Source organism: Halanaerobium saccharolyticum subsp. saccharolyticum DSM 6643 (genome assembly GCF_000350165.1).
Lineage (GTDB): Bacteria > Bacillota > Halanaerobiia > Halanaerobiales > Halanaerobiaceae > Halanaerobium > Halanaerobium saccharolyticum.
This window is the reverse complement of sequence record NZ_CAUI01000023.1, coordinates 461,371-519,041: the sequence shown is the minus strand read 5'-3', so window position 1 is coordinate 519,041 and position 57,671 is coordinate 461,371. Positions and strand designations below refer to the sequence as shown.

The 57,671-nt window shown below is 29.3% G+C and carries 60 protein-coding genes and 1 pseudogene (2 of these 61 only partly in view); 53 read left to right on the top strand and 8 right to left on the bottom strand.

Going from position 1 to position 57,671, the window contains the following annotated elements:
- The 4 genes from HSACCH_RS12600 to HSACCH_RS12585 all read left to right on the top strand — a co-directional run.
- Positions 1 to 281: the 3' portion of a BglG family transcription antiterminator gene (locus HSACCH_RS12600; RefSeq protein WP_005490310.1), read on the top strand. The gene continues 1,729 nt to the left of window position 1, outside the view; the window shows 281 of its 2,010 coding nt (coding positions 1,730–2,010); the start codon falls outside the window, past its left edge; the stop codon is at positions 279 to 281.
- Between the two features lie 2 nt (positions 282 to 283).
- Complete coding sequence (locus tag HSACCH_RS12595) at positions 284 to 736, top strand: PTS sugar transporter subunit IIA (protein WP_005490308.1); 453 nt, start codon at positions 284 to 286, stop codon at positions 734 to 736.
- 28 nt (positions 737 to 764) lie between these two features.
- Positions 765 to 1,076 carry a PTS fructose-like transporter subunit IIB gene (locus HSACCH_RS12590; protein WP_005490306.1) on the top strand — a complete coding sequence of 104 codons (312 nt, stop codon included), beginning with the start codon at positions 765 to 767 and terminating at the stop codon, positions 1,074 to 1,076.
- A gap of 65 nt (positions 1,077 to 1,141) precedes the next feature.
- Complete coding sequence (locus HSACCH_RS12585) at positions 1,142 to 2,215, top strand: PTS fructose transporter subunit EIIC (RefSeq protein WP_005490304.1); 1,074 nt, start codon at positions 1,142 to 1,144, stop codon at positions 2,213 to 2,215.
- Between the two features lie 75 nt (positions 2,216 to 2,290).
- On the opposite strand, the gene HSACCH_RS12580 is transcribed toward HSACCH_RS12585, so the two are convergent.
- On the bottom strand, positions 2,291 to 3,238 hold the full coding sequence (locus tag HSACCH_RS12580) for a DMT family transporter (protein ID WP_005490303.1): 948 nt from the start codon (positions 3,236 to 3,238) through the stop codon (positions 2,291 to 2,293).
- Positions 3,239 to 3,485: 247 nt separating this feature from the next.
- Positions 3,486 to 4,118, bottom strand: coding sequence for a hypothetical protein (locus tag HSACCH_RS12575; RefSeq protein ID WP_005490302.1), 633 nt, complete (start codon positions 4,116 to 4,118; stop codon positions 3,486 to 3,488).
- A 253-nt stretch (positions 4,119 to 4,371) separates the two neighbouring features.
- Here HSACCH_RS12575 and HSACCH_RS12570 point away from each other — a divergent pair, with 253 nt between their 5' ends.
- The 10 genes from HSACCH_RS12570 to HSACCH_RS12525 all read left to right on the top strand — a co-directional run bounded on the left by HSACCH_RS12570 (position 4,372) and on the right by HSACCH_RS12525 (position 12,512).
- Entirely contained in the window at positions 4,372 to 5,295 is a 924-nt protein-coding gene (locus HSACCH_RS12570) for a 5'-nucleotidase C-terminal domain-containing protein (RefSeq protein ID WP_005490301.1), read from the top strand.
- Positions 5,296 to 5,302: 7 nt separating this feature from the next.
- The gene (locus tag HSACCH_RS12565) at positions 5,303 to 7,084 is read left to right on the top strand and encodes an ATP-binding protein (protein ID WP_005490300.1); all 1,782 of its coding nucleotides are present in this window, start codon (positions 5,303 to 5,305) and stop codon (positions 7,082 to 7,084) included.
- 72 nt (positions 7,085 to 7,156) lie between these two features.
- Complete coding sequence (locus HSACCH_RS12560) at positions 7,157 to 7,834, top strand: response regulator transcription factor (protein WP_040477506.1); 678 nt, start codon at positions 7,157 to 7,159, stop codon at positions 7,832 to 7,834.
- 160 nt (positions 7,835 to 7,994) lie between these two features.
- Entirely contained in the window at positions 7,995 to 8,540 is a 546-nt protein-coding gene (locus HSACCH_RS12555; protein ID WP_005490297.1) for a site-specific integrase, read from the top strand.
- Between the two features lie 63 nt (positions 8,541 to 8,603).
- On the top strand, positions 8,604 to 8,852 hold the full coding sequence (locus HSACCH_RS12550) for a ribbon-helix-helix protein, CopG family (protein ID WP_005490296.1): 249 nt from the start codon (positions 8,604 to 8,606) through the stop codon (positions 8,850 to 8,852).
- Positions 8,833 to 9,249 carry a type II toxin-antitoxin system VapC family toxin gene (locus HSACCH_RS12545; RefSeq protein ID WP_005490295.1) on the top strand — a complete coding sequence of 139 codons (417 nt, stop codon included), beginning with the start codon at positions 8,833 to 8,835 and terminating at the stop codon, positions 9,247 to 9,249. The genes HSACCH_RS12550 and HSACCH_RS12545 overlap by 20 nt, the downstream gene beginning before the upstream one ends.
- 41 nt (positions 9,250 to 9,290) lie before the next feature.
- The gene (mntA, locus tag HSACCH_RS12540; RefSeq protein WP_005490294.1) at positions 9,291 to 9,713 is read left to right on the top strand and encodes a type VII toxin-antitoxin system MntA family adenylyltransferase antitoxin; all 423 of its coding nucleotides are present in this window, start codon (positions 9,291 to 9,293) and stop codon (positions 9,711 to 9,713) included.
- Between the two features lie 2 nt (positions 9,714 to 9,715).
- A complete protein-coding gene (gene hepT / locus HSACCH_RS12535; RefSeq protein ID WP_005490293.1) occupies positions 9,716 to 10,129 on the top strand; it encodes a type VII toxin-antitoxin system HepT family RNase toxin in 414 nt (137 codons plus the stop codon).
- Between the two features lie 26 nt (positions 10,130 to 10,155).
- Positions 10,156 to 10,998, top strand: a complete 843-nt coding sequence (hepT, locus tag HSACCH_RS13635; RefSeq protein WP_005490292.1) for a type VII toxin-antitoxin system HepT family RNase toxin — start codon at positions 10,156 to 10,158, stop codon at positions 10,996 to 10,998.
- Between the two features lie 269 nt (positions 10,999 to 11,267).
- A complete protein-coding gene (locus tag HSACCH_RS12525) occupies positions 11,268 to 12,512 on the top strand; it encodes a hypothetical protein (RefSeq protein ID WP_005490291.1) in 1,245 nt (414 codons plus the stop codon).
- Here HSACCH_RS12525 and HSACCH_RS12520 read toward each other — a convergent pair.
- Positions 12,509 to 14,068: an AAA family ATPase gene (locus HSACCH_RS12520; protein ID WP_005490289.1), complete on the bottom strand. Its 1,560-nt coding sequence runs from the start codon at positions 14,066 to 14,068 to the stop codon at positions 12,509 to 12,511. The genes HSACCH_RS12525 and HSACCH_RS12520 overlap by 4 nt on opposite strands.
- Before the next feature lie 219 nt (positions 14,069 to 14,287).
- Here HSACCH_RS12520 and HSACCH_RS12515 point away from each other — a divergent pair, with 219 nt between their 5' ends.
- Together HSACCH_RS12515 and HSACCH_RS12510 are read left to right on the top strand one after the other, a co-directional pair.
- A complete protein-coding gene (locus HSACCH_RS12515) occupies positions 14,288 to 14,599 on the top strand; it encodes a nucleotidyltransferase family protein (RefSeq protein WP_005490288.1) in 312 nt (103 codons plus the stop codon).
- Positions 14,584 to 15,093, top strand: a complete 510-nt coding sequence (locus HSACCH_RS12510) for a winged helix-turn-helix transcriptional regulator (RefSeq protein WP_005490286.1) — start codon at positions 14,584 to 14,586, stop codon at positions 15,091 to 15,093. The genes HSACCH_RS12515 and HSACCH_RS12510 overlap by 16 nt, the downstream gene beginning before the upstream one ends.
- Here the strand turns inward: HSACCH_RS12510 and HSACCH_RS13960 are convergent.
- Positions 15,090 to 15,245, bottom strand: coding sequence for a DUF6364 family protein (locus HSACCH_RS13960; protein ID WP_005490285.1), 156 nt, complete (start codon positions 15,243 to 15,245; stop codon positions 15,090 to 15,092). The genes HSACCH_RS12510 and HSACCH_RS13960 overlap by 4 nt on opposite strands.
- 124 nt (positions 15,246 to 15,369) lie before the next feature.
- Here HSACCH_RS13960 and HSACCH_RS12505 point away from each other — a divergent pair, with 124 nt between their 5' ends.
- Positions 15,370 to 15,666 (top strand): AbrB/MazE/SpoVT family DNA-binding domain-containing protein, encoded by a 297-nt coding sequence (locus HSACCH_RS12505; RefSeq protein ID WP_005490284.1) that lies wholly within the window; start codon positions 15,370 to 15,372, stop codon positions 15,664 to 15,666.
- A gap of 437 nt (positions 15,667 to 16,103) precedes the next feature.
- Here the strand turns inward: HSACCH_RS12505 and HSACCH_RS12500 are convergent, their stop codons facing one another.
- A complete protein-coding gene (locus HSACCH_RS12500; protein WP_152416047.1) occupies positions 16,104 to 16,319 on the bottom strand; it encodes an antitoxin VbhA family protein in 216 nt (71 codons plus the stop codon).
- A 171-nt stretch (positions 16,320 to 16,490) separates the two neighbouring features.
- On the opposite strand from HSACCH_RS12500, the gene HSACCH_RS12495 reads away from it, so the two are divergent.
- From HSACCH_RS12495 to HSACCH_RS12485, 3 genes are all read left to right on the top strand, one after another.
- Positions 16,491 to 16,706 (top strand): hypothetical protein, encoded by a 216-nt coding sequence (locus HSACCH_RS12495; protein WP_005490282.1) that lies wholly within the window; start codon positions 16,491 to 16,493, stop codon positions 16,704 to 16,706.
- Positions 16,703 to 16,891 (top strand): helix-turn-helix domain-containing protein, encoded by a 189-nt coding sequence (locus tag HSACCH_RS12490; protein ID WP_005490281.1) that lies wholly within the window; start codon positions 16,703 to 16,705, stop codon positions 16,889 to 16,891. The genes HSACCH_RS12495 and HSACCH_RS12490 overlap by 4 nt, the downstream gene beginning before the upstream one ends.
- Positions 16,892 to 17,031: 140 nt before the next feature.
- Positions 17,032 to 18,120: an RNA-guided endonuclease InsQ/TnpB family protein gene (locus HSACCH_RS12485; RefSeq protein ID WP_005490279.1), complete on the top strand. Its 1,089-nt coding sequence runs from the start codon at positions 17,032 to 17,034 to the stop codon at positions 18,118 to 18,120.
- Between the two features lie 544 nt (positions 18,121 to 18,664).
- Here the strand turns inward: HSACCH_RS12485 and HSACCH_RS12480 are convergent.
- Together HSACCH_RS12480 and HSACCH_RS12475 are read right to left on the bottom strand one after the other, a co-directional pair.
- Positions 18,665 to 19,123 carry an RpnC/YadD family protein gene (locus tag HSACCH_RS12480; RefSeq protein WP_152416046.1) on the bottom strand — a complete coding sequence of 153 codons (459 nt, stop codon included), beginning with the start codon at positions 19,121 to 19,123 and terminating at the stop codon, positions 18,665 to 18,667.
- Positions 19,124 to 19,135: 12 nt separating this feature from the next.
- Positions 19,136 to 19,639 carry an Rpn family recombination-promoting nuclease/putative transposase gene (locus HSACCH_RS12475; RefSeq protein WP_005490276.1) on the bottom strand — a complete coding sequence of 168 codons (504 nt, stop codon included), beginning with the start codon at positions 19,637 to 19,639 and terminating at the stop codon, positions 19,136 to 19,138.
- Positions 19,640 to 19,896: 257 nt separating this feature from the next.
- Between HSACCH_RS12475 and HSACCH_RS12470 the strand changes: the two genes are divergently transcribed.
- The 13 genes from HSACCH_RS12470 to HSACCH_RS12410 all read left to right on the top strand — a co-directional run bounded on the left by HSACCH_RS12470 (position 19,897) and on the right by HSACCH_RS12410 (position 32,997).
- Positions 19,897 to 20,193 carry a nucleotidyltransferase family protein gene (locus tag HSACCH_RS12470; protein WP_005490275.1) on the top strand — a complete coding sequence of 99 codons (297 nt, stop codon included), beginning with the start codon at positions 19,897 to 19,899 and terminating at the stop codon, positions 20,191 to 20,193.
- Entirely contained in the window at positions 20,180 to 20,515 is a 336-nt protein-coding gene (locus tag HSACCH_RS12465; RefSeq protein ID WP_005490274.1) for a HepT-like ribonuclease domain-containing protein, read from the top strand. Before HSACCH_RS12470 ends, HSACCH_RS12465 begins: the two co-directional genes overlap by 14 nt.
- A gap of 828 nt (positions 20,516 to 21,343) precedes the next feature.
- Positions 21,344 to 22,441, top strand: a complete 1,098-nt coding sequence (locus HSACCH_RS12460; protein WP_160162759.1) for an SMEK domain-containing protein — start codon at positions 21,344 to 21,346, stop codon at positions 22,439 to 22,441.
- A gap of 18 nt (positions 22,442 to 22,459) precedes the next feature.
- Positions 22,460 to 23,779: a lipopolysaccharide biosynthesis protein RfbH gene (gene rfbH / locus HSACCH_RS12455; RefSeq protein WP_005490271.1), complete on the top strand. Its 1,320-nt coding sequence runs from the start codon at positions 22,460 to 22,462 to the stop codon at positions 23,777 to 23,779.
- Positions 23,780 to 23,782: 3 nt separating this feature from the next.
- The gene (locus HSACCH_RS13630) at positions 23,783 to 24,481 is read left to right on the top strand and encodes a ferredoxin--NADP reductase (RefSeq protein ID WP_005490268.1); all 699 of its coding nucleotides are present in this window, start codon (positions 23,783 to 23,785) and stop codon (positions 24,479 to 24,481) included.
- A gap of 22 nt (positions 24,482 to 24,503) precedes the next feature.
- Positions 24,504 to 25,280, top strand: a complete 777-nt coding sequence (gene rfbF, locus HSACCH_RS12445; protein ID WP_005490267.1) for a glucose-1-phosphate cytidylyltransferase — start codon at positions 24,504 to 24,506, stop codon at positions 25,278 to 25,280.
- Complete coding sequence (gene rfbG / locus HSACCH_RS12440) at positions 25,280 to 26,344, top strand: CDP-glucose 4,6-dehydratase (RefSeq protein WP_005490266.1); 1,065 nt, start codon at positions 25,280 to 25,282, stop codon at positions 26,342 to 26,344. Before rfbF ends, rfbG begins: the two co-directional genes overlap by 1 nt.
- Positions 26,344 to 26,880: a dTDP-4-dehydrorhamnose 3,5-epimerase gene (gene rfbC, locus HSACCH_RS12435; RefSeq protein WP_005490265.1), complete on the top strand. Its 537-nt coding sequence runs from the start codon at positions 26,344 to 26,346 to the stop codon at positions 26,878 to 26,880. Before rfbG ends, rfbC begins: the two co-directional genes overlap by 1 nt.
- Before the next feature lie 16 nt (positions 26,881 to 26,896).
- Positions 26,897 to 27,775: an NAD-dependent epimerase/dehydratase family protein gene (locus HSACCH_RS12430; RefSeq protein WP_005490264.1), complete on the top strand. Its 879-nt coding sequence runs from the start codon at positions 26,897 to 26,899 to the stop codon at positions 27,773 to 27,775.
- 235 nt (positions 27,776 to 28,010) lie between these two features.
- Positions 28,011 to 28,910 (top strand): glycosyltransferase family protein, encoded by a 900-nt coding sequence (locus HSACCH_RS12425; protein WP_160162758.1) that lies wholly within the window; start codon positions 28,011 to 28,013, stop codon positions 28,908 to 28,910.
- Complete coding sequence (locus tag HSACCH_RS12420; protein WP_005490262.1) at positions 28,911 to 30,377, top strand: flippase; 1,467 nt, start codon at positions 28,911 to 28,913, stop codon at positions 30,375 to 30,377. It begins immediately after the preceding gene.
- A gap of 257 nt (positions 30,378 to 30,634) precedes the next feature.
- Complete coding sequence (locus tag HSACCH_RS12415) at positions 30,635 to 31,807, top strand: glycosyltransferase (protein WP_005490261.1); 1,173 nt, start codon at positions 30,635 to 30,637, stop codon at positions 31,805 to 31,807.
- A 23-nt stretch (positions 31,808 to 31,830) separates the two neighbouring features.
- Entirely contained in the window at positions 31,831 to 32,997 is a 1,167-nt protein-coding gene (locus tag HSACCH_RS12410; protein WP_005490260.1) for a polysaccharide pyruvyl transferase family protein, read from the top strand.
- Between the two features lie 91 nt (positions 32,998 to 33,088).
- Here the strand turns inward: HSACCH_RS12410 and HSACCH_RS14150 are convergent.
- Positions 33,089 to 33,454 (bottom strand): annotated as a pseudogene (locus HSACCH_RS14150) (transposase); the annotation flags it as partial.
- Between the two features lie 182 nt (positions 33,455 to 33,636).
- Here HSACCH_RS14150 and HSACCH_RS12405 point away from each other — a divergent pair.
- The 20 genes from HSACCH_RS12405 to HSACCH_RS12315 form a co-directional block, all read left to right on the top strand.
- Positions 33,637 to 34,725, top strand: coding sequence for an EpsG family protein (locus tag HSACCH_RS12405; protein ID WP_005490259.1), 1,089 nt, complete (start codon positions 33,637 to 33,639; stop codon positions 34,723 to 34,725).
- A 23-nt stretch (positions 34,726 to 34,748) separates the two neighbouring features.
- Entirely contained in the window at positions 34,749 to 35,828 is a 1,080-nt protein-coding gene (locus HSACCH_RS13625; RefSeq protein ID WP_005490258.1) for a glycosyltransferase family 4 protein, read from the top strand.
- Positions 35,829 to 35,902: 74 nt separating this feature from the next.
- Positions 35,903 to 36,979 (top strand): mannose-1-phosphate guanylyltransferase, encoded by a 1,077-nt coding sequence (locus HSACCH_RS12395; RefSeq protein ID WP_005490257.1) that lies wholly within the window; start codon positions 35,903 to 35,905, stop codon positions 36,977 to 36,979.
- Positions 36,980 to 37,037: 58 nt separating this feature from the next.
- Entirely contained in the window at positions 37,038 to 38,204 is a 1,167-nt protein-coding gene (locus tag HSACCH_RS12390) for a glycosyltransferase family 4 protein (protein WP_005490256.1), read from the top strand.
- Between the two features lie 23 nt (positions 38,205 to 38,227).
- Positions 38,228 to 39,331 (top strand): CapA family protein, encoded by a 1,104-nt coding sequence (locus tag HSACCH_RS12385; RefSeq protein WP_005490255.1) that lies wholly within the window; start codon positions 38,228 to 38,230, stop codon positions 39,329 to 39,331.
- Positions 39,312 to 40,676: a phenylacetate--CoA ligase family protein gene (locus tag HSACCH_RS12380; protein ID WP_005490254.1), complete on the top strand. Its 1,365-nt coding sequence runs from the start codon at positions 39,312 to 39,314 to the stop codon at positions 40,674 to 40,676. The genes HSACCH_RS12385 and HSACCH_RS12380 overlap by 20 nt, the downstream gene beginning before the upstream one ends.
- Before the next feature lie 19 nt (positions 40,677 to 40,695).
- Positions 40,696 to 42,879 (top strand): bi-domain-containing oxidoreductase, encoded by a 2,184-nt coding sequence (locus tag HSACCH_RS12375; RefSeq protein ID WP_005490252.1) that lies wholly within the window; start codon positions 40,696 to 40,698, stop codon positions 42,877 to 42,879.
- Between the two features lie 24 nt (positions 42,880 to 42,903).
- The gene (locus HSACCH_RS12370) at positions 42,904 to 44,220 is read left to right on the top strand and encodes a nucleotide sugar dehydrogenase (protein ID WP_005490251.1); all 1,317 of its coding nucleotides are present in this window, start codon (positions 42,904 to 42,906) and stop codon (positions 44,218 to 44,220) included.
- 28 nt (positions 44,221 to 44,248) lie between these two features.
- The gene (wecB, locus tag HSACCH_RS12365; RefSeq protein ID WP_005490249.1) at positions 44,249 to 45,385 is read left to right on the top strand and encodes a non-hydrolyzing UDP-N-acetylglucosamine 2-epimerase; all 1,137 of its coding nucleotides are present in this window, start codon (positions 44,249 to 44,251) and stop codon (positions 45,383 to 45,385) included.
- The gene (locus HSACCH_RS12360; RefSeq protein WP_005490246.1) at positions 45,375 to 47,255 is read left to right on the top strand and encodes a heparinase II/III family protein; all 1,881 of its coding nucleotides are present in this window, start codon (positions 45,375 to 45,377) and stop codon (positions 47,253 to 47,255) included. The genes wecB and HSACCH_RS12360 overlap by 11 nt, the downstream gene beginning before the upstream one ends.
- Positions 47,252 to 48,481 carry a glycosyltransferase family 4 protein gene (locus tag HSACCH_RS12355; protein ID WP_005490244.1) on the top strand — a complete coding sequence of 410 codons (1,230 nt, stop codon included), beginning with the start codon at positions 47,252 to 47,254 and terminating at the stop codon, positions 48,479 to 48,481. The genes HSACCH_RS12360 and HSACCH_RS12355 overlap by 4 nt, the downstream gene beginning before the upstream one ends.
- Positions 48,482 to 48,485: 4 nt before the next feature.
- Complete coding sequence (locus HSACCH_RS12350; RefSeq protein WP_005490243.1) at positions 48,486 to 49,331, top strand: SDR family oxidoreductase; 846 nt, start codon at positions 48,486 to 48,488, stop codon at positions 49,329 to 49,331.
- 47 nt (positions 49,332 to 49,378) lie between these two features.
- Complete coding sequence (locus HSACCH_RS12345; protein WP_005490241.1) at positions 49,379 to 49,666, top strand: TIGR04076 family protein; 288 nt, start codon at positions 49,379 to 49,381, stop codon at positions 49,664 to 49,666.
- 148 nt (positions 49,667 to 49,814) lie between these two features.
- Entirely contained in the window at positions 49,815 to 49,973 is a 159-nt protein-coding gene (locus HSACCH_RS13955; protein WP_160162757.1) for a hypothetical protein, read from the top strand.
- 168 nt (positions 49,974 to 50,141) lie between these two features.
- Positions 50,142 to 50,651 carry a hypothetical protein gene (locus HSACCH_RS12340; RefSeq protein ID WP_005490239.1) on the top strand — a complete coding sequence of 170 codons (510 nt, stop codon included), beginning with the start codon at positions 50,142 to 50,144 and terminating at the stop codon, positions 50,649 to 50,651.
- 94 nt (positions 50,652 to 50,745) lie between these two features.
- Positions 50,746 to 53,820: an STAND family AAA ATPase gene (locus HSACCH_RS12335; RefSeq protein ID WP_005490238.1), complete on the top strand. Its 3,075-nt coding sequence runs from the start codon at positions 50,746 to 50,748 to the stop codon at positions 53,818 to 53,820.
- Between the two features lie 433 nt (positions 53,821 to 54,253).
- Positions 54,254 to 55,120: a hypothetical protein gene (locus tag HSACCH_RS12330; protein ID WP_005490237.1), complete on the top strand. Its 867-nt coding sequence runs from the start codon at positions 54,254 to 54,256 to the stop codon at positions 55,118 to 55,120.
- A 53-nt stretch (positions 55,121 to 55,173) separates the two neighbouring features.
- Positions 55,174 to 55,896: a hypothetical protein gene (locus HSACCH_RS12325; protein ID WP_005490236.1), complete on the top strand. Its 723-nt coding sequence runs from the start codon at positions 55,174 to 55,176 to the stop codon at positions 55,894 to 55,896.
- Between the two features lie 178 nt (positions 55,897 to 56,074).
- Positions 56,075 to 57,085, top strand: coding sequence for a DUF6765 family protein (locus HSACCH_RS12320; protein WP_005490235.1), 1,011 nt, complete (start codon positions 56,075 to 56,077; stop codon positions 57,083 to 57,085).
- A 326-nt stretch (positions 57,086 to 57,411) separates the two neighbouring features.
- Positions 57,412 to 57,671, top strand: the start of a protein-coding gene (locus tag HSACCH_RS12315; protein WP_005490234.1) for a sugar transferase. Its footprint extends 316 nt past the window's final position; only the first 260 of its 576 coding nucleotides appear in the window; the start codon lies at positions 57,412 to 57,414; the stop codon falls past the right edge of the window.

Sequence of the window (57,671 nt, the reverse complement as noted above, 5' to 3'; positions counted from 1 at the left end):
AAATTACTGCGACTGAAGTAGGAAAAGAACTTGCAATCCCACATGCTAAGATAAAAGAAACCAAAAATAGAAAAGTTGCAGTTGCCGTTTTAAAAGAGCCTATAAAGTGGGGAGAAACGAAAGTTAAAGTTGTATTTTTGCTTGCTATAGATAATCAAATTGCAAAAAAATTCTTTAGTTATTTTTATGAGATTATGGAAAATGATTTATTTTTAAAACAAATAAAAAATTCAAAATCAAATTTTGAGATTATTTCTTTATTAACTCGAGGAGGGATTTAAAAGTGAATGAAATTATTAATATTAATTTAATTAGTTTAGATTTAAAAGCAAAAAATAAAGAAGAAGTTATTAAAAAAATGGCTAAAATGATAGAAGAAAATGGTAACTTAACTTCATCGGAAGAGTTTGTCAGGTCAGTATTGGCAAGAGAAGAGCAAACAAGTACGGGAGTGGGTAGAGAAATTTCTATTCCCCATGGTAAATCTGAGGGAGTAAAAAAGGCAGCAGTTGCATTTGCTCGTTTAGCTCAGCCGGTAGAATGGGAATCATTTGATGATAAAAAAGTTAAGCTTGTATTTCTGCTTGCGGTTCCAGAAAAAAGTGAGAGCAATCAGCATTTGAAAATATTATCAACTTTGTCTAGAAATTTATTAAATGAAGATTTCAAACGTGATTTACTTCAGGCTGAAAACAAAGAAATAATAAATTCAATAATTCAAAATATATTTGCATAGAAATTAAAAGAAAAAGGAGATGAATAAAATGAAAATAGTAGCAGTTACAGCATGTCCTACAGGAATAGCTCACACTTATTTGGCTGCTGAATCATTAGAAAAGAGCGCTAAAAAGAAAGGGGTTGAAATAAAGGTTGAAACTCAGGGCTCGATTGGTATTGAAAATGAGTTAACTAAAGAAGATATTGAAGCAGCAGTTGCAGTAATTATAGCGGCAGATGTCAATATTTCTAAGGCAGATCGTTTTAAAGGAAAACCTAAACTAAAGCTAGATGTTCAAAAAGCAATAAAACATTCCGATCAGATAATAAATAAAATAATTAGTAAATTTTCTGAATAGACAAAAGTATATTAATAAATAATTTTATTATATAATTTAATTCTAAACTACAAGGAGGAAATTTTATGAAATCCAAGTTGAAAGAAATTAGAGGTCATTTGATGACTGGTGTTAGTCACATGATACCTTTTGTTGTTGCAGGTGGTGTTTTAATTGCATTTTCAATTATGTTGAGTGGTGTAGAAGCGGGTAAAGGTGCAGATGTAACAAATCCTATTTTGCAAAATTTATTGTCTTTGGGTAGTGCATCTTTTACATTAATGGTTCCGATTTTGGCTGGATACATAGCATATTCAATTGCTGATAGGCCTGGTTTAGTTTCTGGTATGATTGGTGGTTATCTTGCAGGACAGATCGGAGCTGGGTTTTTAGGTGGTATTGTTGCAGGTCTTTTAGCTGGTTATATCTCTGCCTGGATTAAAAGTTGGTCTGTACCGGATGTTTTGAAACCAGTGATGCCTATATTTGTTATCCCACTGTTATCAACAATTATTGTGGGTTCTTTAATGCAGTATGTTATTGGGATACCAATCAGTAATATGATGGGTGGTCTCACAACCTGGTTAAGAGCTATGAGTGAAGGAAGTCAGATTGTTTTTGGAATTATTCTTGGTGCTATGATTGCTTTTGATATGGGAGGTCCGGTTAATAAAACAGCATTTTTATTTGGAGTTGGTTTAATCGAACAGGGAATATATACAGTTATGGGACCAATTGCGGTCGCTATATGTATTCCTCCTCTTGGAATGGCTTTGGCAACAATGCTAGCTCCTAATAAGTATAATAAAGAAGAAAAACAAGCTGGTAAGGGTGCTTTCTTTATGGGTTTAATTGGAATTACCGAAGGAGCTATTCCTTTTGCAGCAGCTGATCCACTTAAAGTTATACCCTCGATTGTTACAGGATCTGCAGTTGGTTCAGTTATTGCAATGTTGGCTGGAGTTGGAGATCCCGCCCCACATGGTGGACCAATAGTTTTACCAGTAGTTGACAATAGGATTATGTTTGTTGTTGCGGCTGTAGCGGGGACTTTAGTTACTGCTTTTATGGTCAACTTCTTAAAAAATACTGTGAGTGAAACTGAAGAAATTACTGAAAAAGAGGATGAAGATTTAGAACTAGAATTCGATATGAACTAATTAAATATAAATTTTAATAAAAAACAGTTCCCTTTTTATGATAGGTTTACCAGGGAGCTGTTTTTTTATGCGTATTTAAATATTCTTATTTTCTAATAATTTTGGTCTGTAGTTAATTATAATTATACCTAAAGAAACCATCAGCATCGCAGAAATAATAATTATATTTATTGATTCTTCTGGCAGTAAAATAGAAGAAAGAAAAACTCCACTAACTGGAACCATAAACTTATAGATTGTGACAAAACCTAAATTATTATATTTAATTAAGGTGTACCAGAGAGCAAAGGCAGCTGCTGAAATAAAAGCCAGATAGAACAATAAGCCTAAAGTAAAGGGGCTAAAACTTAATCTGTTAAAACCACTGCCGGTTGAGGATACAAAAAATAAGATTAAAGATCCCATAAACATTTGCCAGGCAGTTACTATTAAAGCATTTAAACTTCCGGTTAATTTTTTAGCTAAAAAACTGGCAGCTGCAGAAATTGCTGCTGAAATAATTAAAAAGCCTTCTCCAGTAAAAAGAAAAGCTGCATTTAGTTCTCCTCGATTTAAATTAACAACAACTACTCCCAAAAAACCGAGTATAATCCCTACACTTTTTTTGAAATTTAATTTGTCATTCTGATAAACAAAATGTGAAGCTATAACGGTCATAAAGATCCCGCTGGTGCTAATAATAGAACTTTTAACTCCTGTTGTATTTGCAAGGCCATTGTAGAAGAAAAAATACTGAAGGCTGGTCTGCATTAAACCTAAAATTAATAATGCTAAAAAATATTTCTTTATTTTAAACAATTCTTTTCTTTTTCCATTGAGCAAAATTATAGAAAATAGCATTAATGAGGCGATAAAAAATCTCAACGATGCAAAAATCATTCTATCATAGGCATTAACATTAAGCGGCATAATTTGGGCGTAACTTATTTTCAATGAGGGAAAAGCAGAACCCCAGAGTAAACAGGAGGTAATTGCTAAAGCTGCTACCTGCCAGCGGCCGGTGAAAATCTTTTTAATGTCCATATTTCATTTAACTCCTATTATGTTATTCTAGATTTTAGAAAAAGATCTTAGTAAACTATTACTGCAAGATTATATTTATTATATTAGATATAGAAATAATTTACAAGCTATCTATTTACTTTAAAAGAATTTGTTTAAAAATTATTATTAAGAAGCAGCTAAAAGATCTAAAAATATTAAGAGCCCTCTCCTAAAAGCTTTAAGTTTAGCTTTTAAGAAAGGGCCTTTATGAGGTATGAGGTGAAAGTTATTTGTTTAGGAATTTTTTGAAGTTATCAGTTTGATTATTGACTTCAGTTAAGTCTTGGTATTCTGTTTTAGAACCAAAAACAACTTTATCTTTGACCAGTAATAAATTCAAGCCTTCTTTTTCAGCAAATTTTCTTAAATCTGATTTAGTTTTTTCAATTACTAAAGGACGATAATTTTCTTTTAAAATTTCAATATTTTCTGCTGAATTTTCTCCAGCCTTCAGTTTGTTCTTTTTTGATATATATTTTTTGTTGAGTTCTTGAGTCTCCGGGTGGAAAGCCATTAACTCTTCCAAATTAATCATTGCAGCAGCTTGCTTAGAATTAAGGTCAGAACTATTTTCGCTATCAGCCGCAGTTTCTGTAATTTTCTTTTCGGTATTAACTTCTGTATTTTCTTCGCTTATTAATTCAGTGTTAATATCACTTTCAGTTTTTAATTCACTTTCATTGTATTCTTCAATATTATCAATTTTTGGATCTTTTATATCTTTTTTCTTTCTATTTTCAGTTATTTCAAATTTGTCAACCTGTTCTTTAACTTTTCTTTTATTTTGTGCGTAAATAACTCCGGTGAATATAATCAAGACTATCAAACCAAATGTAAATATCTTACTTCTATTTTTCATTATAATCATCCCTTCTTTTTTAATAATAATATTTAAATGAGTATCTTAATAATTTGAAGTACGTCTGAGTTGCTTTTTGTCTATCACCTCCCTGCAACTAATATAATAGCAGTAGAATTTAATGAAAGTATGAGCATAGTTTGAATTATTATTTAAAAGTAGAAAATTAATTAAGACTGCTTTGGATTGACGAAAATCAAAGAATAATATAGTATTATAGTAGAATGAATTTGAAATGGAGGGAAAAGTAGTTATGGGAAAACAGTCATTTTTTCTTTGTCTTTTATTAATATCTTTACTGATATTTAATTCATCAGCATTAGCAGCAGCTGAGGAAAAAATAGAATTAAACGATCAATCTATAAATTTAGAAAATGATGAACAAATTATGGAACTAAAAGAAGAGATAGAAAAAAAGAGAGAAATAGAAAAAGATATGATTATTGGCAGTACTGTTGTATTTTTAAATGGAGAAGAAGATCAGATAAGAAGCAGGGAAAGCAATTTAGGTAACTTAATTACTGATGCAATTGTGAATAAAGCCAAAGTTCATTTAGCAGTCATCAACAGCCGAACCATAAATTCTTCAATTAATAAAGGTTTAATCAATATTAGAAATATACGGGAAGTTCTTCCGGCTAAAGATGAAGTAATTATTAAGAAAATAAAGGGTTCAGAGTTACTTAAAGCTCTTAAACATGGGGTTTCTAAATATCCTGATACAGCCAGTTTTTTTCCTCAGTTAAGTGGAATTAAGCTTATATTTGCTGAAGTTCAGAATGGAGAAAATGAAATTTTAAGGGCTTCGATCAATTATGAGCAAATAAAAAAAAATAAAAACTATTTAATGGCAACGAATGATTTTCTGGCAGATGGTGGGGATGGGTATGAAGAATTTAAAGAGGCTGAAAAAATAGAAAATGCCGGCCGACTTGATCAAATTTTTATAGATTATCTGAAACAGCAGGAAATTATAGAAGAAATTCAGATGAACAGAATTATTCCTGTCAGGAAAAAGGATGGAAATTATGTTTATCAAGTTAAACAGGGAGACTATCTTTATTTAATTGCTCAAAAGTTTTCGACCACAGTTAAGGAAATTATGACAGCAAATGGACTAGAAAATAGAAGTTTAATTTTTCAGGGTCAAGAATTAATAATACCCCATCTAAGGTGAATGATATATGAAATTTAATTTAGAAAAAAACACTTTTTTTACAAAACTAATATTTAGATTTCTGGCAATCACAATGATAGTTATTTTGATTTTTGGGTTTTCAGTGATTACATATTTCAAAACATTTTTTATAGAGCAAAAAGAAAATCAAATAAATAAAAATAGTTCTGCAGTTATTGATTATCTTGCAGATTCTAAAGCAGAAGCTAATAAACAGGAGATTGTAAATTGGCTGAGTATAATAGGCGAGTTGAATGAAGGAAATGCTTGGTTAATTAATAAAGAGGGAGTTTTAGAATTCAGTTATCCTTATTCCTTTGATGAAGAGAGGACTTTTTCAGGTTATGAGACTATCTTTGAAGGAAATACAATTTCTAGAGAAGTTAATACTGATGATTTTGAGCTGACAATGCTCTTTGTAGGGATGCCTGTTAGGTATCAGGGTGAAGTTATTGCAGCTTTACTAGTTTTTACTCCAATAGAAGAAATCAATTCAATAATCAAACATATAGTTAGAATAATGGTTTATATTTCTTTAGCTGCTTTGATTTTTATACTTTTTATTTCCTATTATTTTTCTCGTTCGCTGGCAAATCCGCTGCAGAATATGGGATTTGTGGCTGCAAAGATAAGCCAGGGTGAGTATGGCAAAAAAGTAGAAATTGAAGAAAAAGGAGCAAGTAAGGAGATTAAAATTCTTTCTGATAGTATCAATTTGATGTCTGAGAAATTGAAAAAGACAATTAAAAGCCTGGCTGAAGAAAAAAATAAGCTTAAGTATGTATTGTCAGGGATGGAAGAAGGAATTATTGCAGTAAATAGCTCGGGCAAAATTATTCTGGCAAATCAGTCGGCTTCTAAATTATTTGACTTTAAGGCTGAGATAAGAGGTCAAGAGATTAGTGAGGTTAAATTAGATTCCAGAGTAGTTAATGTTTTTGAAGAAATCATAAAGAAAAAAGATTTTGAAAGTAAGCAGTTAGTTATTGAAAGAGAAGCTACAAATCAATATTATCTGGTGCATTTTACTGCAATTAAACTTGAAGATGAAAGCTTCTGGGGTGGAGTTGCAATCTTTCATGACATAAGTGAGCGATATCGTTTTGAACAGCTGCAGAGAGAATTTGTGGCTAATGTTTCACATGAGTTGAAAAGTCCGCTTTCTTCAATTAAGGGCTCGGTTGAAATTTTGCTGGATGGTATTATAAATGATGAAACAGAAAAAAGAGAGTACCTAAAAATGATTCTAAAGGAAAGTAATAGTTTATCTAAGCTGATAGATGAGACTTTAACTCTGGCAGAATTTGACGCCGGTGGAGTTGAATTGAATAAGGAAAAGATAAAGATTGAGGATCTTTTTGAAAACTTGAGGGTCTTTTTTAATAATATCAAAAAAGAGAAACAGAGCCTGGAGTTAGAGGTTGAGGATGATTTATCAGTCTCTGCTAATTGCGAAAAAATAAGGCAGGTTTTAATTAATCTTTTAAGTAATAGTGTCAAATATTCTGCTGCAGATGGACAGATTAAATTAAAAGCCGAAAGAGATGATAATCAAATTAAAATTTCGATTTTAGATAATGGAATTGGAATTCCAGAGTCTGAACAGAAAAATATTTGGGAGAGATTTTATAAAGTTGATAAGGCAAGAACTCCCGGTGAGCGAAGCAGCGGCTTAGGTCTGGCAATCGTAAAACAAATTGTAAATGAGCACCAGGGGGAAGTTTCTCTGGAAAGCAGTAAGGGAGAGGGCTCTATTTTCAGTTTCACTATTCCAGACTCTAACAAGTAATATAATTTTTAGTTTCATCATATTTTCATCACATAAATTTGATATGTTAAGGAAAGAGGTGATGGAGGCTTTATGACTATGCAAAGGATTTTAATCATAGATGATGATCAGCAGATTTGTAAGATTTTGCGGGATTACTTTAATCATGAAAATTTTGAGGTTTTTGAAGCCCACGATGGTAAAGAGGGTTTAAGAAAGATAAATGAATTAGCACCAGATGTTATTATTCTAGATTTAATGTTACCAGAAAAAAATGGGCTGGATATTTGCCGAGAATTAAAACCCAATAATGAGATACCGATAATTATTTTGAGTGCTAAAAATAGAGAAAATGATCGGATAAAAGGGCTGGAACTGGGAGCAGATGACTATGTTACCAAGCCATTTAGCCCCAAAGAAGTTGTACTTAGAACCAAAAATGTTTTACGCAGAATGACTAAGAATCAGGATCAGGAAAAATTGAAATTCCCCAATTTAGTTATTAATAAAAATCAAAGGCTGGTAAAAGTAAAAGGAGAAGAAATTGCTTTCGCTCCCAAAGAGTTTGATCTGCTGTGGCAGATGGCTTCCTCTCCCAAAACAGTTTTCAGCAGAGAAAAACTTTTAGAGCTGGTCTGGGAATATGATTATTATGGGGGAATTAGAACGGTAGATACTCATATTAAAGCTGTTAGAAATAAGTTAGGGGCAGAAGTAGGAGAATATATTCAGACAGTCTGGGGAATTGGTTATAAGTTTGTTGCAAAATAGATTATTAAAGCTGCTTGTAAGTCAGAAGTAGCTTTAATTTTATATTAATTAGAAAATTTTGTAAATAATACTTAAAATTTCTATTAAAAAGTGTTATAATAAGTCTAAAGTAAATATTTTATATTCAACCCTGTTTAACTGACTTGAGAAGGGAGTCCAGATGAATAAAGTTGAGCCGATCAGAGATAAAAGTAAAATTGCTGAGCTGAAGGAGATTCTTATGCAGCAGAGCTACCGCAATTATATACTATTTGTGCTGGGGATTAATACCGGCCTCAGGATCAGTGATATGCTGAAGCTTAAGGTCAAAAATGTGCGGGATAAAACTCATATTGTCCTGAAGGAGCAGAAGACATCCAAAAATAAGCGCTTTTTGATCAACTCCAACCTGCGGCGGGAGCTCAAAGACTATATTAAGGGTATGGAAGCAGAAGAACATCTATTTCAGAGCCGGATTGGGACAAATAAACCTTTAACACGTTTTCAGGCGTACAGGATTTTTAGTGAAGCAGGCCGTAAAGCAGGGCTGGAAAGCATTGCCTGCCACAGCACCAGAAAAACTTTTGGGTACTGGCACTACAAAAAGAATAAGGATGTGGCTCTTCTACAGAAATTATTTAACCATTCTTCTCCCAGTATTACCTTAGATTATATCGGGATCACCCAGGATATAATGGATGAGTCGATAGAGAAGTTTTCGCTTTAAATTTAAAGAACTATTGTAAAAAAGATAAACATGTAATACAATAGTATTACGGAGGTGGGTCTGATGATTAGTGTAAGACTTCCAGAAGATTTGGAAAAAAAGTTAAATCAATTAGCAGAGTCCGAAAATGTCACCAAGACTTATCTGGTTAAAGAGGCCTTAAATAAATACATTGCCGAAAAAGAAACGAAAAAGGATTCCTATCAACTGGGTCAAGACCTATTTGGAAAACATGGAAGTAATAAAGGCGAGCTTTCAACAACTTACAAGAAGAGAGTGAGTGATAAGATTCATGAAAAATACTCTGGTTGATGCTGGCCCATTGATTGCTCTTTTTGATAAAGATGATATTTATCATAAGCAAATGTTAGAATTTTTAAAGTCATATAATTGTCATTTATATACAACCTGGCCGGTAATAACTGAAACTCTTTATGTGCTCAGTTTTTCAACAGAAGTACAACTTGATTTTTTAAGCTGGCTGGACCGAGGTGGTTTAAGAGTTTTGAACTTTGATCAAAATATTTTAAAGCGAGTAATAGATTTAACTAAAAAATATAATGATTTAGCTGCTGATTTTGCTGATGCTTCGCTGGTAGCGGTGGCAGAAAGAGAAGATATTAAAGATATTGTTTCTATTGACTCTGATTTTAATCTTTATCAAACAAAAAAGGGTACTTTTTTAAATAATATTTTCATCAGCAGTTAAATTAAGATTATAATCAGCTTTAAATAAAGAGGGTGTGAATTATGCTATCCGGAAATGCTAAAGTAAATAAAAAAGAAATTGAAAATAAAATCAGAGATTATTTTACTAAGCGAAATGATATTTCAGCTGTCTATATTTTTGGTTCTTTTAATACTGAAAGATTTAGTCAAAATAGTGACCTGGATCTGGCTGTGATTTATTCAGAAGGATTGGATAAATTTAAAAGATTTGATTTAAAATTAGAACTAATGGCCGCACTGGAGAAATTAATTGAGATAGAAGTTGATATTGTTGATTTTGAAAATGTTGATTTAAAATTTAAACATCAGATTCTGGACGGAAAATTAATTTACTGCAGTGATCAGAGCCGCAGAGTTGAGCTGGAAAAGAGAGCAATTTTAAATTATATAGATATGCGTAAATTTTATAAAATTTATGATCAGCACCTGGGAAAGAGGTTTTAGCTATGGTAGATGCAGAAGTAGTCAGAAATAAACTTGAACACCTGGAAGAATATATCAATGATCTGGAGGAATACCAGGATTTAAGCCTCGAAAGATTAGCTGGGGATAAAGTTCTATTTCGTTATTTAGAAAGAACAATTCATTTAGCAGTAGATAGTGTCCTGAACATTGGCAGTCATATTATAAGTGATGAGCGGCTCGGCAATCCGAAAGTTAACAGTGAGATTATAGAGATTCTAGCTGAAAATCATATTATTAAAGAAAATGTTGAGAGCTATATTAAAATGGCTAAATTCAGAAATGTAATTGTTCATGATTATGCAGAAATAGATCCAGAGATTTTACTGATGATCATTAAAGAAAATGTAATTGACTTAAAAGTTATTTTCAGGTGGTATATGGAATATATTGATTAAAGCCTTCAATCCAGGACGGTGAGATCATGGAAAAGTTAAAGAGAAAGCTTAAGCCTGAGCTTAAAGAAAATATAGCTGATTTTTTAAAAAAAGAAGCAAATGTTAAGCTGGCCTATATTTTTGGCTCTTATGGTACGAAGTATCAAAATACCTATAGTGATCTGGATTTAGCTGTATTTTTTGATGATCCACCAGATATGTCCAAGCAGATGGAGCTGGCAGCACGCCTGGAATTGAAGTTAGGAAAATATGATATTGATTTAATCAACTTAAATAATGTTGAACTGGCTTTTAAGTATGAAGTAGTTAGAAGTGGAAAGTTAATTTACAGCAGAGATGAAATTGAGACTGCTGAGTTTAAAGAAGAGATTTTAAAATATGGTCCTGAGGCTGAAGAAATTAAATATAAATTTCAGCAGGAGTATATTACAGGAATAAAGGAGAAAAGAACAGATACAAATCATAAACGGATAGCAGAAAAGCTAAAATTCATCAGAGCTAATCTAAAAAAATTGAAAGAACTGGTTGAACTTGAAAAGAAAGATTTTTTGAGAGATTACAGGAACTATGATACTGCTAAATATAATCTACTGGCAGCAGTAGAAGCCATGTTAGATATAGCAGCCCATATTATTTATCGAGAAGGATATACAAGTCCTAATACAAGTGCTGATTCTTTTAGAATACTTGCTGCTGAGGGGATTATCCAGGAAAATTTACTGTTAAAGTTTGTTAAAATGACTAAATTCAGAAATAGGATTGTCCATCTCTATGATCAAATTGATGAGGAATATATTTATCAAATAATAAATAATAATTTGGAAGATATAGAAAGTTATGTTGATTTAATTGTCAATAGATATTTCTAATTTGCTTCTAATATTCTTTTAAAGTATTTTTAATCCAGAGCTGCTATTATATAATTAAGCTAAAAGAAATACAGTTTATCCCCTTTTTGAAGCTGCTGCAGAGAGCAGCTATAACATAGATTTAAAGTACTAGATACTTTTCTCCTTGTTTTTACCGTCCTTTTCCCGGGACGGTTTTTTATTTATAAACATCTTTTTAAGTGGTATAATACTTATATACGTTAAATAATACTTATAGTATTTATTTTAAACCTTAAAAGGGGGTCAAAATGGATCAGAAAACACTATCTCAAAAGCTTTACTTTATGGAAGGAATGTCAGTCGATAAGATTTCCAGTATGCTGGATTTAAGAAAATCAGAAGTAGAGGATTATATTAAGCAGCAGGTTAATTTTCAGATTAAAAATGGCCAGGGTAGCTATGAGTTTAGATTATTGAGAGAAGGAGCAGGTTCAAAATACAGTGGTGGAAATTATATAGAATTTTTCAATTCTGCTTCTGGTCAGTGGACTGCTATGCATGATTTTGATCAATATTTTAGAATAAATGGATTGGTTGATCTGCCAGATATGAGGGTTTTCTTAGAATATTTTTTTGGAACAGCAAAAAAAAGTAGCGATTACAAAAATACTTTTATTTTTGACTTTGAACTCAAGCCTAAAGAGATGGATGAAGTATTTCTGCTTTCAATCTATGATGTTAAAGGTGGGTTAAATTTTAATTTTTTTAATGATCAAACTAAAGATAATCCAGCAGAATTATCAGAGTTTGAGATTGAAACCATTGAGTTTTTCTTTATAGCCTTAATTAAAAATGCTGCTAATTTTGTTAGAGAAAATGAACTTCAGATTAAAGACTTTTACGATGCAATTTACGATCCACCATGTATTTATGGATATCAGAACAATGAAGCCTTTTTTAAAAGTTTTGATAATAGGGATGATTTTAATCTTGAGCGCCGAGAATTAGAAAAAGAGATGAACAAAGAAATAGAAATTATAGGTGAGCCAAATATTCCAGCAGCTCAAATGATTGTTCAGGCCAATCAGGAAGTTCAAAACTATGAACTGACAAAATTGTATGAGAAAGTCTATATTAACATTGGAGATGTCATACTAGATAATAGATTTATCCTCAAAAAATATCCTGAGATCTATAAAGTTCTGCATGACTTGAAAAAATACTGCCTTTTGGTTAATTTACTTTTAGATTCAGATAAAGATTTAGCTGAACAGAGGGTTAACAGATATTTTAAAGCAGAAACTGTCGAAACAATTTCGGATGAAGTGATCATTTTGCTGGCTGAAGCAACTAAAGATTTTTTAGAGTCCAACTATTCTTCGGCAGCTCTTGCTTATATTTTCTCCAACTATAGAGCGGAGGTCAAAGAGCTGTTGGAAACAGACGACTATCAGGATATTAAAAAGATTAATGATGCTGTGATTGATGAAAGAATCTATCCTGAATTTTTTGGCTACAAAGTAGTCGGTTTCTGGGAGAAATTAACAAATTAACTTTTAATCTCAACCTCAGCCAAATCTCTTTTTTTAAGATCAAAATTTATTGAAATATAAGTAGAGTCCTTTTCAGTTTCAGATTCTGCTTTAAGCTGATTAAATATTTCTTCCTTCTGCCCATAGTGAAAAGAAAGCAGAAAATGATTATCCTCCGTTTTAACTCTAAATTCTACTGTTTCTTTATTGTTTAATACTTCAGAAGATACTTTTAGATAAAGACTGCTTAGAGCTTTTGCAATTAAATAGAAAATTTGCTGGTAGAATTCTTTAACTGAATCTGACTGATTAATTGCTATTTTTTTAAGATCATCAATTATTGAATTGAGATATTTTCTAAACTGCTGTTCATCATTTTTAACAAGAGAGTTTCTTAAATAATAAATATCTACACGATTAATTTTGTCGTTAGTCAGAAAATCCAGCAGATTAATTAAAAAATTGCTTTCCACCTCAAAGTTCGGGAAACCCAATTTTACTAAACCATAAGCTGAAATTTCCTTAATTGTTAAATATCCGGTCTGATACATAAAAGAAATAAGTGTTAACTCTTTGATGCTGGCCGGATTTAGTTTGCTTTTTTCCACTTTTAAATCTTCGAACTTTGTAATATTAAAATCTTCTCTCTGAATAAGATGGAACAATAATTTTGGTGAGCCGCTGTTAAACCAGTGGTTATCAAAAGAACCAAAATCTAAAACTCTTGCTGCTGCAAAAGGATTATAGACCTTAATATCTTTTTCCGTAAAGCGGTAACCCAGGTAATGCTCGTTAAAAGCTTTTTTTACTTCTTTTGTAGTAAGTTCATATTTGGCTTTAAGTTTGGAGAAATAAGGAGTTAAATACTGATCTAATTCTGATTCGGTAAATCCAGGCAGCTCTGCAAATTCAGAATTCTGATCCAGTTCAACTAAGTTAATTGAATCCGGAAAAATTGAACTGCTGCCAAATTTAATAATACCTGTCAGATAGACTTTTTCCAGATGATCTGCAAGCTCTTCTAAAATCTGATAAAATGACTTAAGTGCTTTTTGAAACCTCTCATATTTCCCAAAATCAAACTGATAGCTGTGAGAATCGATTAGACTTGCAAATACAGGCTTATCATATTCATCAATTAGAATCACAACTTTTTTATCAAATTTTTGATATAATTTTAGGATTAAATTTTTTAACATCCTGGGAGCTGTATTGGCTTCAAGTTTCAGATCATATTCTCTTACGACTCTCTCCAGGGCATAACCCAGCGATTTATCCAGACTTTCTGTGCTTTCTGCAACAACCGCACAATAATCAAGGTGAATAACCGGATATTCTTCCCACTGCCAGTCCTGATTATAGATATCTAAGCCGGCAAAAAGCTCTTTTTCTCCTTGATAAAAACTCTTTAGGGTGTTAACAAATAATGACTTACCAAAACGCCGGGGGCGGTTGAGCAGAAAAAACTTTTCCTCACTGTTTGCGATTTTGTAGACGAATTCTGTTTTGTCGATATATAGAGAATTGTTTTCTATAATTGATTTAAAATGGGCCTGACTAGTTACTAAATCCTGCATTTTTTAACCCCCTACTTTATGTTTGTGCTGTAGTAATAATGAAATTATATATTAATGATAATTTTTGGTCAAGGTAACTTTTGTTAAGTTTTCATCAAGTTAAGATGTCCAATAATGATCTTTGAAACTGGCTCAAATTCAATTTTTTTATTTATAATCTTCATAGTAGGTGATATAATATAATCAGATTTAAGTTTTTACTATAAGGAGATATCAATTATGAATCTTTCACAGGATGAGAAAGAAAAGATCAAAGACATATTAAATAAACACAATATCAAGAAAGCTGGAATATTTGGTTCCTATGCTCGCGGTGAAGCTGTTAATGGGAAAAGTGATCTTGATTTAATTGTAGAACTTTCTCAAAATAATTTGTTTGAATTAACCGCTGTAAAATTAGATATTGAAGAAGCTCTGGGTTTATCAGTTGATATTATTACGTATAGTGGGTTGAAAAAATTTGCAAAAAAAGAAGATTTCAAAAAAGAAGTTATTAGAGATCAGGAGTCGTTAATATGGAAGAAAAAATAACTGATATTTTAAATATACTAAACAGCAAAGATAGCCCTTCTCAGCGGGAAATAGCAAAAGAGGCCGGTATTTCTTTAGGTCTGGTTAATACCCTGCTTAAAAAGTGTGCTAAAAAGGGTCTGATTAAAATTGAAAGGCTTAATTCCCGGAATATTAAATACATCTTAACCCCGGCTGGTATTAAAGAAAAAACCAAAAAGACTATTACATATGTTAAAAAATCTTATCAGGCAATTAAAAAAATTGAGGCTGAGGTGCTAAAATTGGCAGCCCGGGCTGAAAAAGAGGATAAAGATCTCTATCTCTACAGTGATGAAGAGGAAGATGAGATCCTGGATCTGGTTTCTTTAGTCTTGAGGGAAAACAATTTGGAGTTTGAAGTATTTACTGCAGAGGAAGAACTGGCCCGGATAAATAAAGAGGAGAGTCTGCTTCTGCACTGGAATCCGGATTTAAAGGTGGAGCACCTGGAGCCGGTAAATATCTTTATTTAATTTCTGTTCTTTAACTCTTTTTCATGTTGCTTTTTTAATTCAGCTAAATATTCTTCTACAATATGGGAAATAGACTGATTAGTTTCTTTTGAAAAATTATGAGCAAAATCTATAAGATCGTCATTAATACTTATAGTGAGTTTCTTTTTCATTAGTATCACCTCTTCACTTATATAATTATATCGCGGCATGTGTTGCTAAACAACGGCAGTAATTAAGCTTTTTGCTTGGCTTTCGAATAATATAAATGCTATAATATGATCGAGGTGATCGACTATGAAAACTGTAAAACTGAGAAAAGTTGGTGACAGCTACGTTTTTACTATTCCAAAAGAGCTTAAAGAAAAATATAATCTTAAAGAAGATGAAGAACTTTATATTATTGAAAGCGAAGATGGTTTTACAGTAACTACTTTTAATCCTGAAACTGAAGAATGGGCTAAAGCTTTTGATAAAACAAACCAGAAATATAATAATACTTTTGAGGAATTAGCCAAAAGTTTAGATAGTTTTTCTGATGACTTTTTAGAAAATAGAAATCAACCAGAACTACAAAATCGAGAGGAACTATAATTATGAGTCTATGTTTTATACTAATATAGATCTGCTATTTTTTATAATGCATCTAGAATTTTAACTTGTTCTTGTTTCCGCTTGCTGGAATCATTGATATAGTAAAATTTAAGGTATATAATTATTAGATACGGTAGTTTCCCGAAAGTAACGGAAAACTTAAAAACAGAGAATATTGCTTAAGTGCATGGTTGACCTACGCAAATGACGGGGTCGTAAAAAATAATATCATTTTATAAACTAAAACAAAGAAATTAGTTTCCCGAGAGTATCGGAAAACTTTAAAAGAAAGAATACTACTCAATTGTATTCCTCCATTAAGGAGGATTTTTTTTAGGAGTTGAATTATATGTTTCTGGCATCAATCTCGGATGTCAAAATGGATATAAGCATAGATTTGCCACTAATATTGATAGGATTTATTTAACAATTAATGCTTAACTTGACTGTTTACGTTTTATATATTTAGTAATAATATCGATTGCTTCCTCGCTTGATATTTCTCCCTTTAAATATTTTTCTCCGATGATTATACTAAGTTCATCCACTTCAATATTTTCTACAGCCAGTGATGCCCTGACATTTTCTATTGCCTCTTTAATTTCTTTGCTGCTCATTCTTTTCATTGAGATTATCCTTTCTTTATTAATCATATTTAGAATGATATAATATCAGTATAATAGCTTTGGCTTAAAAGATCCATTAAAAGGGGAAATGATTATGAGTATCAAAAAAGAAATTGAGTTGCCCGAAGAAATACTTTTGAGTTTACGCCTGGATGAACTGAAAAAAGATTTGGGGAATGCGTAGGAGAGGAGTTTTTGATGAAAATTAATTCAGTTATAGAACCTAATTATTCTTCTAATAAACTTAAAGAATTTGAAGAAAAGTATGGATTCAGTTCTAAATATTTTTATTCTAATTATAAACAAGATAAAAATATTATTGATGATGAATATGAAGCAGCAGAGTGGGCTTTTGAATATGAAGTTAATCAAAAATCTAAAAAATCAAGTAGATTTGAGAGTGATGATGAATGAAAGATTTAAATAAAATTGTGGCTCATAACATAAAAAATAAATTAGATGAAATTAAAATGTCACGGGCTGATTTTGCTACCAAATTAGGAACTTCGCTTCAGGGGATAAACGAAATTATTAATTACAGAAGAGATATTACCGAATTTGGCCGAGAAAGCCTCGCTTATGTCAATGGGCGGGGATGAATCGGCTAATTTATAGTTAAAAAACTTTATATTTGTTGAACGTTTGTTCTTTTGGTGGTATAATATACTTAGTAATAAAATTTTTTGCATTGTTTTAAAATATCATTGATATTTAATAATTAATGAAAAAGGTGTTTGATATGCAATTAACATATGTGCTGGAGTTATTAAAACCAACTAAAAGAAAAGAAAATATATTCTTAGATAACATTGCAGAAGTAGTTGAAAATCGTCAGGCTGTCGCTGCCAAACTTAAAGCAGGAGAAACTAATTTGAGTTCTGCTGACTTTAAAGAAATAAAGCTACCTGCCGCTGTTAAAAATCAGAATATTAGGGAAGTTAAAGCTCTCTATAAACTATTCTTAAAATCTGGTTCTGATAAAGATAATATAGAATTTAAGGATAACCAGCCTATTTGCTATAATAATCAAAATTATAAAATTGATCATCATATAATTTCAATTCCTCTTTATACTACTAAGTGTCAGAGATTTGCCTTCCCTGTTAAGCAGACTGAAAGATTTGAAAAACTGCAGCAGCATATCGATAGTGACTGCAAATTGGGTAAAGCCAGTCTCTTCTACAAAAGAGGCAAGTGGTATTTTGCTGTAACAATTAAAATTGCAGCTAAAAAAACCAATAATTCTAATCTAATGGGAATTGATATAGGACTTCGCCAATTAGCGGTTGCCAGTGTTAAAACTCATAAAGGCAAAGAAATTCATCGCCAATTCCACAATGGTAAACAGGCAGGTTTTATCCGCAAAAAGTATCGTATGTTAAGAAGAAAACTGGGTAAATCTAAAAAAGTTAAAGCTATTAAAAATATTAATGACAAAGAGCAGAGATGGATGACTGATTTAAACCATAAAATTAGTCGCCAGCTTATTAATCTTGCTGTGCAGGAGCAAGTTGGGACTATAATTATGGAGGATCTAGAAAATATCCGAAATACTGCTAAGAGTCTTAATCGAGCAGATAGAAACATTCACAGCTGGACTTTCTATCAACTTCAACAATTTATTGAATACAAAGCTGAATTAGCTGGGATCAAGGTAGAATACATTAACCCTAAATATACCTCCCAGGGTTGTTCTAAATGTACTAAAATTAAGAAGTCTAATCGTAAAGCTAACTTATACTCTTGCGAGTGTGGTAATCATATCCACGCTGATTTAAATGCAAGTAGAAACATTGCTAATAAATATTTAGAACAACAATCTGCTTAGAGGGTAATAGTCTAAGTGCCTGAGTGCCTAAATTAGTAAGAATAATACTAGGATTATACTATTGAAATGTATAGTCGGCTATCTCAGGAGGGCTGATGGCACAGCCTGAAGTCTGCGTCGCACTTGCCTACCAGAAATGGACTGGCATTTAATCAGTAGACAACCTCGTGACGGCCTCGATGGCCTAATATCGAAACTATCATTTCGTAATACAAAAGAGAGTTTCGGTGAAAGTTCCTTTTAGGAATCCTCGTTTGTGAGTGTTAACGAACGGGCGGGGAGGATGTCAATTTAACAGAAATTAAGGAAATAGCTGAAATATTAAGCTTAGATATCAATGAATTTTTAAAAGAAGATGAAATAGCAGCGAAAGATCCTGTATCTGCTTTCAGAAGCAGTGTTAAGAGTAGTGAAGCATTAGAAGGATTAAGAATTGCAAAAAAAGCTATGGATTTAATAATATTTCATCGTGATATTCAGAAAGAATTCAACAATATACTAAATGAATAGATGAATGAAAAGAAAGAGCAGAAAAGTCTGCTCTTTAGTTTAAATATTCTTCTAAATCCTCAAGTGATTTAATAGTTAACAGATTATCTCTAATTATTTTTAAAGTTCCAATCTCATTATTATATAGGGATTTTTCTAATTCTTTAGGAAATGAATCAATATCTAATTTTTTTACTGTCAAGTGTACTATCGTTTCTATAAGTTCTTCTTTTCTACCTTCTTTAATCCCTTTTTTAATTCCATCTAATTTACCTTCTTCACGCAACTTATTAGCTGTAGACATAAAAGTCTCACTCCTTTCGGGGATGATTAAATTAACTTTATTATGCATGACATCAAAATCATAATCCTTAATTTCAAGTATATATTTCATTCCTGTTGTAAAATATTCTAAAATAGACTCAGCATCATTCAATTTTTTGATCAGCTCTAATATGTCAGCGAATATTTTAGCGTAATCATCATCAATAAAACTGGTGTGTAGAATTTTCAAAACTATTTGTAACTATATACTTCCTATAATCTCCAGATCACTATACTTAGAAAAGTCAAAAAGTAAATATTCAAAGTCTGGAATAAATTTTTTTGTATTTGCTTGAATATTAAACCTGGAGCTGAATCTCTTATCTATATTATACCTCTTTCCGCCATGGTGAATCAAGAGGGGGAGGATAACTGGCAGTTTGCCAGAATTTTTTTGTTTTAAATATAGATTCCAGATTTTAGTCATATATTTCAGTAGTTGAAGCGAAACTTTTTTATCTGGGTAACTTTTGTGTTCGAAAAGACAGTAAATAAAAGCGTCATGGTCATTTAATTTAACCCGGTATACAACATCAGAAAAGAATTCTTTTAAGTCTTCGTCAACAAAAGAGTCTTTAGTAATTTCTAAGTCATCAGTATTAAAAAGTTCTAAAAGGTCCTGGGGAAAATAGTTTTTGATAAATGATTCCGCCACTTCTTTTTTACTAAACATTTCTTTAAAAAACTTATCATGGGGAGTTGCCATTTTATTAACCTCTTTCTCTTAGAATTTTATCTTTAAAAAGATAAGACCTGAGGACTAACCTTTAAGTATATTATATCACAAAACGAACTTATGTTCAATCAAATTAAAGCTAATTTAACAAAAAAATAGAGAAATATCAATTGATTTTAAAGCAAGATTTTATAAAAAAATGTTAAAATATTGAATAGTTTTTTATCAAATTAAAAACTTGTTTTATTTGATTAATGGTGCTAAAATAGAAATAGGAGGTCGATAATATGACTGCTCAAGAAATTATTGAATTTTTACAAATAAAGAGAAGTATTTTAAATAGATTTGGAGTTAAAAATATTGCTTTATTTGGTTCATATGTTAGTGGTCAGGCCAATAATAATAGTGATATTGATCTTCTTGTTGAATTTAAAGAAGGCGAGAAGACCTTTGATAATTATATGGACCTAAAATTTTATCTTGAAGATAATCTAAATAAAGATGTAGATCTTGTGATTAAAGATGCCTTAAAAGAAGAGTTAAAGGAAGATATTCTAGGAAGTGCTAAATATGCGCTGGCCTGAGGTATATTTAAGGGACATTTTAAGTTCTATAAATAAAGTTCAGAATTATTCAGAAAATATGTCTTATAAAGAATTTAAAGAAAAAGATATGGTTCAAGATGCTATTGTTAGAAATCTTGAAATTATAGGGGAAGCTGTTAAAAATATACCTGCTGATATTCGCGAGGAATATCCTGATTTAGAATGGAGAAAAATTGCTGGCCTCAGAGATATATTAATACATGACTATTTTGGAGTTGACTTAGAAATAGTTTGGAATGTAATTGAAAATAAAATACCACAACTTAAAATAGTGATAGAAGATATATTAAGTCATATTTAATTATTCCAGGCATGTTGTCTGGTTATTTTTTTGCCTATAAACCAAAATTTTAGCAGATATAATATTTTTTATATTGATTTAACTAAAAATATCACTTTTTACTATCGGAAATAAAATCAGGTGTTCAGAAAGAAGAGGTTTATCAAATCACCGCGTGCATTTAATGATAAAATTTATCTTAATTCGACAAAAAAACAGAGAAATATTAATTGATTTTAAGGCAAGAGTGTATTATAATAAAAGTTGTTAAGAAATTGAACACGTTAGAAAAGATTAAAAATAGTTTATTGAGCGTCTGCGCATTAAATCTATATATTAATTGAAATAAATAAAGAAAAAGTGCAAAAATGACAACCGATGTCACAAAGAATATTAACTGAAAAGTTTTGCTTTGTCATTCGACAAAATTAGATACTCTAATTATTTGATGTATCTTAAATAATGTTATAAAATATAATTTGTGAGCGACATAGGAGTATTATTCAATATATGACATCCGATGTCACGAATAAAATCTTAACTCAGGTACGTTGACAACTGAATATGTATGAAAATCTTTGGAACCGGGGTTTTCATATGAGTAAAATGAACTGAGTTAGAGGTTTAAAAAACTATGATATAAGGTCAAGGGTCAGGTTATTTTTTTAGCAATACACTTTGATTTCAACAAAGTGGACATAGTGTTGAATAGGGGTAGAGAAAAAAATATAGATAAAGAATATACAGTTTTTTGTATATGAACTTAAGGGATTGAGTTTATATGTAAAAAACTATTTTTTTATGTGTAGAGAATTTTATCATTTTTTTGGCATCATAGAAAGGATTTTTATGCTAACAAGAGGCAAAATGATTGGAGAAATAATAGATTCTCTAAGTCAATTAAGATTATCAATTACTCCTAGAAACAAATTAGGATATACTAACTTAAATATTTATTGTGAAGATTTCTTTAAAGAAATAATAAATATCATTGAAGAAATTAATTTAATTAACTTAAACCAAGAAAAACCAAATTATCCAGGTATAGATTTAGGAGATAAAAATGCAAGAGTTGCATATCAAATTACTACAGATAAATCCACTTCCAAAGTTAAAGAAACTTTAACTAATATTTCATCAAAAGATAAAGAATTATATGATGATTTTTATATATTTATAATTGGTGAAAAACAGGGACAATATACATTAAAAAATAAATATTTAGAAATTGCTAATGAAATTAACTTTGACAAAAAGGATAATATAATAGATTTGAATTATATTTATAAAAAAACTACTAGTTTATCATTAGATAATTTGGAAAAAGTATATACCTTAATAAAAAGAGATTTGATGAGAGTTCAAGCAGAATTAGAGATTCCAGATGTAAATAATAATTATGAAAATGAAATCTTTAAATATTTAGAAAAGCGAACTTATTCTAAACCTAAAAATTCAATTAAGTTATTTAACTTTTTAATGGGGGACTTCCCTAAGAAAGGCCATTATTGGCCTGGTATAGAAGACTTCTTAGATGAAGTAGAATTTCATAAAGATATGATTAAATTTTATAATAAACTAAAAAGCTTACCACGTATTACGAGAGAATTTTACTCTGTTCTACTTAAAGAGAGTACAAGTAGTGCTGATGACAGTTATTATAAAATAAATTATGCTAAGATCAAAAGGTTTTTCAGTTTATCTCAAAATATTATTAATGAGGAACTTAATTTATTAGAAGAGGAAAGATTAATTTATTTTGAAGAAATTAACTACTCTTATTATATTTGTTTTGATGGAATAATGGAAAAAGAATATTTTTATCATTATCTTAAAAAATTTTTAGAAAAAAATGATGTTAGGTTTAAAATTGTTTTTGTTAATCTAGATTTTAATCAATTCGCAAAAAAGCTAACTGCAAGAAAAGATGCTGGACTTACAAATTGATATTTTGGAGTGATTTAATTGAGTAAAAAAACTGATAAATTACGAAAAGAAATACTTGAAAAAGTAAAAGAATTGCATAGAGAAGAACAAAAAGAAGAAAGTTTTGAATTGGGTAAAGATACTATACCTTTTGCAGCTAGAGTTTTTGATGAAAAAGAAAAAGTATCTTTAGTTGATTCCAGTCTTGATTTTTGGCTAACGACTGGAAGATATGCTGAAGAATTTGAAGCAGAATTTGCAGATTTTATGGATCAGCGATATTGTTCTCTGGTTAATTCTGGTTCCTCTGCTAATTTAGTTGCTTTATCAGCCTTAACTTCAGATAAATTAGAAGAAAGAAAATTAAAAGCTGGTGATGAAGTAATCACTGTTGCTGCTGGTTTTCCAACAACAGTTAATCCAATTGTTCAAAATAAGTTTGTTCCTGTATTTGTAGATGTAGAACTTGGTACCTATAATATAAAAGTTTCAGAATTAGAAAAAGCACTGTCTGATAAGACTAAGGCTATTATGCTCGCTCATACTCTGGGTAATCCATTTAATTTAAAAGCTGTAACAGAATTTGCTGAAGAACATAACTTATATTTAATTGAAGATTGCTGTGACGCAGTTGGAACTACTTATGATGGTAAAATGGTCGGAAATTTTGGCGATTTTGCTACTGTTAGTTTTTATCCTGCTCACCATATGACAATGGGAGAAGGTGGAGCAGTTTTAACTAATAACCCTGTATATAAGAAGCTAGCAGTTTCTTTTAGAGACTGGGGTCGAGATTGCTACTGTGAACCAGGTGCGAATAATACCTGTGGCCGAAGATTTTCTATGCAGTTTGGAGATCTTCCATATGGCTATGATCATAAATATGTTTACAGTCATGTGGGTTATAATTTGAAAGTTACTGATATGCAGGCAGCAGTTGGAGTAGAACAGTTAAAAAAGCTTCCTGATTTTATAAAAGCAAGAAAAGAAAATTTCGAAAAGCTATATAAAGGTATTAAGGAATTTGAGGAATATTTAATCTTACCTGAAGCAGAAGAAAATTCTGATCCTTCCTGGTTTGCTTTTCCATTATCAGTTAAAGAAAATGATGAATTCACAAAAAATGAACTTGTTAATTACTTAGAGGAACACAAGGTAATGACTAGACAATTATTTGCAGGCAACTTAACCAGACAACCCGCCTATCAAAATGTTGAATACAGAGTTGTTGGGGATCTTGCAAATACTGATTATATAATGAATAATACTTTCTTTATAGGAGTTTATCCTGGGCTTGATGATCAGAAGATTGAATACATTATTCAGCAGTTTGCTGATTTCTTTGATGAAAGGTTATAAAAAATGGCAGTTGTAACCCAGGCAGAGATCCTGTCTGTAATTGAACATACAGCAGAAATTAGAGAATATATCTTAAAACCTGATAAATATAGAAGATTTGAAGCTGGAATGTTTCTGCAGCTGTCTTTAGAAGAGGTTGATTCTTCTGATTACTGGCCTGAATCAAGAACATTTAGCTTAGCTTCTTATTATAATGAAGAAAAAGTAATTAGACTGGTAATAAAAAAAGTTGGGCGATATACTACAAGAATTTTTAATGAAGTTAAACAAGGTAGTGAAGTTACAATTAAATATGCTTATGGAGATTTTATTTTACCAGTTTTTGATCAAAAAAATGATATTGTCTGTCTGGCTGGTGGAACTGGAGTAACTCCATTTTTTAGTTTTATAGAGGCTCTGGAAGAACAAAATGAGCTAGATCGATTAAAACTTCTTTATTCAGCTAAAAAATATGAGGATTTTATAAGACTTGACTATTTAAAAGAGAAATTAAATAATGATCAACTATTATTATTTACAACCCAAGAAGAAAATAAAGAAACTATAAATAGAAGAATATCCAAAGAAGATGTAGTAAATTCAGCTTCTAATTATCAAGATGCTCATTACTATATCTGTGGTACAACTGATTTTAATTTAGATTTCAAAGAAAAACTTGAAGCTGAAAACTTAAAAAATATTTATTTAGATCAGTGGGAATAAAAAAATAGGGGGTTAAATTTTTATGAAAGCAGTAATACTTGCAGGAGGGTTTGGAACTAGACTTGGGAACAGAACAAATTTAATTCCAAAACCTATGGTTAAGATTGGCCAGAAACCTGTTCTCTGGCATATCATGAAGACTTATGCTAATTATGGAGTAACTGATTTTATTATCTGTCTTGGTTATAAAGGTGATGTAATTAAGGATTATTTTCTGCATTATGAAGCTAAAAATAATGATTTTACTATAGATTTAAGTAACTCTGATATAACATTCCACAATAATCACAACGAAACTGATTGGAATGTAACTCTGGTTGATACAGGTTTAAATACTCTTAAGGGTGGTAGGATAAAGAGAATTGAAAAGTATTTAGATGACGGTATAAATCTACTTACATATGGTGATGGAGTTGCTGATATCGATATTAATGATTTAGTTCGTTTCCATAAAGAACATAATAAAGTGGTTACAATTTCAGGTGTACATCCACCAGCCAGATTTGGAGAACTTCTGGAAGAAGATAATGTAGTTCAATCTTTTGAAGAAAAACCACAAACTTCTATGGGTTTGATTAATGGTGGTTATATGGTTTTTGAAAGAGAAATGCTTGATCATTTATCTCCTGCAGAAGATTGTGATTTTGAGGTTGGTCCTTTAGAAAAATTATCTAAACAGGGTAGAGTTATGGTTTATAAGCATGATGGTAACTGGGAATGTATGGACCATGAACGTGATGTTAAACATTTAAATAAACTCTGGAATGAAGATAAGGCTTTCTGGAAGGTCTGGGAGTAATGGAAGAATTATTTGATGGGATATATAATAATAAAAATGTATTAGTGACAGGTCATACAGGATTTAAAGGATCCTGGTTATCTATCTGGTTAAATGAGCTGGGAGCCAATGTGATTGGTTATGCCTTAGATCCTTATACTGATCAGGACAATTTTGTTGTTACTAATTTAAGTGAAAAGATCACTGATCTTAGAGGCGAAATAAGAGATTATGATAATCTTTTAAGAACTTTTAAAGAAGAAAAACCAGAGATTGTCTTCCATCTGGCAGCTCAGCCGCTGGTTAGATTATCATATAAAGAACCAAGAGAGACCTATGAAGTAAATGTAATGGGAACTGTAAATGTTCTAGAAGCAGCCAGGCAGAGTGACAGTGTTAAAACTGTAATTATAATCACCAGTGACAAATGTTATGAGAATAATGAATGGATCTGGGGTTATAGAGAAAATGATCCTATGGGCGGATATGACCCTTATAGTTCCAGTAAAGGCTGTGCTGAATTGGTTACTTCTGCTTATACAAGATCATTTTTTGATAATGAAGATTCTGATATAGCTGTGGCTTCAGTTAGAGCCGGTAATGTTATTGGTGGTGGAGACTGGGCAGCAGATAGATTGATAACTGATTGTATTAGTTATCTAAAAAGAGATAAAGCTATTGAGATTAGAAGTCCAAAAGCTATTAGACCCTGGCAGCATGTTTTAGAGCCTTTGCGGGGTTATTTATTATTAGCTTCAAAACTATATCAAAACCCTGAAAAATATACAGGTGCCTGGAATTTTGGTCCTGATGAAGCTTCAATTGTTACAGTTGGAGAACTTGTTGATAAATTGGTTAATAAATGGGGTTCAGGTGAATGGATTGATACTTCTAATAGTAATGAACCACATGAAGCAAAATTATTGAAACTAGATATCAGTAAAGCTAGACAACACTTAAACTGGGAACCAAAACTTAGTTTTGACCAGACAATTGATTTAGTAGTTGACTGGTATCAGAATGATAATGTTGATTATGATTTTGATGTAGAACAGATTAAAGAGTATATGAGAGTTGATAAATAATGGAATTGATTGATACAAAGCTTGATGAAGTATATATAATAAAAAATTTGGTCTTTGAAGATCAGCGAGGAACTTTTTGTAAAACTTTTAATACAGAAATGTTTTCTGAAAATGACTTATGTAATAGTTTTAAAGAAAGTTACTATTCTATATCACAAAAAGATGTGATTAGAGGAATGCATTTTCAGTTACCTCCACACGACCATCATAAATTAGTTTGTGTCCCCTATGGAGAAGTAATGGATGTTATACTTGATTTAAGAAAAAACTCTGATACTTATGGTGAATATATCAATGTTAATTTGTCTGCAGAAAATAGAAACTCAATATATATACCAAAAGGTTTAGCACATGGATTTAAAGCATTAAAGAATAACACAATTACTGTTTATAATGTTTCGACTGTTTATAATGAAAATAGTGATAGTGGAGTTCATTGGAATTCTTTTGGTCTTGATTGGAATGTCAATAACCCCATAATTTCTGAAAAAGATCAAAAATTAATTAAATTTAATAATTTTAATAGTCCTTTTTAAGCTGAGGTGTTTATAAATGAAAAATATTATTGTAACTGGAGCAACTGGATTTGTAGGTTCACACTTGAGTAAAAAACTTGTAGAGCTCGGATATAATGTTCATATTATAAGCAGACCATCTTCAACTTACAAAAATTTAGAATCAGTTAAAAGTAAGATTGATATCTTTGAATATAACCAGAATATAACTGAGTTAATCAATTACTTTAAAGAAGTTGAAGCTGATATAGTTTTTCATTTAGCCTCCTTATTTATCTCAGAACATAAATCAGATGAAATAGATAATCTAATTAATAGTAATATTAAATTTGGTACTCATGTTTTGGAAGCTATGTCTAAAGCAAACACCTATAATTTTATTAATACTGGTACTTCCTGGCAGCATTATAAAAATGAAGATTATAACCCTGTAAATTTATATGCAGCGACTAAGCAGGCTTTTGAGGATGTTATTGAATATTATGTGAATGCATTGAATTTTAATGTTATAACTTTAAAATTATTTGATACATATGCTGAGGATGATAATAGAGGTAAATTAATTAATTTGCTAGGTAAGTTTTCTAAAGAAAAGAAGAAACTTAAAATGTCACCTGGAGAACAAAAGATTGACTTAGTTCATGTTGATGATGTTGTGGATGCTTTTATTTCTGCTTATGATTTAATAAAAGAAAAGAAAATAAGTCATAACAAATATGCGGTTAGTTCAGGTCAGCAGATCAAATTAAAAGACTTAATTGAATTATATGAAAAAGTAACCGGCATTGAAGTTTTGGTAGAATGGGGTGGAAGACCATATCGGGAAAGAGAAGTTATGGAGCTTTGGAGTGATTTTAACAGACTTCCTAATTGGGAACCAAAAACATCACTAAAAGATGGGTTGAAAAGATTATAAATTTTTTTATAGGAGTTTTTTGATGACTAAATTATTAATATTAGGAAAAATAAAAGGGGCATATAGAACTCAAAATTTCTATAAATTTTTATTTAATAATCAAAAAAAATATGAATTTATGAGTTATGATCCAAGCTTTTTTTTTATAAAAGCAAACAACATTTTAATTAAGATAATAGCACGTTTATTTTATTATTTGCTGAATATACTTATTTTATTTTTATTAATTCCATTTGTGAATATAGTGTATATTCCAGCGATGAACCATGAGAATGCACCTTTTATCATAATCGCAAAATTATTTAGAAAAAAAGTTGTTACTGATTTATATATTTCTGTATATGATACAGCAGTTTTTGATAGAAAAAAAATTAAAGTTAATTCACTGAGAGCTAAGAAAGTTAAATTATTTGATAGTATATTGTTAAAGTTTTCAGATGTTCTGATTCATCCAAATGAATATGAATTGAAGTATATATCTGAATTGTTGTCTATTGACTTAAGTGAAGTTAATTATAAGATTATACCTTTAACTAATGATGAAAAATTAAAGAAAAGTAATTTTGAAATTGATAATAAGATGATTTTATGCTGGTGGGGATCATATATACCATTGCATGGTTTAGATAAGATTATTGATATGGCTAATTATTTGAAAGATGATATTTCATTTAAAATTTATTTGTTTGGAAATAATGAAGAAAAGAGTTTGAAATATAAAATTATGGTTAATAAAGCTAATTTAAATGATTATATAGAAATCAGAAATGATTACACTTTTTCAAATGGCAAATTAGAAAGCTTCTTAGTGAAAAATTGTGATTTAGCTTTAGGAATTTTTGGTGATTCTCAAAAAGCTCATAATGTATTAACAAATAAAGTTGTTGATGCTATAAATATGAAAATCCCCGTTTTGACTATGGAAAAACCTTCTTTATATGAATTTTTTAATGTTAAAGATGATATTTATACATGTAAAAATGAACCTAAAATTATGTCTAATAAAATAATTGATATTTATAGGGAATCCACATTGGTAAGAAAAAATAAAACGGATAATGCCTATAAAAAATATGAACAATTTTTTACAGTTGAAAAATATTTTGATTTTATCAAAGAAACTTTAGGTGATTAAATGGGTAAGATTGTAAAGGGAATAATGTCTGTTTTGTTTAGCTCAGTATCTACTCTAGTAATTGGTTTAATTTATCAACCATTATTAGCAAGGTTGGCTGGGCTAGAGTTGTATGGTGAAATTGCTGCTCTATTAGCTTGGTATGGTATTTTAAGAACGGTATTTGGTTTAGGAATGTTCGATGCTATAAGAAAGTATGTATCTGATCAAATAAATGAAGATAACAATAATATACTAATTATTTCTTTATTTATGCCTATTATAGTTGCTAGTTTTTTTTATTTATTAATGGTGGTAATTTTAAACTTATTTGATTTTTTTGGTTTTATTAATGAGTATAAAAATCTTTTTTATATTCTAGGTTTGAGTTTAATATTTGCAAACATGTGGACTGGTGTTAGAGCTATTCTATATAGTTATCACAAAGAAGATTCAGTTGTTAAATTTGATATAGCTATAAAAATAACGAATAATATTCTTATATTGATTTTTGTTATTTTGAATTTTAATATATATTCTCTTGCTTATGCTTTTTTAATAACTGGATTAATTAAAATTATTTTCACTATTGTTTTATGGAAAAAAATTATTAAAGTTGATTTTAACTTTAAAAAAATACTTAACCCTCAAAGTTTACTTTATAGTAAAAAGATACTTAGGTTCGGAATTATGAGTGTGCCAGGTATTTTATCTGCACAAATATTATATAAATCAGATATTTTGTTAATTGATTATTTTTTGGGTAGTAGTTATACAGGTGTATATAAAGTAGCTTTAACTCTTGCAGAAAAATTGTGGATGGTGCCTAAAGCTGTTCAAAGTGTAATCTTTCATAATTCATCAGAGCTGTGGGGTCAAAATAAATTTAAAGAGTTATCAAAAATATTTAATGAGTCTTTAAAATATACAAATTTATTTTTGATTTTATTTGGTGTAGGTTTATTTGTATTAGCCGAGCCATTTATTATTTTAGTTTTTGGTAATGATTATGCTTTAGCGGTATCGTCATTACAAATATTGATAATTGGGACTTTTGCTTTTGGTTTAGCAAGAATCTTTCTTAGCACATATTCTGCTACATCATGGTTACGAGTTTCGCAAATTATTACTATAGTGGTGGCTATAATAAACATTATATTAAACTTCGTTTTTATACCTCTTTATGGCATAATTGGCGCTGCTATAGCGACAAGTTTTACTTATTTTTTAATGTTGGTTTTAGCATTATTTTATTATTTTAATAATGACCTTAAATTTTTAGTCCAATATAATTTTATTAAAATGACTGGTTTAACTTTTTCTTTTTTTGGTGTTCATTATTCTTTAAATTTTTTGTTTGGCGGTCAAAGTTTAATTGCTATTTTGATAATGTCTTTTGCAGGGTTAATATCATTTATTATATTGGGTTATTTATTCGGATTATTTACCAAGCAAGAATATGAATTTTTTAAAAACTTAATTAAGTAGTAATAATACTTCTAGTTAATTACAAATGAAATAATGGATTTAGGTTAAGTAGATGCAAAAATTTTCTAAACTAATAATTGTTTTAAAAAATTAAAACTAATAAATATTTGCTTGTTCATTTTTTATATTCAAGAACGTGAGGTTTCCCCATTAAATTAGACACATACTTTAGATAGTTTATGAAATGTTAATGATTTTAAATTTAAAAATAATATTTTTATTTTAGAAAATAATATTAGTTTAGTGAAGGAGAACAAATGGATATCAAGACTAATAATAAGAGTATTTTTGTTTTGACTGGTGGTTTAAATTATGCTGGAGGGACTAGAGTTTTATTAAATTTATTGAAAAATATTAATTCTAATAAATATAAAATACATTTAGTTTTAATAAATAAGACAAATTTTGATATAAGAAATGAAATTTCTGAAGATATTAATATAATATATTTAAATCAAAAAATAGGAAAATTAAATTTTATTGAAAAAATGAGAACTGTTTTTGGGTTTTTAAAATTATATTTTGCTAAAAAACCTCGAATTATATTAAGCGAAAATATGAACTCACATATCTTAATGTATATTTTATCTATTATTAAATTTTTTATACCTAAAAAATTTGGTAGTTATTGGATAGCTAGAAAAGGGACTTTGGAACTAGGGAAAAGTTTTTTTGAAAAAAAATTATATAAATTAGTTTATAAAATGCCAAATCATATTGTAACTCCTAGTCAAATGGTTAAAGATATTGTTAATAAAAAAATGAATATTACCGAAAATAAAATTACTAAAATTTATAATCCTGTTGATATTAATAATATAAAAAAGAAATCTTTTAAAAAACAAAGAACTGGAATAAAACATTTGGATGACTATATAGATAGTAATGGAGATTTCATTTTGTATGTTGGAAGGTTGATGAAAAGAAAGAATGTAGATTTATTAGTTGAAACCGCTAAAATTGCTTATGAAAATAGAATAGACATAAAATGGGTTATTATTGGAAGTGGTGACGAATATAATTTTTTAAAAAACAAGATTAAAAAATATAATTTGGAATCATATATTTATTTGACTGGATATATAGAAAACCCATATTATTTTATGCAAAAGGCAAGTTTGTTTATTTTGCCCTCCGAAGAAGAAGGCTTTGGTTATGTTTTAATAGAAGCTATGTTATGTAATTGTCCAGTAATAGCTTTAGATACTGATGGAGGTCCTAAAGAGATGATTGAACATAAATATAATGGTATTTTAGTTAAATTTCCATATACAGCTAAAAAGTTATTCGAGTCAACAAAATCACTTTTAAATGACAAAGAATCATATAATTTTATTAAAAAAAATGGCTATACATATGCTCAAAAATTCGATATAGAGAAAATAACCCAAAAGTATGAAAAAGTGTTTGAATTATTTCTTGAAGATTAGATATTTTTTGTTAGGAGGATGTTATGAATATAGCTATCATTGGTATGTCTGGATGTGGTAATTTAGGAGATGATTTAATCGCGTTCTTATTAATTAATAAAGTTTTAGAGAAATGGCCAAAAGCTAAATTGAACATTATTACCGGAAAATATAAAAATGAATTTGGATATCCTGAAAATAGTAAAATAGATTTATTAGAAATTCCTAAAATGAGTGAGGGATTAAAATATTTAAATAAGAGAAAAGAGATAATCAAAACATTAAAAAAGACTGATATTATTATATTAGGTGGAGGGGGGTTATTACAAGATAGTCATTATTTTTTTACTATACATAAATGGTTGAAATATATAATCGAAACTAATAATACTAATATAAGTTTAATAACTGCGAGTATAGGAGTTGGCCCTTTAAACAATTCTTTTTCAAAATGGTATTTGAATCATAACCTAAGTATATTTAATTGTATACAAGTTAGGGATCATGGGTCAAAAGACTTATTAACAAATTTGAATATTAATTCAGATGTTGCATGTGATGTGGTTGAAGGTGCTGATTTGCAAGAGGCGTTTGATTTCAAAAACAATAAATATGATAATATTTTAGGTTGTTCTATTAGACCATGGCCAACACTCAAGTTTATTAAAATGGTTAATTTTATAGATGAAATAATAGAGAAAGAAAAAATTGATAAAATTTATTTTTTTGTTTTTGAACACACTGTCGAAAATATTAAGGAATATAAATTTGCTCAAAAATTATCAAAAGAGTTAAGTAGAGAAGAGTTGGAAATACAAATATATTGTTATAGAGAAAATGAATTAGATTTATTTTTTGATAAATTTCTTCAAGTTTCTAAAGCAATAGCAATGAGATATCATGCAAACATATTATGGCAAAAATATAATATTCCAGTTTTACCAGTAACTTATGCTCCAAAGGTAACAAGATTTTATGAAGATTCTGGGTTTGAACCTCTTACTATTTCAGAATTAAATAATGGGAAATACAAATATGATTTTATAAATATTAATAAAACCCAGAAGTATGAACTACCTATTTTTAATTTAAAAAAAGATAATAATATAAAATTAAAAAATTATTTAATAGTTAAGCTCATTAATCTTGTTGAAATTCCATATAAAATTTTAAATGGATTAAAATTAAGAATTAAAAACTCTGATGTTTAAATTTCAATGTATATTTTTTCTATAATTTTTAGTTACTTCTCATATCTAAAATTTGTCTAAGTACTTAAGTAATGCACAATAAGTTTTGTAACCGGGAAACTGCTAATACCTGGCACATTTTAGTCACAGGAATTGATCTCTGTGGTTCCGGATAAAACCATAGATTACTTCGGTTTTTTAGAAAAGGTGCTTACTGCTTTTTTTAATATATCACGCTCTAATTTAGTTTCTCTTAGTTCATCTTCAAGTTCTTTTTTTGTTCAGGTGTTAATTTCTGATTGCCGTTACCAGGAAAGGCGTGTTTTCCTTTGTTTCTATATTCTCTACGCCAGTGAGTGAGATTACCATAATTAATACCTAGATCTTCAACAATTTCTTTGACAGATTTATCAGAATTGAGACTTAGTTCAACAGCATCTCTTTTGAATTACTCAGTGTAAGTTCTTCTTTCTCCTATTTGGGCACATCCTGAGCTTGTTATATATTTTAACTCAGTGTCCTACAAATTGGGGGGGATCAACTTTACGTAGCTAGAAAAAAGAATTATTTGATTTTCAAGAAAACTTAATTTAAATATATTAAAATAAGATATAAATTTATTTACACAAAATACTTAACGTTACTTGGGATGATTAAAATATGATTTATTTATTTGTTTTTTTATTATTAATAATTATGAGTTTTTTTATAGATTTCAGAAAAATATATTTAAAAATAAGTAATTCTAAAATTTATTTTAATAAAATATTTTTATTTATAGTATTTATAATTTGGTTTTTATTTACCGGGTTTCAAGATAATGTCGCTACTGATTATTCAAATTATATAAAAATTTTTAATTCACAAAATTTATTAAATCAATATTTTCAAAAAGGTGAATTGTTATTTTATTATTTTATTAGTGTGTTAAAATATTTTAAACTTTCACCTAAACATATTTTCATTATTATTTCATTAATACAGATTACTTATATATTAAAAGTTGTTTCTATATTGAAAAAGAAAAAAATAATAAAAAATCATTATATATATTTCTATGTTTTTTTTACATTTTCATTTTTATTTATACGGCAGATGAATACTATTAGATCAGTAACTGCAGGAATACTGCTTTGTTATGGAATTTTATTATTTTGTGTTGATAATAGAAAGATAAGAGGATTATTTTATATAATTATAACTCCATTTATTCATATTTCTAGTATTTTTGTGATATTAGTTTATATATTGTTTTTGAAAATTTCTGAACTGAATTTATCTAGGAAATTTCTATTTATGTATATTATTTTTTCTTATATTGTATTTGTTTCAAATGCTAGTTATAATGCTTTAAATATAATTTTGAATTATATACCTGTGTATAGTAGTTATATAAATTCTAAATATAATATTCCTATTCAAACTGGTTTAGGCTTGAGGGTTTTAGGGGTGTTTTTGATAATGTTATATGCAATAATAGTTTATAAGAAAAAAACACAACATAAAAATAAATTATTTAATTTCGGTATTTTTTTATTTGGCTTCGAATATATATTAAACATGAAAATTTTAAATAGGGTCTCAGATTTTTTTTCATTATTTTATATTTTACCACTAATTTTTGTTTTTGAACAAAAGGCAAAAAATGAAATTGAATTATTTGGGAAAATTTTAATAATTGTTTTTTTGTTTTTATCATTTATTATTTATATTAATTCTGTAAATTCATACTCTAACATTTTATTTTAGGTTTTTTTGGAGGTTATAATATTTTGAAGAATATATCAATTTTCACTGGAGAAATTTCTGAAAGTTCTGGTGGAATACAAAATATGGCTTATAACATTTATAATAAATTAAAAGAAGACTATAACATTAAATGCTTTTCTGAGATAGAAAATAAAAATTTAAAAGACGATTGTATTTTTTATGCTTCTTCAAAAGAAAATTTTATAAGTAGGAAATATACTTTATTAAAAAAGTCTTTAAGATTTAGGAATGATTTAAATATTTCTTTAACTCCTTCAACTGCTGTAATACCTTATTTATTAAAGAAAAAAAATAGAACCCCTTATATTGTTTTCATCCATGGAAATCAAGTTTATAGTGATAAGAAAAATTTGAAGTATTTTGTAAAAAGAATTTTATTGAAAAATGCTTCATTAATCATTTCTAATAGTTCATATACTAAAGAAAAATGCAAACAAAATTATGGGGACAATCTTAATATATCAATTATTAATCCTCCTATTAATTATAAAGAGATCCAATATGATACTGAGATTAATAAAAACAAAAAAATTTTATTTACAGTTTCTAGATTAGAACAAAGAAAGGGAATACATAAAGTTATAGAGTCTTTGCCAAAAATATTAAAAAAATATCCTAATTTAAAATATAAAATTGCCGGTAAGGGTAATTATAAAAATACTTTAGTAAGATTAACTAAAGAACTTAATCTAGAAAATGCTGTTGAATTTTTAGGTTTTATTACTGAAGAAGAAAAAGACTATTATTTAAAAGAAATGGATTTATTTGTAATGCCTAGTTATGAAGTTGAAGATGAAAATAGTGTTGAAGGGTTTGGGATAGTTTATTTAGAGGCGAATATGTATGGAAAATTTGTGATCGGAGGAAATTCCGGAGGGGTTACGGATGCTATAATACCTGGGAAAACAGGGTTTTTAGTTGATGGTAAGAATCCTAATGCTATAGCAGATAGAGTTATTTATTTTTTTGATTCATATAATAACAAATATCAATATGAAAAGAATTGTATTAAATGGGCTAAAGAACATGATATTAGTATATATATTAGAAAATTAAATAATTATATAAATGATATTTTATAATCGCTTTGAATAGCATTATCAGTAATAATTTATAATTATAGAAAAGTAAGTTTTCAACCCGGAGTTGATTTTAAATGATAACAGCATTAATAATGGCTGGAGGAGAAGGAACTAGATTCTGGCCTTTAAGTAGAAAAGATCATCCCAAACAGTTTTTAAAGTTAAATGATGATCAAAAAACAATGTTGCAGGAGACTGTAGAAAGAATCAATGAACTTGTCCCTTTAGAACAGATCTTTATTGCAACTAATAAAGCCTATCAAAAAGCAATCAAAAAACAGTTGGATGGTATACCAGAAGAAAATATAATAGTAGAGCCAATGAAAAGAAATACAGCTGCCTGTATAGGTTTATCTTCAGTAATGATTGAAGATAAATATCCTGGTTCAACAATGATTGTTTTACCAGCTGATCATTTAATAAAAGATCAAAAAAGATTTTTAGATATTTTAAGAAAGTCAATTATGACTGCAGCTACAGGTAATAATTTAGTTACTATTGGTATAGAACCTACTCATCCAGAAACAGGTTATGGCTATATTCATTTTGGGGATAAATTACATACTATAGATGGTGATCAGGTATTTGAGGTTAAGAACTTTACCGAAAAACCTGATTTAAACACTGCAAAAGAGTTTTTAGAAGAAGGGACATATCTGTGGAACAGCGGGATGTTTATCTGGCGGTTAAGCAGTATTCTATCTAATATAGAGATTCATTTACCTGAGATGTATGAGTCTTTACAGAGAATAAAAGGTGCTTTAGGAACGAATTTAGCTGAAAAAGTAATTAGAGATGAGTTCGAAAACATGCAGAGCGTTTCCATTGACTATGGAATTATGGAAAAAGCAGATGGTATTTTTGTTATTCCTGGTTCTTTTGGTTGGGATGATCTCGGCAGTTGGCCGGCTTTAGAGAGAGTAAAAAAAGTAGATGCTGATGGTAATGTAGTCATTGGTAAACATTACGGTATAGATACCACTAACTCTATTATTCATAGTCCTAATAAAGTAGTAACTACTATTGGACTTGATGATGTAGTGATAGTTGATACAGAAGATGCTATTTTAATCTGTGATAAAAAGCGAGCTCAGGAAGTTAAAGAGATCAGAAATATTTTGACAGACGAAGGGCTGGAAGATTGTTTATAAGCAAATTAGTTTAATGAATAATATATAGAATTAAAGGGATTAAGTTTGGAGTGTTAGAATGAAATCTAAAAAAAATAAAATATTAATTTTTGTTAATTATTATCTTCCAGGACATAAAGCTGGGGGACCAATCAGAAGTATTTCTAACTTAGTATATTATTTAAAAGATGAATTTGATTTTTATATAATAACACAAGATAGAGATTTTGAGGATGAAACTCCTTATGAAAATATATGTATAAATGATTGGAATGAAGTTAAGGGAGCTCAAGTATTCTATTTATCTCCTGATAAAAGATTTAAAAACATAAAAAAAGCTATTGATTCTATTAATTATGATGTGATGTATTTTAATAGCTTCTTTTCTTTTTGTTTTACTATATATCCATTGTTTCTTAGAAAAATGAATTTGATTCAGGCGACACCAATAATAATTGCTCCAAGGGGTGAATTTTCTGAAGGTGCTATTAATATAAGGAAAACAAAGAAAAAATATTTTATTAAAGCTGCTAAATTATCTAGTATATACAAAAATGCGCTATGGCATAGTTCGAGTAGTTATGAAAGTAATGACATTAAAAGAGAATTCAAAAATGATATTGAGATACATGAAGCAATTAATTTGCCATCCATACCTCAATTAGCTAAACCTAAAAAATCAAATAAAAAATCTGGAGAAATTAGTATGGTTTATTTGTCTAGGGTTTCACCTAAAAAAAATTTGGATGGAGCACTAAAATTATTAAATCAATTAGAAGCTAGGATAAATTTTGATATTTATGGACCAGTTGATGATAAGGATTATTGGAAAAAATGTCAGAATATCATTACTGAGTTACCTAAAAACATTAATGCCAGGTATTTGGGGAGTATAAAACATAATAAAGTTCAACAGACATTAGCTAAATATGATTTATTTTTTTTTCCAACTCATGGAGAAAATTATGGTCATGTCATTATTGAAGCTCTAATGTCTGGTTGTCCTGTATTGATAAGTGATCAAACCCCCTGGGATCAATTAGAATCAAATAATGCTGGTTGGGCATTAGATTTAGATAATAAAATGGAATTTCAAAATGTTATTAAAAAATGTATTAATTTGAGTAATTCTGAGATCAATAATTTAAAAAAATCTGCTTATGATTATAGTAAAAAAATAATCTTTAATAAAAAAATGATTGAAACTAATAAACAATTATTTTATAAAGCCTTAAGTGATAAATAATTTATGAATCAGGTGTTGGTAATATGAATAAACTTGGTATTAAGAGTGTAGGAGATATTTTCCTTAAAACTTCAAACAATAAGAATCCTTTTATAAATATTAAAGGAAAATTGGTGGATGATTTTCTATTATTTAATTTGGAAACTGTAGTGATAGAAGATGAGAGTAATTATAATGTTTCTCATAAATCAGTAAATTTATCAACTGATAAAAACAATTTAAGATATCTCAACTTATCAGAGATAAATATTGCTTGTGTTGCAAATAATCATATATATGATTTTGGTGATAATGGCTATCAGGAAACTATAAAAAATTTGAATAAAAGCAATATAAAAGTTGAAGGAACTCAAATTAGTGAAATTGAGTTTAGTTTTTATAAAAAGAATAATATTACTTTTGCTCTAGCTAATGTTTATCTACAAAATACAAAATTAACAAATTCTATAGATATTGATTTAGATAATTTTAAAAATGAAATTAATAAAATAAGAGGTGAAGTTGATTTTGTAATATTATCTTTACATTGGGGGCATGAAAATATTGCTTATCCTTCTCCGGAGCAGAAAAAAATAGCACATGAACTAATTGAAATGGGAGTAGATATTATAATAGGTCATCATTCCCATTATTTACAGGGGATTGAGGAGTATAAAGATGGAATAATTTTTTATTCACTCGGAAATTTTAACTTCCATCATTATGATATTAAAAATTCAATTTATAATGATTTATCATGTATTGTTGAACTTGAATTAAGGAAATCAAATAATGATAAAGAGATTGAATATGAAATAATTCCAATAAAAATTAATGATAATTACCAACCTGAAGTTATTAATGACAAAAAAATGAAAAGCGAATTTTTTAACTATCTTGATTGTTTATCTAATAAAATAATCGATGATTCTTTTACATGGAGATTTTGGTATAGTACTTTATTTGAAAATTACATGAGAGGAAATTTAAATAGCTGGAAAATTAGGATAAAAAAATATGGTATTAAGGAATTTTTAAAAAGTTGTATCTGGCTACTAAGACCATTTAATCTTTTATTATATTATCATTTTTTGATTTCGTTAATAGAAAAGGAAAAGGAGAATGTCTGTGATTTTCAAAAAGATTAAAACAAAGATTATCGTGAGATTAAAAAAAATTACAGAAAATCTACCAGAACCAGTAAGCAAGTTATTAGTTTATATCCCTTTTTCCTGGCGTTTAGGTAAAACATATACTAAAAGTCAAAAAAAAATAAATAAATTCAATTTATTAAATACTAAAAGTCAAAAGGAAATCATTTATAAAAAGACAAAGAAAATAGTAACTTATGCTTATAAAAATAATAAATTTTATAATAAATTTTATAACAAAAATAATTTTGAAATTGATAAATTAAAATCATTTGAAGATATTAAATATATTCCTATAGTTACCAAATCCGATTTACAAAAATATGCACTTGAAGTAAGATCAAATGAGCAGCCTGGAAGGATAAAAATAAACTCCGGTGGAACGTCAGGTAAACCACTGGTTTTTTATGTAGATAATAATTCATTTGCTCGGGAATGGGCTCATATGCATACGATCTGGAAGAAGTTGGGTTATAAAAAGACGGACTTAAAGTTAACTTTTAGAGGTAAAAATTTAGGTAGTAAGTCAATTAAATATAATGCTGTACATAATGAATATATAGTCAATACATATAAATCATTAGAAGAAATAAAAAGTGATTTATTAAATATACTATCGAAAAAAAATATAAAGTATATTCATGGTTATCCAAGTGAAATATATAACTTTGCGAACTTTTGTTTAAAAAATAAAAGTTTAGTTGATAAGTTAAAAGAAAGTTTACAAGGTATATTTTTTGGTTCTGAATATCCACCACCTATATATAGAGATTTAATTGAGGATGTATTTGAAGCGCCTACAATTTCCTGGTATGGACATAGTGAAATGGCAATCTTGGCATATGAAAAAAGCGATAAATATATATATGAGCCTATGCAGACTTATGGATATTGTGAATCTGTTAAAGATGAAAATGGTAAGTTTCATTTAGTTGGAACATCATATTATAATACTGCATCACCATTTATTAGATATGATACAGAAGATATTATAGAACCTGTGTTGGAAGATAATGGAATTTTAAAGAAATTTGAAATAGAAACAGGAAGAATTGGAAACTTTATTTCTGATAAATATGAGAATAAAATTAGTCTTACTGCTTTGATTTTTGGCCGTCATCACAAGATATTTGAGTATGTTAAATTTGTTCAGATATATCAGGACAAACCTGGTAAGGCAACTATAATTATTAGTTTAGATAAAGAACAAAGAATTAATAAAAGTAAAATAAAAGAAGATATGGACTTAACAAATGTGGATATAGATTTTGAGATTATATTAAGAAACGATCCTATAAAAACTGAGTCAGGAAAAGTTCCTTTAAGAATATATAATATATAAATCAAGTGGGGGTTAAATTATGCTACAAGTCATGCAAAATTATAAGGGCGGAGATTTAAGAGTAGAAGAGGTTCCATCACCAGTATTACAACCAGGTGGAGTCTTAGTAAAAAATCATAATTCTTTAATTAGTGCAGGAACAGAGAAATCAATAATAAACTTAGCTCAGAGTTCTATAGTCAGTAAAGCTAAACAGAGACCGGATTTAGTAAAACAGGTTTTAGAGAAAGTAAAACAGGAAGGTTTAATAAATACCTTTAAGAAAGTAATGGGTAAACTTGATAGTCCAATGTCTGTTGGCTACAGCTGTGCTGGAGAAGTTGTTGCAGTTGCTTCTGATGTTAAAGACTTAAAAGTAGGCGATAGAGTTGCCTGTGCTGGAGCTGGTTATGCCAATCATGCTGAAATGATTTATGCCCCGAGAAACTTAACAGCAAAAATTCCAGAAGGTGTTTCTTATGAAGAAGCTTCTTTTTCCACAGTAGCTTCTATTGCTCTACAGGGAATTCGACAGGCAGAACCGAAACTGGGTGAAAATGTTGCTGTTATTGGATTAGGATTAATCGGTTTATTAACTGCTGAGATGCTTAAAGCTAATGGCTGTAATGTTATTGGGATAGATGTTAGTGAATTTGCAGTGAGTAATGCTAAAAAACTAGGGCATCAAAATTCATTTTTAAGAGGTAAAGAAAATTTAAAATCAAAAGTTAATAATTTAACAAATGGACAGGGTGTTGATTCTATATTAATTACAGCTTCGGCTGACAGTAATGATCCTGTTGAATTTGCTGGTGAAATTGCAAGAGATAGAGCAAAAGTAGTTGCAGTAGGTATGGTAGGATTAGATATACCCCGTAATTTATATTATGAAAAGGAATTAGATTTGAGATTATCAAGATCTTATGGTCCAGGTCGTTATGATACTGATTATGAAGAAAAAGGTTATGATTATCCAATTGGTTATGTTCGTTGGACAGAACAGAGAAATATGCAGGCTTTTTTAAATTTACTTGCTGATCAAAAGATAGATTTAGATAAAATTATCACCCATAAATTTAAAATAGAAAAAGCTAAAGAAGCTTATGATATGATTCTTGAAAACAAAGAATCATATTTAGGTGTGCTGCTGGAATATGATACTGAAAAATCATTACCTGCTAAAATTCAGGTTAAAGAAAATACTTCCAGAGGAGATAAAATTAATTTAGCAATGGTTGGGGCAGGTAACTTTGCTAAAGGAGTATTGATACCGAATTTAGCAAAAATAAACAATATTAATTTCAATACCTTAGTTACTGCTACTGGTGCAAGTGCTAAAAACACAGCAAAGAAATTTGATTTTAATTACTGCACAACTGATGAAAATGAAGTTTATAAAGATAATGAAGTTAACACAGTTTTTATAACAACAAGACATAATCTTCATGCTGATTCAGTAATTAAGGGACTTGAAAATAATAAAAATGTATATGTAGAAAAACCGCTTGGATTATATGAAGCTGATTTAGAAAATATTATTAAAGCCTGGGATAAATCGGAAGGTAAATTAATGGTAGGGTTCAATAGAAGATTTTCTCCTTTCACAAAAGAACTGAAAGAGTTTTATCAAAACCGAAACACACCTTTAGTAATGAATTATACAGTCAATGCTGGTTATATTCCTGGAGATCACTGGACACAAGATCCAGAAATAGGTGGAGGAAGAATTAAAGGAGAAGTATGTCACTTTCTTGATTTGTTATCTTACATAGCAGATAGTGAACCTGTAAGTGTTTATGCCCAGCCAATTTCTGCTAATACTGAACATATTTTTAATGATGATAATTTACTGGTTAGTATTTATTTTGCAGACGGTTCTGTTGGAAATATTACATATACTGCTTTAGGAGATTCTTCTTATCCTAAGGAAAGAATTGAAGCTTTTGCAGATTCTGCTGCAGCTATTCTTGATAACTTTAATAGTTTAACAACTCATAGCAATAATAAATCTGATACAAGTAAAAAGTTCAGCCAGCAAAAAGGTTTTAAAGAAGAACTGGAAGCTTTTGCTGATTCTATTGAAAAGGGAAAAGAATCTCCCATTAACTTTAAATCGTTAATAGCTTCATCTCTAGCAACTTTAAAAATAATTGAGTCTATGGAACAAGGGAAACCTGTAGAAGTAAATGTTGATCAATTTATAAATAATGCTTTAGATTACTAGAATCGATAAGGCGGAGTGGATAAAATGAATAAAGAAAAAATATGCTGTGTTGGACTTGGATATATAGGACTACCAACTGCAACCATGTTTGCGGTAAATGGTCACGAGGTAGTTGGAGTAGATGTACAGGACCATGTGATAGATACAATCAATGATGGAGATATTCATATAGAAGAACCGGGATTAAAAGAAATGGTTAGGGGTGCAGTAATGGAAGGTAACTTAAGTGCTTCTTTAGAACCAGTAGAAGCAGATGTATTTATTATTGCAGTACCTACACCGTTAACTGAAAATAAAACTGCAAATCTAGAATATGTAAAAGATGCAACCGAAAGTATTCTACCTTACCTTAAAAAAGATAATCTGGTTATAATCGAATCTACCATAGCTCCTAGAACTACAGAAGATGTGGTTTTACCTATTTTAGAAAAATCTAATCTAGAATTAGGAGAAGAGCTTTTTGTAGCTCACTGTCCGGAAAGAGTATTACCCGGTCAGATTATTCAGGAGCTGGTAAATAACAACCGGATCATTGGCGGAATTAATGAAAAATCAGCTTTAAAAGCAAGAAGAATTTATAAAAGTTTTGTTCAGGCTAATATGTATATAACAGATGCAACAACAGCTGAGATGGTAAAACTGATGGAAAACACATATCGTGATGTTAATATAGCTCTGGCAAATGAACTAGCTAAAATTTCAGAAGAAAATAAAATTGATATCTGGGAAGCAATAGCTCTGGCAAATAAACACCCAAGAGTGAATGTTCATCTACCAGGACCTGGTGTTGGTGGTCACTGCCTGGCAGTTGATCCCTGGTTTATAGTAGAAAGCTCACCAGATAAAGCTAAAATGATTGAACTTTCTCGAAATATAAATGATAGTATGCCTGAATTTGTAGTTAGAAATGTCAAAGAAATATTATTTGGCATTGGTGATCCCAAGATATCTATCTTTGGTATAACCTATAAGGGTAATGTAGATGACTTAAGAGAAAGTCCGGTACTTGAAATAATAGAAATACTTGAATCAGAAAACATTGACCTGGGTATTTATGATCCTCATATTTCAGAACCTCAAAAAAGCGAATATGGTCTAAGTGAATTAGAAGAATCAGTTTCTGGATCAGATATCATTATCATCGGAGCTGATCATAATGAATTTGAAGACATAGATCCAGCCAAGATTGCTCCTAAAATGAGAAACACTAAAGTTTATGATACTAAAAATATCTTAGATAAAGAAAAATGGGAAAAAGCGGGTTTTAAAGTTATTAAAATAGGAGATTATTCTGATTATGCCTGGCATAAAGAATATGGGGTAGCTGAACTCGATAAATAAATATTCGCTATTGTAATGGAGGTTAATAATGATTAAAGTAATGACTGTTTTTGGCACCAGACCAGAATCAATAAAAATGGCACCAGTAGTTAAAGCCTTAAAAAAAGAAGATAGTATAGAAACAATTGTAACAGTAACTGCACAGCACAGAGAAATGCTGGATCAGGTTTTAGAATTATTTGAGATCACACCTGATTATGATTTAGATATTATGCAGGATAAACAGACTTTAAGTGGAGTAACTGCCAGAGTCTTAATGGGGATAAAAGAAGTATATGAAAAAGAAAATCCAGATCTAGTATTAGTTCACGGAGATACTTCTACAACCTTTGTTTCCTCTCTGGGAGCCTTATATCAGCAGATAAAGGTGGGGCATGTTGAAGCAGGTCTTAGAACCCATAACAAATACTCTCCTTTTCCTGAGGAAATGAACAGGCATCTCACCGGAGTTATTGCAGATCTGCACTTTGCTCCAACTGAATTAGCAAAAGATAATCTTTTAAAAGAAAATGTTGATTCAGAAAAAATAACTGTGACAGGTAATACAGTTATTGATGCTTTATTAGATGTGGTAGATGATACTTATCAGTTTGAAGATGAATTGTTAAAAAGTATTGATTTTGAAAATAAAAAGATTATCTTATTAACAGCTCACCGTAGAGAAAATCTGGGTAAGCCTATGGAAAATATTTTTGATGCAATTAATGATGTCTTAAAAGAAAATGATGAAGCAGAAGTTGTTTTTCCAGTTCATTTAAATCCAGTAATCAGGGAACTGGCTGCTGAAAAATTTGAAGATGCAGCTCGAGTACATTTAATTGAACCCCTTGATTACGAGCCTTTCATTAATCTGATGAATAAATCATATTTAATCTTAACAGACTCAGGTGGAATCCAGGAAGAAGCACCTTCCTTAGGTAAACCTGTCTTAGTTTTAAGAGATACTACTGAAAGACCAGAAGCTGTTAATGCTGGAACTGTAAAAAAAGTAGGTACAGATAAAGAAGCTATCTACAATACAGCCAATGAATTATTAAATGATGATCAGGCTTATCTTAAAATGTCACAGGCTTCTAATCCTTATGGTGATGGTCAGGCAAGTGATAGAATAGTAAAAAGAATATTAAGGGATTTTAATAACAGGAAAAAAAATAATGAAATCTAACTTAAAGCTTTATTATAATACAATTAAATATATGCGCAAAGATCAATTATTTTTTAGACTTAAATTTCGGTCTAAAAAATTTTTTTATCAAAAATTCAGTAATCTCACTGAAAAAAAATATAAAAGCAATAGTGAAAAGATACTGCTTGATGCAAAAATAAGTGATAAAAATTTTAATACAGAAATCTTATTAAAAAATGAAAGCAGTCAGATTGATGAAGAAGTGCTTAATAATTTAATGCAGAACAAATTTTCTTTTTTGAACTCTACAAAAGAGTTTGATTTAAAAATCAACTGGAATGATCAGGAAGTAAGTCAGCTCTGGAACTATAACCTGCATTATTTTGATTATCTAATTAACTTAGCTTTAGCCTTTGAAATAGAGGGCGATAAAAAGTACTGCAATAAGTATCAAGAAATTATTAAAAGCTGGATTGATAATAATCCTATCGGAATTGGAGATGCCTGGCATCCCTATACAGTTTCTTTAAGATTAATTAACTGGATAAAATCCTATTATTATTTTAAAAATCAATTGGAATCTGATCTGGAATTTAAACAGCAATTTCTTGAATATATAGTAATCCAGGCTCTCTACATAAAAAGGAACCTGGAATTTGATGTTAGGGGTAATCATCTATTAGAAAATATTAGAGCCTTAGCTTCAGCTTCAATTTTTTTAGATAAAAAAAGCTGGCTTGATCAGGTCTTGGAGCTGCTTGAGGAGCAGTTGAATGAACAAATATTAAATGATGGGGGACATTTTGAGCGCTCTCCAATGTATCATTCAATTGTTTTATATGATCTCTTAGAGATATCATTCTGGTTAAATAATCATGATATTAATTATAATGAATTACTTGATAGAAAAATAATTCAGATGCTTCAATTTCTAGAAAATATTCTTCATCCGGATAAGAAAATACCTTTATTTAACGATTCTACTTTTGATATAGCTAAAGAGCCCAAATCACTATTTAAAATAGCTGATAATTTAGGATATGAACTTGAGCTAAAATCAGAAAATAATTTCAATGACTCCGGATATTTTATTATGAAAAATAAGCAAAAAGATTTTCTGATTATAGACTGCGGTAAAGTCTGTCCTGAATATCTGCCTGCTCACGGTCACAATGATTTATTAAGTTATGAATTATCTTTAAATGGCAAAAGAGTAATTGTAGATACCGGAGTTTATGAATACACTAAGGGTAAATGGAGAGATTACAATAGAAGTACAAGAGCTCACAATACTGCTCAGATAGATTCAGTCGAGCAGTCTGAGATGTGGGGTAATTTTAGAATTGCAGAAAGAGCTAAAATTACTGATTGCAGTTTGAAAAAATGTGGAGATTATAAATGTTTTACCGGGGGATATAATAATTTCAATAAAACTTACAGTCACCAGAGATATTTTATTAATCTAAAAGCTGAACTTTATTTAATTATTGATAAAGTTAAAAGCAATAAACCAAAAAAGGCTAAAAGCTTTATTCATTTTGATAATGGATTTAAATTAATAGAAGAAAATAATTTATTTCAACTTACAGATGGACAAAATAATTCATTTAGATTATTACCATTTAACACTGATAATACAGAAATCTATTTTGGAGAAAAAGATCAGCTGCAGGGATGGTATTCACCTGAGTTTGGTAAAAAATATAAAAATTATGTTTTAGAACTGCAGAGTGATAATAAAAAAGAGCATATTTTTGGCTATTTTATTTATTCTGATAGTTCAAAAGTAAATCTTGAAAATATAAATTTTGAATCTAAGAATTTTACAATCACTTTTAATTACAATAAACAAGAATATAACCTGAAAGAAGAAAATAATAAAATTGACCTGAAGGAGGTAAAAAAGTGAAAATTGGATTTTTAACACATTACTTTCCTCCAGAAATTGGAGCTCCTTCTGCTAGGATATATGAGATGGCGAAAAATTGGGTAAAAAGTGGACATCAAGTTAAAGCAGTAACCTGTTTTCCTAACCACCCTACAGGAGAGATACCAGAAGAGTATGAAGGCTTAAAATTTAAAAAAGAAGAAATGGATGGTATTGAAGTTTATAGAAATTATGTTTATGCAACTCCTAATAAAGGATTTATAAAAAAAGTTTTTAATCACCTTTCCTTTATGTTTTCTTCAGTCTTATTTAGCTTAAGAAAAATTGGGGAGATAGATATTACTGTAGTTAGTTCACCAACCTTTTTTTCCATATTTTCTGGCTATTTATTTAGTCTAATTAAGAGAACCCCTTTTATTCTGGAAATAAGAGATCTGTGGCCGGCTGCAATTGTAGAGCTGGGTGTTTTAAAAAATAAATTTATTATCTCTGTTTTAGAAGCTATTGAATTATTTTTCTATCGTAGCGCTGATAAAATTGTAGTTGTGACCAGATCTTTTAAAGAAAATCTGATCTCTAGAGGAATTGAAGCAGAAAAGATAGAAGTAATTACAAATGGTGTTGATATTAATTTTTTCAAAAACAAATCTCAAAATCAAGAGCTTTTAGAAAAATATAATTTAGAAGATAAATTCATTGTAGAATATATTGGTGCTCATGGTTTATCACAGGCACTGGATAAAATAATTTATGCTGCTGAAAAGCTTAAAGAATATGAGGATATTCATTTTGTTTTTGTGGGTGAAGGTGCGGAAAAAGAAAAAATAATGGATCTCTCAGAAGAACTGGAATTAAATAATATAACCTTTATTTCTCAAAAACCTAAAGAAATGATGCCCAAATTTTATAATATTGCAGATATCTGTCTTGTTCCTCTAAAAGATGTTGAGTTATTTGAAACTTTTATCCCATCAAAAATATTCGAGATTATGGCCTGTGAAAAACCGATAGTTGCCAGTTTATCAGGAGAAACAAAAAATATTTTAGATGAGGCTCAAAGTGCAGTCACAGTTGAGCCAGAAAATATTGATCAAATAGCTGCAGCAATATTAGAAATCAAAAACAATCCTCAAAAAGTAGAAGAAATGGGGAAAAACGGTCGTGAATTTGTTGTTGAGAATTATAGCAGAAGTTCACTGGCAGATAAATATTTAAATGTGATGAATCAAGCAATAGAAGGGAAATAAAAATATGATTCTTGTTACAGGCGCAACTGGATTTTTAGGAGAATTTGTAGTTAAAGAATTACTAGATAAAAATTATGATTTTTGCTGTTTTGTTAGAGAAGCTAGCGATGTAGAAATACTGAAAGAAAATGACATAGAGTTACGATATGGTGATTTAGATGATTTAGAGAGTGTAAAAAAGGCTTTAAAGGGTGTAGATACTCTAGTTAATATTGCATCTTTAGGTTTTGGTCATGCTCCAAATATAATAGATGCCTGTGAAGCTATGGATGTTAAGCGCGGAATTTTTATTAGTACAACGGCTATTTTTACTAATTTAAATGCGGAAAGTAAGAAAGTAAGAACTGCAGCAGAAGAGACCATTAAAAATAGTAATCTGGATTATACAATACTGAGACCTACTATGATTTATGGAACCGAAAATGATCGGAATATGTTTCGTTTAGTTAAGTTTCTTAATAAAATACCTGTGATGCCGATCTTTGGACCTGGTACTTATTTGCTGCAGCCAGTCTATGTTAAGGACCTTGCCCGGGTGATTGTTAAAACTCTTGCAGTAGATGCCAGTATTAATAATGATTATAATATCCCTGGCGAAAAACCTCTAACCTACAATCAGGTTATTGAAAGTACTGCTGATGCATTGGGTAAAAAAGTTTTTAAATTACATATTCCATATAAGTTATCTATCTTTCTGATGTCTGTTTACGAAAAAGTATTTCCTAATCCAGTCTTAAAAGCAGAGCAGGTAGAGCGTTTAAATGAAAATAAGGATTTTTCTATAAAAAAGCGAAAGAAGAACTTGATTATGAGGCAATTGGTTTTTCTGAAGGTATATCAAGGGAAGTAAATAGAGCTAAAAAATTAGGCTTAATTTAATCTATAAGGTGATCTAAAATGGCAGCTGATTTAGTGGTTGAGATAGTTGAAGTTAAAGGACACTGTCCGGTTTATAAAAAAGGTGATAGTTTTGAGATTAAAGAGGGATATAAATTAGATTCTGAAAAGGAAATTTGTATGCATTCTTTAGCAAGTATACTTCCTTATTATAATGCTTTATCTCGTGGAGTGAGTCCAGAAGAGCTTGGGCTGACAAAAGATAATGAGGAAGTGGCTTATCTTCAGTGTCTGGATCCCTGTGATTATACAGGTGGAGGTACTGTGACAATGGAAATTAGAAAATAAAATCTTTTGTTATGCCAATACTTACTACTTAATATCGCAAACTAAAAACCTTGCAAAATACAAATATGTCATGATCTCTAGAATTAAATATTAGATGCAGTTACCATTACACTACTACTCTCACCAGAATTTTTTAGGTGGGAGTTTTTTGTTTATTTGGAGTAAGTCGAAGCTTTCATTAATTTTAACTGCAGGAAGCTGCGGGGAGATTCCTGCAGAGAAGCCGCTCATTTTTCTAGCTAATGCTAAAGTGCCAGCAGCAAAAGTTGCTGCTCTGCTAATTGAAATGTGTACCAGTAGGTGGTGATAAATAAGATTTTACAGTTTTTGCTAAAGTTTGTAATTATGTTTACTGCAATAATACCAGAAAATTTTAGTTTGCAACTTCCGGGATTTTAACTTTGCAATTCCCAGTAATTTTAGTATATGCATTTATGCTTATAAGGAATAAGAAACGAGAGTAGGTGAAAAAGTAATGACCTTTTTTGAATTTTTAATAAGCATTCAAGGAATTATTGGAGTGATAATTGGTTTTATTTTGAGGGGATTACGAGAAAAAGGAGAAGTATATGCTTTTTTACATGATGATAAAGTTAATATTAATCCTAAAGGAGATAGATTGGATGATAAGGGGAAGAGTTATGTTAATATTAATAATGTAGATGATGCCTTTTGTGGAGGTGGAGCGTTAAATATTGAAATTTTAAATGATGCCCGCTTACCTAAAAAAGTAATAATTGATAAAATAAAATTTTCATGGAGAAATAAAATAATAATAGGTGAAGTAATCAATATAGAAGTTAAAGGAAAAGATTATAACGGAGACAATTTTATTTCATTAGATTCTAAAGAGTCAAAAAAAGGAAAGTTTTATATTGAGATAACTAAAGAAGATCTGAAAAAGATAGATAATGATAAAATATATCCTAATAGACTTGTTGGTTTTGATTCTAGGAGAAATAAAGTGTATATTAAAGTATATTAATTTCTCAAGTGAAAATTCTTGATTTTTTCGAACATTTGTATTATAATTATGGTATAAATTACTTAATTAGAAAAAATTAGAAGGTGGGTCTAATTTGAAAATATTAATGATTCATTTGAGCGATATTCATTTAAAAAAAGAAAATGATTTTATAATTAAAAAGTCTGATAAAATAATATCCGCAGTTCAAAATGTTTGCCTGGAATATGATGATATATTTTTAGTTATAACTGGTGATATTTCTTTTTCTGGAAAATTAGATCAGTACCTTATTGCTTATGATTTTATTATGGATATCAAAAATGATTTAGAAGAATATACTGGGAATTCAATAAAAATAATTGTAATACCTGGGAATCATGACTGTGATTATGATAATTCTGATGGTAAAATAAGAGATATAATATTAGATTCAATTAGTGGTAATAGTAAGAAAGATAACAAAATTGATGAAGGACTTATTGACAATTGTTGCCAAGTTCAAGAAGATTGGTTTGATTTTTACAATTCTATTTCTAACAAAGAAAAAATTATCCATAATCATAAACTTCTTCAAATTTCTGAAGTTAAGTATGATGATTATAATATATTATTTTACCAGTATAATACTTCCTGGTTTTCAAGAAAGAATGAACAGTATGGGAATTTGTATTTTCCTTATGATTATTTTGGTGAAGAATTATTTGATAAAAAAGCTGATTTAGTAATAAGTTTTCTTCATCACCCATTAAATTGGCAGTTAAATAATAATGGATTTAGTTTTAAAAAACATCTTGAAAAAAATTCAGATATAATTTTAACAGGACATGAGCATACACCTGAACAGATTGAAAGAAATGATCTTTCTGGTAAATCTACAGGTTATATTCATGGAAATGTTTTGCAATCTCATGATAATGATGATAATAGTGGTTTTAATTTAATAACTTTTGATTTAGATGAAGAAAAGTATAAGACTCAAAAAATTGTATTTGATGATGATATATATACCAGAAAAGGTTCTAACAGTGAGTGGAATTCTTTTAAGAAATATAAAAAAAATAGAAAAGGTCATTTTAAAATAAACGATAAGTTTAAAGATGATTGGCTAAATGATCCAGGGGCAACTTTTGTTCATTCTAATAAAAATAATTTGATACTTGAAGATATTTTCGTTTGGCCAGATTTAGAGTTAGATAAAAACGATGAAGAATCTAATTATGAAGAGAGTATATTTGATGGCAAATTATTGATTGAAAATAAAGAAGGTGCTCGAAAATTATTTTTAATTGGAGAAGAATCTTCTGGTAAAACTACTTTATGTAAAATGATCTTTAAAAAATATTTTAATTTTGGTTTTACTCCAATTTATTTTGATGCTTCAAACATAAAATCAGAAAAATATGAGGATTTTCAAAAATTACTTCTAAAAAGATTTAAAGAACAGTATAATTCGAAAGAATTAGAGAAGTTTAGTCAATTAAAAAATAATAAAAAGGTTATTATAATTGATGATTTTCATGATAATAAATTAGCACCAGAATTTAAGAAGAAGTTTTTTAATATGCTAGCTAAGTGTTTTTCTAATATTATAATTACTACAAATTCATTATTTAAAATTGAAGAAATTTTAGAAGATGATGGATTAGAAATGGAACACTTTACCAGATATAACATAAAAGAATTTGGTCATTTAAAAAGAGAAAATTTAATTAAAAAGTGGCATAAAATCGGTCAAGAAAGATTTTTGGAGAAAGATAATTTAATCAGAAAATTAGATAAATCCAGTAAACTATTCAATAGAATTATTGGTAGTAATTACATCCCGTCTTATCCAATTTATCTTTTAACTATACTACAAACTGAACAGGCAGGCAACCCTCATCGATTAAAAGAAAGTACATATGGCCATTATTATTCTTTTTTGATAACTAACTCTTTAGGTCAAATTAATATTCAACCTGAAGACTTAGATTTTTATTATAATTATTTATCTGAGTTATCTTACTTTATGTTTAAGAACGAAATAAAAATTTTAACAAAAGAAAAATTCAAAAATGAATTTCATAATTACTTCTGTGATGAATATAGTATAAGCATGTCTTTTAATGAAATAAAAAATAATTTAATAAAATCATCATTAATTGAGGAATTCAATAACAGTTTTAAAATAAAATATAAATATGTTTACTATTTCTTTATTGGTAATTATTTATCGAATAACATATCCAATAAAGACATTAAAACCTTAACACAAGAATTATGTTCTGATATAAATTTAGAAGAAAATGCTAATATTATTATGTTTTTGACCCATCATTCTAAAGATCCATTTATTATTAATGAGCTATTAAATAATGCAAAAGAACTATTTAAAGAATATCAACTATTAGAATTTAATACTGATATTGAATCTATAAATGGGCTTCTTGGGAAATTACCAGAAATGATTTATAAAGAAGTTGATGTAATTGAACACAGAGAAGATGAGGCAAGAAAAAAAGATAAGGCTGAATTTAATAATAAAAAAGTAAAAGAAAAAGATGAAGAGTCAAATGAATTATTTGAATTAAATCTTGCTTTTAAAAATATAGAGATTCTAGGTCAGATTCTTAAAAATTATTATGGTTCGATGAAGGGGAAGCAAAAGTATGATTTAGTTAAAGAAGTTTTTGATTTATCATTAAGGACCTTAAATTTTCTTTTTGAGCAACTAGCAACCAGCAAAGATTATTTTGTGAAATCAATTAATAAAAAAGCAGAAAAAAATAATCTTAAAGAAAAAGATGAAATCAGAAAAATGATTGGTAATTTCTTGTTTCACTTTGCTGAGTTTATTTCTTATTTTGTTATAAAAAAAGTAAGTAATTCGGTTGGAAATCAAAAATTAAATGAAACTTTTGCAGAAGTTGCTGAGGAGTTTGATTATATTTCAGTTGAACTTATAAATGTTTCAATAAAGTTAGACTATTATCAGGGATTTCCATTTGAAGATGTAAAAAAATTATATAATGAAGTGGAGAATAATTTATTACCTAAATCCTTACTTAAGAGGTTTATTATTAATTACTTTTACATGTTTGATGATTTAGACTATAAACAGAAACAAAAAATATTCGACTTGTTAAATATACCAATTAAAACATCACATTTCATAGCTAATAAATCTACCCAAAAAAAGTTATTGTAAATGAACAACTATCGCCTGCTTTTTGAAATATAAAGTGATTTGTAGAATTGAATATTAGTTTAGGTTGTTACTCTCACTGGATTTTTAAAATTCTGGTGGGAGTTTTTTTATTAGTCTAGGAAAGTCGAATGATTTCATAAACCTTAGTACCGGGGCTGTCGGGAAATCTTGGCAGAGAATTTTTATAAATATCAAATAATATTTTATATTTTTGGTCAATTAAGATTTTACGGGTTTACTAAATTTTCTAATTGTGTTTGCTGCAATAATAGGGAATTTTAGTTTGCAACTTTCGGGAACACTACTTTACAATTCCCAGTAATTTTAGTATACAACAAATAATTTAAAGTACAGAGTTTATAAAAGTCAGTATAGAGGTCAAATTAAAACTAAAGAAGAAACAATTGAAGAAATAAAAAATAAAAGAGAAGAGTTGATTCAAAAAGAGGAAGAACTTAATTTCTGGCTGGATTTTATTAAAACTCAAAGTGAAGAAAAGAGAGATCTTTCTGATAAAATCTTAAATATTAAATCAGCAATTGTAACAATGAGTTTGAAAACTAAGAGTTTTATGGAATTTAAACTCAGGCAGAACTATTTTCAAAATGAGGCTTTTGCTCTCGAAGACAGGCTGGCAGATAAAAAAAGAAATAGGGATAGTCTGCGGGATAGGCACTATCAAATAAATAATTTTAATGATGATATCTTTGATATTTTAGAAAAATCACTTTCCTACCTCAAAGAAACTGGTGATCCTTATCTGAGAGAAGTAGACTGTCCTGTCTGTGGTGATTCTCATGAGCGAAAGGCTCTGCTGGGAAAAATAGAAAGGAAGTTAACTCAGGGCAGTAAAAAGGTAAAAGAATTTAAAAAGAAACTCTTATTGGAGAATCAAAAAGAAGACACAATAAAAGCCGAGCTGCAGGAGTTGAGTGGTCAATTTGCTGAGGCAGTAGATAAAATGATTTCTGAACTGGAGGCTGAAAAAGAAAGCTTTACTATAAAAATGTCAGTGACTAAGGACAGAATTTTGAAAATAGAAAATGAGATTAAAGTGTTGCAGAGTAAGTTAAATGAGTTGGATTACTTAAATCAGAGTGCAGTTAGAATTATTGACCACTATCAGATCGAGGAACGGGAATTAAAAGATAATTTAGCTAGAAGAATTAACAGGCTGAAAAATTTAATGATCAATAATTCATTTCTGGAGATCAAAAATACTGAGGAGTTAGAAAAAGAGATATCTGAGCTCCTGGAAAGGAAAGATAGCCTGGCAGCCGAGTTTAAAAATATAATCTGAAGGCTGATTCCTGTTATCAGGAAATTCTGCAGCGGGAAAAAGAAAGTAAAAATATGCTGGCAGATTGTAAACGGGCTCAGTCAAGGGTCAGGAATCTGGAATCAGAACTGGAGAAACAGCAGGAGTTGCTGCAGCAAAACAAAGTGAGAAAACAGTTAAAAGAGGTAGAGAATGAATTTAAAAAAGCTGCAGTTGAAAGTGAAAAAATCAAAAGAGGACTGGAGAGAGCGGAAAAGCTTAAACTGGCTGTGCGGGATGTAGTTGCAGATCTAAATGATCAGATTCTTAAGGAGCAGGAGGAGTTTATAAATAAGATTTTTAAGCGCATTTATCCTCATCTTTTTTTCAGGCAGATCAATCTAAAGACTACTGTCAGCCGTCAGGGAAGTAATTCTCTTTTGATTGAATGTAAAAACAAAAGTGGAAAAACAATTGTCAATCCAGCTTTTACTTTCAGTAAGGCTCAGGTTAATATAGTTGCAATCAGTATTTTTCTTTCTATGGCTTTAAGACAGCAGTGCACAAAATTAAATACTATTCTGCTTGATGATCCAATGCAGAGTATGGATGACTTAAATATTATTTCTTTTATTGATGTGCTGCGGAGCTGTTCAATGGAGGGTGGAGACTTAAATAAGCAGCTGGTGCTTTCGACTCATGATGATAAGTTTTACCGGCTGCTTTTAAAGAAGTTTCGTTTTCCTTCTGCTGTGGGCTATTATTTTGAGACTTATGATGAGGATGTGCCCGGGGTGAGGAGCTGGGGGATGGATTGATTATTTCTATGAATGTAAAAATTTGCATTTAACAAACACTTGTATTATAATTTAATTAGATTTGAAAATTATCTAAAAATTAGGCTATTTCAATCAGTAACTTTGTTCTCAGGAATGGGTTAATCCAAATGTTCATTTTACAATTAGCCTTAATAATATAATGAGGGAGTGTTTAATTATGGACATAGAGTTTCATTATTATGTTACTTACTTAACGGCTACAAGAGCAGGCTTTAAGCCTAAAGATGCAAATGTTTTAGCTTATTCTTCTCAATATGTTGATAACAATGACATACTTTTTGAAATCAACAAAGATTCAAAGGAACTATATTATGAAAATTATATAAGCCAGACCTTAGATATTACAAAGCCACAAAAAGATTTGCTGCGTATTTATCCTTTCTTTCACTTTATTCCAGGAGAAGATAGTAATTATTCTGAGAAAATTAACAAAGATGAAATGCCACCTTTAAACACTATTCCCGATAATTTAAATGCTAATAAAATGATAGATAAGGCTCTGGCAGGTAATAATTTATATGAAATAGGTATTGCCTGTCATGCATATTTAGATACCTGGTCCCATCAAAATTTTGTTGGGATGGAAAATGATTATAATGGATTGGACCATATTTTACCTAATATAGGCCATGCTGATGCAGGTCATGATCCTGATATTCCTGACAGAGTCTGGGATGATTCTCGTTTAAAAAATGCAACTGTAAATAATAAAGAGCGTTTTCTAGTAGCAATAGGTCGACTATTTGAAAAGCTATTTAAATATAAGAATGATAATGACAAATTATCTAAACTGCCGTCAGAAAAGCAAGAACTGATAGCTGATATAGATGAGATAATTGAGGAAGGATCTGTTAAGGAAGAAAGAATAGGTCTATATAAAGAACTTGCTTTAAAAGATGAATATGGTGGCCAGGAAATTGAAGATTATGATGAATATTACTGGTTTAATGAGGCAATTAAAGAAGACTATCCAGAAAAGTATGATATTGATGTTAAATTAACTATTAATTTAAAACACATATTTTTTGGTGATTATACCTGGGATGATCCTGAAAATTACAACGATACCCATTGGTTTAAGTTTCAAGAGGCTGTAAAATTTCATCAGAATAAAATGGAAGGAATATTAAGCTCAAATCTTGAGATAGTAAGTACAGAAAAGTGGTAATTAGTCAATAATCTTAATTTTTTAATTAATGGAAGCTTCTGGGGCTTTTTTAAGTCCCAGGGGTATTTTTTAATCTTCAACATAGTTCACACTTTGTTGAGATCAAGGATTTCAGACTGTAATTATAGGGAATTTCAGTTTGCAACTTTAGGGAATACTACTTTGCAATTCTAGATAATTTTATCATACAACAAATATTTATTATAAAGTAAAAACTCATATTTTGTCGAGTGTTTGAAAGCACTTGGATTTTAGAGTATAATTAAACTGATTAATGTTTCTAATGTTTAAGATAATAACTATCTATTACGGCAGGAGGACTTTCATTGTTTTTTAAAAGATTACTTGATATCATATTTTCATTAATTTTAACAGTTTTATTAGCACCATTTTTATTTATAATTGCTCTATTGATAAGGGTGGAGTCCAAAGGAAGCCCCATATTTGCTCAAAAAAGGGTCGGGCAGCACAGCAAGTCTTTTACTATTTACAAATTTAGAACAATGCGTATTGATACCCCAGATGTGCCTACAAATGAATTTAATGATAGAGATAAGTATATAACTAAGATGGGGAAGTTTCTCAG

Coding starts and splice junctions, on each gene's coding strand:
- HSACCH_RS12360 (WP_005490246.1), top strand. CDS start 45,375: ATGAAATCTAACTTAAAGCTTTATTATAATACAATTAAATATATGCGC.
- HSACCH_RS12390 (WP_005490256.1), top strand. CDS start 37,038: ATGAAATCTAAAAAAAATAAAATATTAATTTTTGTTAATTATTATCTT.
- HSACCH_RS12410 (WP_005490260.1), top strand. CDS start 31,831: ATGAATATAGCTATCATTGGTATGTCTGGATGTGGTAATTTAGGAGAT.
- HSACCH_RS12370 (WP_005490251.1), top strand. CDS start 42,904: ATGAATAAAGAAAAAATATGCTGTGTTGGACTTGGATATATAGGACTA.
- HSACCH_RS12430 (WP_005490264.1), top strand. CDS start 26,897: ATGAAAAATATTATTGTAACTGGAGCAACTGGATTTGTAGGTTCACAC.
- HSACCH_RS12340 (WP_005490239.1), top strand. CDS start 50,142: ATGACCTTTTTTGAATTTTTAATAAGCATTCAAGGAATTATTGGAGTG.
- HSACCH_RS12495 (WP_005490282.1), top strand. CDS start 16,491: ATGAAAATTAATTCAGTTATAGAACCTAATTATTCTTCTAATAAACTT.
- HSACCH_RS13960 (WP_005490285.1), bottom strand. CDS start 15,245: ATGAAAAAGAAACTCACTATAAGTATTAATGACGATCTTATAGATTTT.
- HSACCH_RS12405 (WP_005490259.1), top strand. CDS start 33,637: ATGATTTATTTATTTGTTTTTTTATTATTAATAATTATGAGTTTTTTT.
- HSACCH_RS12325 (WP_005490236.1), top strand. CDS start 55,174: ATGCTGGCAGATTGTAAACGGGCTCAGTCAAGGGTCAGGAATCTGGAA.
- wecB (WP_005490249.1), top strand. CDS start 44,249: ATGATTAAAGTAATGACTGTTTTTGGCACCAGACCAGAATCAATAAAA.
- HSACCH_RS12385 (WP_005490255.1), top strand. CDS start 38,228: ATGAATAAACTTGGTATTAAGAGTGTAGGAGATATTTTCCTTAAAACT.
- HSACCH_RS12525 (WP_005490291.1), top strand. CDS start 11,268: ATGGATCAGAAAACACTATCTCAAAAGCTTTACTTTATGGAAGGAATG.
- hepT (WP_005490293.1), top strand. CDS start 9,716: ATGGTAGATGCAGAAGTAGTCAGAAATAAACTTGAACACCTGGAAGAA.
- HSACCH_RS12565 (WP_005490300.1), top strand. CDS start 5,303: ATGAAATTTAATTTAGAAAAAAACACTTTTTTTACAAAACTAATATTT.
- HSACCH_RS12375 (WP_005490252.1), top strand. CDS start 40,696: ATGCTACAAGTCATGCAAAATTATAAGGGCGGAGATTTAAGAGTAGAA.
- HSACCH_RS12420 (WP_005490262.1), top strand. CDS start 28,911: ATGGGTAAGATTGTAAAGGGAATAATGTCTGTTTTGTTTAGCTCAGTA.
- mntA (WP_005490294.1), top strand. CDS start 9,291: ATGCTATCCGGAAATGCTAAAGTAAATAAAAAAGAAATTGAAAATAAA.
- HSACCH_RS12570 (WP_005490301.1), top strand. CDS start 4,372: ATGGGAAAACAGTCATTTTTTCTTTGTCTTTTATTAATATCTTTACTG.
- HSACCH_RS12580 (WP_005490303.1), bottom strand. CDS start 3,238: ATGGACATTAAAAAGATTTTCACCGGCCGCTGGCAGGTAGCAGCTTTA.
- HSACCH_RS12475 (WP_005490276.1), bottom strand. CDS start 19,639: ATGGCAACTCCCCATGATAAGTTTTTTAAAGAAATGTTTAGTAAAAAA.
- HSACCH_RS12460 (WP_160162759.1), top strand. CDS start 21,344: ATGCTAACAAGAGGCAAAATGATTGGAGAAATAATAGATTCTCTAAGT.
- HSACCH_RS12465 (WP_005490274.1), top strand. CDS start 20,180: ATGCGCTGGCCTGAGGTATATTTAAGGGACATTTTAAGTTCTATAAAT.
- HSACCH_RS12470 (WP_005490275.1), top strand. CDS start 19,897: ATGACTGCTCAAGAAATTATTGAATTTTTACAAATAAAGAGAAGTATT.
- HSACCH_RS12395 (WP_005490257.1), top strand. CDS start 35,903: ATGATAACAGCATTAATAATGGCTGGAGGAGAAGGAACTAGATTCTGG.
- HSACCH_RS12545 (WP_005490295.1), top strand. CDS start 8,833: ATGAAAAATACTCTGGTTGATGCTGGCCCATTGATTGCTCTTTTTGAT.
- HSACCH_RS12485 (WP_005490279.1), top strand. CDS start 17,032: ATGCAATTAACATATGTGCTGGAGTTATTAAAACCAACTAAAAGAAAA.
- rfbF (WP_005490267.1), top strand. CDS start 24,504: ATGAAAGCAGTAATACTTGCAGGAGGGTTTGGAACTAGACTTGGGAAC.
- HSACCH_RS12515 (WP_005490288.1), top strand. CDS start 14,288: ATGAATCTTTCACAGGATGAGAAAGAAAAGATCAAAGACATATTAAAT.
- HSACCH_RS12510 (WP_005490286.1), top strand. CDS start 14,584: ATGGAAGAAAAAATAACTGATATTTTAAATATACTAAACAGCAAAGAT.
- HSACCH_RS12505 (WP_005490284.1), top strand. CDS start 15,370: ATGAAAACTGTAAAACTGAGAAAAGTTGGTGACAGCTACGTTTTTACT.
- HSACCH_RS12520 (WP_005490289.1), bottom strand. CDS start 14,068: ATGCAGGATTTAGTAACTAGTCAGGCCCATTTTAAATCAATTATAGAA.
- rfbC (WP_005490265.1), top strand. CDS start 26,344: ATGGAATTGATTGATACAAAGCTTGATGAAGTATATATAATAAAAAAT.
- HSACCH_RS12500 (WP_152416047.1), bottom strand. CDS start 16,319: ATGATTAATAAAGAAAGGATAATCTCAATGAAAAGAATGAGCAGCAAA.
- HSACCH_RS12415 (WP_005490261.1), top strand. CDS start 30,635: ATGGATATCAAGACTAATAATAAGAGTATTTTTGTTTTGACTGGTGGT.
- rfbG (WP_005490266.1), top strand. CDS start 25,280: ATGGAAGAATTATTTGATGGGATATATAATAATAAAAATGTATTAGTG.
- HSACCH_RS12490 (WP_005490281.1), top strand. CDS start 16,703: ATGAAAGATTTAAATAAAATTGTGGCTCATAACATAAAAAATAAATTA.
- HSACCH_RS12560 (WP_040477506.1), top strand. CDS start 7,157: ATGACTATGCAAAGGATTTTAATCATAGATGATGATCAGCAGATTTGT.
- HSACCH_RS12555 (WP_005490297.1), top strand. CDS start 7,995: ATGAATAAAGTTGAGCCGATCAGAGATAAAAGTAAAATTGCTGAGCTG.
- HSACCH_RS13630 (WP_005490268.1), top strand. CDS start 23,783: ATGGCAGTTGTAACCCAGGCAGAGATCCTGTCTGTAATTGAACATACA.
- HSACCH_RS12345 (WP_005490241.1), top strand. CDS start 49,379: ATGGCAGCTGATTTAGTGGTTGAGATAGTTGAAGTTAAAGGACACTGT.
- HSACCH_RS12550 (WP_005490296.1), top strand. CDS start 8,604: ATGATTAGTGTAAGACTTCCAGAAGATTTGGAAAAAAAGTTAAATCAA.
- HSACCH_RS12320 (WP_005490235.1), top strand. CDS start 56,075: ATGGACATAGAGTTTCATTATTATGTTACTTACTTAACGGCTACAAGA.
- HSACCH_RS12590 (WP_005490306.1), top strand. CDS start 765: ATGAAAATAGTAGCAGTTACAGCATGTCCTACAGGAATAGCTCACACT.
- HSACCH_RS12350 (WP_005490243.1), top strand. CDS start 48,486: ATGATTCTTGTTACAGGCGCAACTGGATTTTTAGGAGAATTTGTAGTT.
- HSACCH_RS12575 (WP_005490302.1), bottom strand. CDS start 4,118: ATGAAAAATAGAAGTAAGATATTTACATTTGGTTTGATAGTCTTGATT.
- HSACCH_RS12585 (WP_005490304.1), top strand. CDS start 1,142: ATGAAATCCAAGTTGAAAGAAATTAGAGGTCATTTGATGACTGGTGTT.
- hepT (WP_005490292.1), top strand. CDS start 10,156: ATGGAAAAGTTAAAGAGAAAGCTTAAGCCTGAGCTTAAAGAAAATATA.